Origin of the sequence: Salipiger marinus (assembly GCF_900100085.1) — a bacterium.
GTDB classification, from domain to species: Bacteria; Pseudomonadota; Alphaproteobacteria; order Rhodobacterales; family Rhodobacteraceae; genus Salipiger; species Salipiger marinus.
Window position 1 is genome coordinate 1 of sequence record NZ_FNEJ01000025.1, and the last position, 57671, is coordinate 57671.

A 57671-nucleotide genomic window follows, 5' to 3' on the forward strand; every position below is an offset into this window, starting at 1 on the left:
TGAAGCCCTTAGCTGAAAAATGGTGTGCGATATCGTGGTATCTTCCAGAAATCACGTAATAATCATGTGCTGAAATGGTGAAGAAAATGCGACAGGACCGGCTGCGCCACGCGCTCGCCGCCGAACGCCGCTTTGTCGCGGATGCCAGCCACGAACTGCGCACGCCGCTGACCGCGATCCGCGCCCAGCTTGACACCATCGACCGCGACGGCCTGCCCCCCGACACCCGCCGCGCGCTGGATCAGATCCGCCGCGCCGTCGACCGCTCCAGCCGCCTTGCGCAGCAGCTGCTGCGGCTGGCGCGCGCCGATGCCGCCCCCGCCGCCCCCGCGCCGCCGCTGCATCTGGACCAGCAGCTTGCGGCGATCCTGTCCGATCTGTTCCCGCTGGCGCTGCGCCATGACAACGCGCTGGAACTGGACTGCACGCCCGTGCTGCTGGCCATCGCCGCCGAGGATCTGGAAATGCTGGTGGCCAATCTGGTGGAAAACGCCATCCATCACGGCGGTCCCGGCGGCAGCGTGCGGGTCGGCTGCGGAGAGGACAGCGCCGGCCTCTGGCTGCGGGTCGAGGATGCGGGCCCCGGCATCGACCCTGCGGATCTGCCCCGGCTCTTCGACCGGTTCCACCGCGGCAGCAGCGCGGGGGCGGGCGGCGCGGGTCTGGGGCTTGCCATCGTGGCCGCCATCGCGCAGCGCACCGGCGCGCGGCTGGTGCTGGACCGCGCCCCCGATCTGGGCGGGCTGCGGGTGGAACTGCGATTCCCAAGACACCTGTGATGACCTTTGACCCTACGCCACGAACCTGAGGTTTTCCTGAAGCGCTAAGCTTCTGCCGCGACACGAAAATGTCGATTGCCGCAGGGCGCGCGGGGTGGCAGGCTGATCCTGCTCCTCCTCCCCTGCGCGGGCTCTTTTGCCGCGCGCGCCGCACTGTAAGGACATCGTCATGCGCCTCGCCCGGATTCTGCTGGGGATAGTCCTGATCGCCGGGGCCGGATTTTTCGGCTTCCAGATGACCGGATCCTTTCTGGCCGCCGCCCCGGAGCCCGGACCGGGCGCGGGGCCGGGATCCGGCGCGCCACAGGCGCTGCGGGTGATGACCGAACCGGTGGAGGAACTGGATTTTGCCGAAACCGTCGAAGCGGTGGGAACCACCCGCGCCCGCCGCTCTGTCGAACTGCGGCCCACCACCTCGGGGCGGGTCGAAACCCTGTCCTTCGCCCCCGGCGACGAGGTGACGGCGGGCACCGTGCTGCTGCGGCTGGAGGATGCGTCGGAACAGGCGGCGCTGAAAGCGGCAGAGGCGACGCTGGCCGAGGCGCAGGCCGCCTTTGACCGGCAGGAGCGGCTGCAGGCCTCTGGCAGCGCGTCAGAGGCGGCCTTCGATTCCGCCCGCGCCACCCTGCTGCGCGCCGAGGCCGAACGCGACATGGCCGCCGCCGAACTTGACGACATGGTGCTGCGCGCGCCCTTCGACGGGGTGGTGGGCTTCACCGATCTGGCCGAGGGGCAGCTGGTGGACAGCGCCGATCCCGTCACCTCGCTGGACGATCTGGCGCTGGTGGAGGTGGCCTTCAGCGTGCCGGAACGGGTGATGGGCCGCGTCCGGCTGGGCCAGACCGTCAGCCTGATCTCCGCCGCATGGCCGGACCGGGTGTTCGCCGGCAGCATCAGCGCGATGGACACGCGGGTGGATCCGGCCACCCGCTCTGTCGCGCTGCGGGCCGAGGTCGACAATTCCGACCGGGCGCTGAAACCGGGCATGTTCATCGAGGTGACGCTGGTGCTGAGCGAACGCAGGGCCGCCGCCGTGCCCGAACGCGCGCTGACCGTGTCGGGCGAACAGAGCTACATCCATGTGGTGCGCGACGGGCGCGCCGCGCGCGTCGATGTGGTGGCGGGCCAGAGCATGGGCAGCCGCATCGAGGTGTCCGGCGATCTGGAGCCGGGAACGCTGGTCATCACCAGCAATCTGCACCGGATCAGCGACGGCGCCTCGGTCGATCCGATCGCGCCGCAGCAGGCGCAGGTGGCCACGCCATGACCCTTCCCGAACTGTCCCTGCGCCGTCCGGTTCTGGCCACGGTGCTGAACCTGCTGATCGTGCTGATCGGCGCCGTGGCGCTCAGCCGCCTGCCCGTGCGCGAACTGCCGCAGGTGGATGCCGCCGAAGTCACCGTGCGCGTCAACTATACCGGCGCCGCCCCCGATGTGGTCGACAGTCAGGTGGCCAGCGTCATCGAAGGCGCGCTGGCGGGCATTGCCGGGCTCAGCAGCATGTCCACCGAAAGCGAACGCGGGCGCATGCGCAGCGTGCTGACCTTCGATCCCTCGCGCGACATCGACAGCGCCGCCAATGACGTGCGCGCCGCCGTCGACCGGGTGGTGAACCAGCTTCCCGATGCCGCCAACACGCCGCGCGTGGAAAAGAACGACGACGAAGGCGATCCGGTGGTGCGGCTGTCGCTGTCCTCGCCGAACATGACGCCGCTGGAACTGTCCGATTACGCCGACCGCAACATCGTCGACCGGCTGTCGCGCCTGCCCGGCGTCGCCAATGCCCAGATCTATGGCGAACGCGCCCGGGCCATGCGCATCTGGCTCGACACCGGGCGCATGTCCGCCCATGGCGTGACCCCCGCCGACGTGACCTCCGCGCTCAATGCCAACAACATCGAACTGCCCGCCGGAGAGCTGGAAACCAGCTCGCGCCAGCTGCAGCTTCTGGCGCGCACCCGCCTGACCTCGGTCGCGGAATTCCAGCGGCTGGTGGTGCTGGAGGATGACACCCGCCCGCTGCGGCTTGGCGATGTGGCGCGCATCACCGAAGGCGCCGAGGGCCGCGATTCCATCTTCCGCTCCGATGGCGAGGTGGCGCTGGGTCTGGGCATCCAGCCGCAGGCGCAGGCCAATACCGTGGCGATTTCCGACGCCGTCCATGCGGAACTGGAACGGATCCGCCCCACCCTGCCCGAAGGCATGGTGCTGAAGGTCACCGCGGACGAGGCCGTTTACATCGAAACGACGCTAGAACAGGTGATGCACGTCTTTTTCGAGGCGGTGGGGCTGGTCACGGCGGTGATCTTCCTGTTCCTCGGATCCGCCCGGCTGTCGGCCATTCCGGTCACCACCATCCCCATCTCGGTGCTGGGCGCGGCCATGGCGATGCTGGCCTTGGGCTTTTCCATCAACACGCTGACGCTCTTTGCCATGATCCTTGCCATCGGTCTGGTGGTGGATGACGCCATCGTGGTGCTCGAAAACATCCAGCGGCTGCGCGCGCAGGGGCTCAGCCGGGCAGAGGCCGCCCGGCAGGGCGCCAATCAGGTGAACTTCGCCGTCATCGCCACCACCGCCGTGCTGATCGCCGTTTTCCTGCCGGTCAGCTTCATGGAAGGCGAGATCGGCAAGCTTTTTGCGGAATTCGGCATCGTGCTGGCCGTGGCCGTGTCGGTGTCGGGCTTTGTGGCGCTGACGCTGGCGCCGGTGCTGGCCGCCCGGCTGATGCCGCGCGAGGACAGGCCCAGCCTGCTGACGCGCGGCGTGGCCCGCGTGGTGGGTGCCACCGAACGGGTCTACCGCGCCGGGCTGCGCCGCGCCATTGCCGGGCCAGAACTGGTCCTGGCCCTCACCGCCTTTGCCGTGGCCGCCAGCTTTGCCACCTATCAGACCCTGCCGCAGGAGGTGACGCCCGAAGAAGACCGTGGCGGCATCCGGATGTTCGTCACCCTGCCGCAGGGCAGCAATCTGGCGCAGACCGATGCCGTCACCCGCAAGGTCGAGGCAGTGCTTGACCCGCTGCGCGAGGAAGGTGTGGTCACCAATGTCACCACCATCGTCGGCACATGGGGCGAACTGCGCCGGTCTTTCCTGATCGTCAGCCTTGCGCCTTGGGGCGAACGCGACCGCAGCGTGCAGGACATCATCACCGAACTGCGCGCGCCGCTGTCGCGCATCACCGAAGCGCAGACCTTCATCCGGCCTGCGGGCGGGCTTGGCATCGGTGGCGGGCGCGGCAGTCTGGACTTTCTTCTGGGCGGTCCCGATGCCGCCACGGCGGCGCAATGGGCGGAACAGCTGTCCGACAGCATGGCGGGCGATCCAGATCTGAGCCGTCTGGAGGTGGATTATGCCGCCAACCAGCCCGGTGCCACGCTGAACATCGACCGGCTGCGCGCGCAGGATCTGGGGCTGGACGCGGAAACCGTCTCGGAAACGCTGCAGGCGCTGGTCGCCTCGCGTCAGGTCGGCGAATTCAGCCGCGAGGGGCGGCAGTATCCGGTGATCCTGCAGGCCGAACCCGAAGACCGCGATTCCGCCGCCGACCTGCTGTCGGTGCTCTTGCGCAACAGCCGGGGCGACCTGATCCCGCTCTCGGCCTTTGCCGACATCGAGACCGAGGCGGGCGTGCCCGCGATCCGGCGGCAGGACCGCGTGCATTCCGTCGAGGTGGAGGGCGATCTGCGCGACGGCGCCGATCTGGCCGCCGTCATCGCGCGGGTCGAAGCGGCGGTGCTGGACCTGCCCTCCGGCGCCACGCTGGCATGGGACGGTCAGGCGGCGGATTACCTCGCCTCGTCGGGCAGCATGGCCATGGTGTTCGGCATGGCGCTGGCCATCGTGTTCCTTGTCCTTGCAGCACAGTTCGAAAGCTTCCGCACGCCGCTGGTCATCATGCTGACCGTGCCTCTGGGGCTGGGCGGCGCCGTCGCCACGCTCTGGCTGACCGGGCTCAGCGTCAACATCTACAGTCAGGTGGGGCTGGTGCTGCTGGTGGGTCTCATGGCCAAGAACGGCATCCTGATGGTCGAGTTTTCCAACCAGCTGCGCGAAGAGGGAATGTCGCTGCGCGAGGCGGCGCTGGAAGGCGCCGTGACCCGGCTGCGGCCCGTCACCATGACCTCCATCGCGACGGTGCTGGGCGCGGTGCCGCTGGCGCTGGCCACCGGGGCGGGCGCGGAAAGCCGTCAGGCCATCGGCATGGTCATCGCGGGCGGGCTGTCCGTGGCCTTCGTGCTGACGCTGTTTGTCACGCCGGTGATCTATGTTCTGATCGAAGGCCTTGGCCGCGCCCCCGACACGCCAAAAGCCCCCGCCGAAGTTCCGGCGGAATGACGACATCACCACCAAGGGAGGACACGCGATGAACGATCAGGACCGCAGGCTGACCGCCAAGGATTTCAGCCCCGAACTGCTGGAGCTTTACGATTTCTACGCCCATGGCATGATCACCAAACGCGAATTCCTCGACCGGGCGGGCAAATTCGCGCTGGGGGGCCTGACCGCCGCCGCCGTGCTGGGCATCATGAGCCCGAATTACGCCATGGCCGAACAGGTCAGCTTCAACGATCCCGACATCAAGGCGGAATGGATCACCTATCCCTCGCCCAACGGCCATGGCGAGATGCGCGCCTATCTGGTGCGCCCCACCGGCAGCAGCACCGCGCCCGGCGTGGTGGTGGTGCATGAAAACCGCGGGCTCAACCCCTATATCCGCGACGTGGCGCGCAGGCTGGCCAAGGCGGGCTTCATCGCCATGGCGCCCGACGGGCTGACCCCGGTGGGCGGCTATCCCGGCAATGACGAAGAGGGCCGCGCCCTGCAGCAGCAGGTCGATCCCGAAAAGCTGATGAACGACTTTTTCGCCGCCGTGGAATTCCTGATGGCGCATGACGAGGTGACCGGCAAGGTCGGCATCACCGGCTTCTGCTATGGCGGCGGCGTGTCGAATGCGGCGGCGGTGGCCTATCCCGAACTGGGCGCGGCGGTGCCGTTCTACGGGCGCCAGCCCGATGCCGCCGACGTGCCCAAGATCGAGGCGCCGGTCCTGCTGCATTTCGGGGAACTGGACGAGCGCGTGAACGCGGGCTGGCCTGCCTATCGCGACGCGCTGGACGCGGCGGGCAAGACCTATGAGGCGCATATCTACGCAGGCGCCAACCACGGGTTCCACAACGATTCCACCCCGCGCTACGATGCCGAGGCGGCAGAACTCGCATGGCAGCGGACCATCGACTGGTTCAACCGCTACCTGACCTGAGACAGGAAAGAACTTGCGCCGCCGCAGGAGGGAACACCGCGGCGGCGCAAGGCCGGATCAGCCCTTGCGATGGGGCTTCGGCGCAGGCTTGCCCGCGCCTTTCGGCGCGAACTTGCCTTTGGGTTTGCCGGCACCGGCGGGCTTGCCCGCAGGTTTGGTGCCGGGTTTCGCCATGCCATCCACCCGCGGGCCCTTGGGCTTGGGGCGGGAATGCACGGCGGCATCTTCAAAGCTGCGGCGCGGCTTGGCCGGTGCGTCGCCTTCGGGCGCGCGCCGGGGGCTCGCACCCTCGGCTTCAAGCGTGCGGCGCGGCTTGGCGCCGGGGCCCTTGCGCTGCGCGCCGGGGGCAGACGGCCCGCCAGCGCGGAAGCCGCCGGGACCACCGGGGCGCGGCTTGCGGGCAGCGCCGCGCAGATCGTCGGGCAGACCGTCCACCGGCTCCATCACCAGACCGGGCGCGATCTGCAGATCGGGGCCCAGCGTGTCCATGAAGCCATCGGCGGCGGAATCCGCAATCTCCACATAGGTCAGCTCGTCGGTGATGCGGATCGCGCCCACCTCGTCACGGGTGATGTCGCCCGCCTGACACATCTTCGGCAGCAGCCAGCGCGGGTTCGCATTGCCCTGATAGCCCACGGAAATCGTGAACCAGCGGCTGGCACCAAACGGCGCGGGGGCGGCACTGGCGGCCACCGGGGCCGCATTGACCGGCATCAGCTCCTCGGGGGCGGACCGCTGCCCGCGCCACAGGCGCAGCATGGCCAGCGCCAGTTCCTCGGGGCCATGCGCCTCGACCATCTGCTGCACGCTGGCAAGATCGGCCTCGGTCGCGGGTTCGGTCCAGATCGGATCGGCCAAGAGCCGCGCCTCGTCCCGCGCCAGAACGGCATCGGCAGAGGGGGCGGATTCCCATTCGCAGGTCAGCTTGGCAAAGCGCAGCATCCGCTCGGCCTTCTTGCGGGCGCGCGGCGACACGATCAGCGCCGAAATGCCCTTGCGCCCGGCGCGGCCCGTGCGGCCCGACCGGTGCAGCAGCGCCTCTTCGGACAGCGGCAGTTCGGCATGGATCACCAGATCGAGGTTCGGCAGGTCGATGCCCCGCGCCGCCACATCCGTGGCCACGCAGACCCGCGCCCGACCGTCCCGCATCGCCTGCAGCGCATGGCTCCGCTCCGCCTGGCTCAGTTCGCCCGACAGGCCCACCACGGCAAAGCCACGGTTGGACAGCCGCGTCACCAGCCGCGACACGGTGGCGCGGGTGTTGGCGAAGACGATGGCATTGGGCGCCTCGTGAAAGCGCAGCAGGTTGGTGATGGCGTTTTCTTCATCGCGCTCGGCGACCAGCACCGCGCGGTAATCAATATCGGAATGCTGGCGGCTGGAGCCCTGCACCGACACGCGCTGCGCTTCGCGCTGATAGCGTTCGGCAAGCCGCGCGATTTCCGGCGACACGGTGGCCGAGAACATCAGCGTCTGGCGGTCAGGGGCAGAGGCCTGCAGGATGGTTTCCAGATCCTCGCGGAAGCCCAGATCCAGCATCTCGTCGGCCTCGTCCAGCACGACCGCGCGCAGCGAGGACAGATCCACGTTGCCGCGGCGCAGGTGGTCGCACAGGCGGCCCGGCGTCGCCACAAGGATATGCGCGCCACGGTCCAGCGCGCGGCGTTCGTTGCGGGCATCCATGCCGCCCACGCAGGACGCCATGACGGCCCCCGCTTCGGCGTAAAGCCAGCTGAGTTCGCGCGTCACCTGCAGCGCAAGTTCACGGGTGGGGGCGATGACCAGCGCCAGCGGTGCGGCGGCGGGACCGAAGCGGTCCTCTTCGCCCAGCAGTTTCGGTGCGATGGCAAGGCCAAAGCCCACGGTCTTGCCCGATCCGGTCTGCGCGGATACCAGCAGGTCAGCACCTTCGCGGCCAGGCTCGGTCACGGCCTCCTGCACGGGGGTCAGGGTTGTGTAGCCTTTGGCGGCCAGCGCGGAGGCAAGGGTTTTTTTCAAGGGAACGTCCGACAAGAGAGAAGGGAGCGCGCAGCGGCCTTTCGGCGCACACCGCGGAAACCCGGGGCATATACACCTGCGCAGCCCACGTAAAGGGCTGGTTTGCGCTTAGCTGAAAAGACCCGAGATCGCAAGAAAACAAAGCGCCGACAGCGCCGCCGCTGCGGGCACCGTCACCAGCCACGCGGCGAGGATGGTCAGGAAATGCGACCGCCGCACCAGCTTGCGCCGCTGGCGCTCCTCCCGCGCGATGCGTTTGGCGGGGGTGCGGGTGCGGGTGGCGCGGGTGGCGCGGCGTTCCGCATGCCATTCGCGGAAGAAACCCACGCCGAACACGCCCCCCACCGCGATATGGGTGGAACTGACCGGCAGACCCAGCGCCGAGGCGGCGATGACCGTGACCGCCGCCGACAGCGCCACGCAATAGGCGCGCATCGGGTTCAGCTTGGTGATCTGGTTGCCGACCATGGCGATCAGCTTCGGCCCGAACAGGATCAGCCCGCAGGAAATGCCGACCGCCCCGATCAGCATGACCCAGACCGGCAGCACCACGGCCTCGTCGACGATGCCGCCCTGCAGCGCGCGCACGATGGCGGCAAGCGGCCCCACCGCATTGGCCACGTCATTGGCGCCATGGGCAAAAGACAGCAGCCCCGCCGAAATCACCAGCGGCAGCCGGAACAGCACCTTCAGCGCGCCATTGCGGTTGTCGAGCCCGCGCGCCTGCCTGCGCACCAGCGGCACCGACAGCGCCCCCACCGCCAGCCCGACCAGCGCACCCAGCCCCAGCGCCTGCGGCAGGGTCACGGCGGCGACCCGGCTCAGCCCCTTCAGCGCCAGATAGGCGGCAAAGGCTGCCGCCATCAGCCCGATCAGCACCGGCACCCAGACCCGCGCCGCGGCGATCCGGTCGGGCACATACATGATCCGCCACTTGATGAAGGCCAACACCGCCGCCGCAAAGACCCCGCCCATCAACGGCGAGATCACCCAGCTTGCCATGATGGCGCCGATCATCGGCCAGCTCACCGATCCGACCCCCGCCGCCACGATCCCGGCCCCCAGCACGCCGCCCACCACCGCATGGGTGGTCGACACCGGCGCGCCGATCCATGTGGCGATGTTGACCCAGACCGCCGCCGACAGGCTCGCCGCCAGCATCGCCTGAATGAAGGTTCCGCGCGAGGTCAGCGCCGCAGGCGACAGGATGCCTTCGGAAATCGTGGTGACCACCTCGCCGCCCGCCAGCAGCGCGCCTGCGGTTTCGCAGATCGCGGCCAGCGCGATGGCCCCCGCCATGGACAGCGCCCGTGCCCCCACGGCGGGGCCCATGTTGTTGGCCACGTCATTGGCGCCGATGTTCAGCGCCATGTAGGCGCCGACCGCCGCCGCAAGGATGATGACCAGCCCGCCCGGTTCGGTGCCGCTGGTCAGCCCCGCCATCAGCGCCGCCACGATCACGAAGACCAGCGCCAGCCCCACGCCCACCAGCGGACGCGCGGCATAAAGCGAGGCCGCCTCCAGCCGCGACAGGCGGCCCAGATCACGGTCCAGCGTTTTCCAGTGATGCGTTCCGCCGCGCTGCATGCCGCGCCTGTTCCTTTCGCGCAAGGCGGCGCTCAGGCCGCCGGAAGATCCCGCACAAGGACGGAGGCCCGGCGCAGCAGATCCTGCAGATCCGGCTCGTCCACCGCCGCCGCCGCCTCGTCAGGGCTCATCCAGCGTCGTTCACGCTGCCCCACCTCGGGGTAGCTGTCCTGCAGCCCCGCCACCTCGAAGGCGAAGACATGCACATCCGTGTCCAGCGGCAGCCCTCCGTCCAGCCGTTTGGCATAGCGGTAGCAGCCGATCTTGTGCCCGCGCGGGCTGACGGGCGTCACCCCCGCCTCTTCCCACGCCTCTTCCAGCGCGGCGCCAGCCGCATCCAGTCCCGCCTTCGGCCAGCCCTTCGGCAGCACCCAGCGCCGCGTCTCGCGCGAGGTGACGACAAGGATCTGCAGACCGGATCCGGCATGACGGTAACATAGCGCGGCCACCTGACATTGCGGCGGGCGCGAGAAGAGCAGTCCGATATATTTTTTCCACAGGGTGCGCAACATGGCGCGGAGGGATACACCCACAAGATTACCGACTCAATCTGTTTGCTCTCGAATAATTTGGCGCCGTGCCGCGAATGTGATGGAACCCGCCCCTGCTTGACTGTCGCGGCCCCCTGCCCCAGCTTTCCGGCATCACAGAAGGCAGGAGACCCCGCATGACCCGCAGCCCCATCGACCCCGATCTGATCGACCGCCTTGCCGAGGTGGCGGTGCGCACCGGGGTCAACCTGCAGCCCGGACAGGAACTGGTGCTGACCGCCCCCGTCTCGGCCCTGCCGCTGGTCCGCGCCGTCAGCCGCGCCGCCTATCGCGCCGGGGCCTCGCTGGTCACGCCGCTGATCGCCGATCCCGAGGTGGCGCTGGCCCGCTACCGCCACGCCCCCGACAACAGCTTCGAGGTGGCGCCGGACTGGCTCTATTCCGGCATGGCCGAGGCCTTTGGCCGCGGCGCCGCCCGCATGGCCATCGTGGGCGAGGATCCGATGCTGCTGGCCGAGGCTGATCCGTCGAAAGTGTCGCGCGCGGGCAAGGCCAATTCCCGCGCCTACAAGCCCGCCATGGAAAAGATCACCAATTTCGACATCAACTGGTCGATCTGCGCATGGCCCGGCGAGGCATGGGCCGCCCGCATGTTCCCCGACCTGCCGCTGGATCAGGCGCAGGCGAAGCTGGCCGAGGCGATCTTTGCCGCCTCCCGCGTCAGCGGCGCCGATCCGGTCGCGGCATGGGCCGATCACAACGCCACGCTGCGCACCCGCACCGACTGGCTCAACGGCCAGCGCTTCGCAGCACTGCATTTCCGCAGCCCCGGCACCGACCTGACCGTGGGGCTGGCTGACGATCACGAATGGCATGGCGGCGCCAGCACCGCGCAGAACGGCGTAACCTGCAATCCCAACATCCCCACCGAAGAGGTGTTCACCACCCCCCATGCGCAGCGCGTCGAGGGCACGGTGCGGTCGACCAAGCCGCTGTCGCATCAGGGCAGCCTGATCGACGGCATCGAGGTGCGGTTCGAGGCGGGCCGCATCGTCGAGGCCAAGGCGACCAAGGGCGAAGACGTGCTGCGCGAACTCCTTGCCACCGATGACGGCGCCGCCCGTCTGGGCGAGGTGGCGCTGGTGCCGCACAGCTCGCCGATCTCGCAGTCGGGGCTGCTGTTCTACAACACGCTTTTTGACGAAAACGCCGCCTGCCACATCGCGCTGGGGCAGTGCTATTCCAAATGCTTCCTCGATGGCGCCGACCTTACCCCCGAACAGATCGCGCAGCAGGGCGGCAACAGTTCGATGATCCATGTGGACTGGATGATCGGCGGGGCCGAGACGGATATCGACGGCCTCACCGCCGACGGAACCCGCGTGCCGGTCTTCCGTCAGGGTGAATGGGCCTGATCCAGAAAATCCGCGGCGCGGGCAAGATCGGCGGTGAACTCCGCCCTTGCCCGCGCGGCGGCAGCCTCATCGGGCAGCCGCAGCAGATAGGACGGGTGCAGGGTCAGCAGCACGGCGCCGCCATCCTCCGCCCGTTCCACCGTGCCGCGCCGCTGCAGCAGCCGCTCGCCTGAGCCGGTCAGCGCCAGCGCCGCCGTGGCGCCCATGGCCAGCGTCAGTCTGGGCTGCACCCAAGAGCGTTCCAGCCCCAGCCACCATTTGCAGGCCATCACCTCGCCCGCGCCGGGGCGCTGGTGCAGCCGCCGCTTGCCGCGTGGCGCGAACTTGAAATGCTTGACGGCATTGGTGACATAGGCGCGGCCCCGGTCCAGCCCCGCCTCTGCCGCGCAGGCGTCGAACATCTGCCCCGCCGGTCCCACAAAGGGACGGCCCGCCAGATCCTCGGCATCGCCCGGCTGTTCACCCACCACCATCAGCGCGGCAGGGCGCGGCCCTTCGCCCGCGACACCCTGCGTGGCGCAGCCGCCAAGCGGACAGCGCGTGCAGGCATCCAGATGCGCCTTGAAACTGGCGGGCGTCACATCCTGCGGCAGGCTGTGATCCGGCAGCCGCGCCTGCACCGCCTGCACGCGCGGCGGCGGCAGGGTCGGCAGCTTCGCCCGCATCTCTTCGGCCCGCGCCGGGGCGGTGCGGATCAGCTCGGGGATCAGCCGCGCCTCGGGCAGGTTCTTCCAGTATTTGCGCGGCATTTCCGAGGTCATGGCGCTGACCATCAGCCGCGCCGGGTTGAAGATATGCGCATAATAGGTGCGCCACAGCTCTTCGCCGGCATCCTCGGGCAAGGGCGCGGGATCGCGAGTCTCCTCCACCTCCAGCACGCCATTCACGAAGCGCGCGGTATGCAGCGGCGTGGCGATCACCCAGTCCATATCGCCAAAACGCTTGGCAAAAAACGGCACGGCGGCTTCGGTGATGGGATGCTCCGGCTCGAACCACGCGGCAAAGGCGCGGCGATTTGCCCCTTCGGGCGTCACCTCGCGAAAGCGGACAAAGGCGTGCATCTTGTGAATGTCGCGCCGCACCGCCTTTTCCTGCGCCAGCAGCTTGGCCATGGCGCGGTCAGACCGGTCGCCCCAGCGCAGCCGCCCCTGCGACAGCCGCAGCACCAGATCATAGGCGCGGGCAAAGCGTTCGGGGTCGGAATGATGCAGGGCGGTTTCCATGCTGGCGATGGCGGCGCGCGGCAGGCGCAGATCGGTGGCGGGCCCGCGCGGCGCCTCCTCTGCGGCAAACAGATCCGCCGCGTCCTCCCCCACCTGCCACAGCACCGCCTCGGACGGAATGCCCGCGCGGGCCAGCCTGCGCGCCTCCTGCCGCCACGCCGCGACACTGCCCAGCACCGGCAGGCAGATCCGCATCAGAACAGGCTCAGCTGTTTGGGGGGCGGCGCAAAGCGCGCGCGCAGACCGGCATCGTCAAGCATACCGCGCGGGCTCCAGCCCGGCAGGCTGATGAAGGGGCGCGCATGTTTCAGCACGCAGCCCAAGGGCAGCAGATCCTCATAGCGCAGCGTCCGGTGCCGCCGCGCCGCCAGCATCCGGTCCACCGACCGCGTGCCAAATCCCGGCACCCGCAGCAGCATCTCGCGGCTGGCGCGGTTCACCTCCACCGGGAACTGGTCGCGATGCGCCAGCGCCCAGGCCAGTTTGGGATCCACCTCCAGATCCAGCATCCCCGAAGGCGGCGCGATCTCGGCGGCCTGAAAGCCGTAAAACCGCATCAGCCAGTCCGCCTGATAAAGCCGATGTTCCCGCATCAGCGGCGGCTTGATCAGCGGCAGCGCCTTTGACGCGTCGGGAATGGGCGAAAACGCCGAATAATAGACCCGCCCCAGCTTGTAAGAAGCATAAAGCGTGCTGGCCGACTGCAGGATCTGTGCGTCCTTCGCCGCATCCGCGCCCACGATCATCTGCGTCGACTGACCGGCGGGGGCAAAGCGCGGCGGGCGCTTGCCGCGAAAGCTCGCCTCCCGCCCGGCCTCGCGCCGCTGCCGCACGTCGCCCATGGCGGCGCGGATGCGCTGCGCCGATTTTTCCGGCGCGAACTGCGACAGCGCCTGTTCGGTGGGCAGCTCCACATTGATCGACAGACGGTCGGCCCATAGCCCCGCCTCCTCGATCAGTTCGGGGGCGGCATCGGGGATGGTCTTCAGATGGATGTAGCCCCGGAAATTCTCGCGCTGGCGCAGGGTGCGGGCGATGCGCACCATCTCCGTCATCGTGTCATCGGGCGACCGGATGATGCCGGAGGACAGGAACAGCCCTTCGATATAGTTGCGGCGGTAGAATTCGATGGTCAGCTTGACCACCTCCTCCACCGAAAACCGCGCCCGCTCCACCCGGCTCGACACCCGGTTCACGCAATAGGCGCAGTCATAGATGCAGAAATTGGTCATCAGGATCTTCAGCAGGCTGATGCAGCGCCCGTCCGGCGCATAGGCATGACAGATGCCGCTGCCCCCCGAGGATCCCAGCCCCGAGCCATCGCGCGACCCGCGCTTTTCGCCGCCCGACGACGCGCAGGAGGCATCGTATTTTGCGGCATCCGCCAGAATCGCCAATTTTTCCGTCAGTGTGCGCTGTACCATAAAGTTCATCCTACGTTCACGATTTGGGCGGAACAAGCACCCTTCATTCACGGCTGCGTCAGACGGAACCCCGCGCGGGTCCACCGCGTTGGCTCTGACATCCCGGACGGAGGACAGACGTGCCCCAGACCCAGACCGCGACCCCGGCCCATCCCCGCTGGGGCGCCATCCCCACCCGCGCAGGCCTCTGGCATTTCGGGATCTGGGCTCCCACCGTCTCCGACATCGCGCTGCATCTGGACGGGCGAACCCACCCCATGACCCGGGTGGACGGCTGGGCGCTGGCCGAATGCCCCGCAGAGCCGGGCATGGACTACGGCTTCGTGCTGGACGGCACGCTGCGCCCCGATCCCGCCACCCGGCTGCAGGCGGGCGACGTGCACGGCCCCTCCCGCCTGCCCGACCTGATGACCCCGCACCCCGCATGGTCCGGCAGGCCATGGGACGAGGCGGTGATCTACGAACTGCATGTCGGCAGCTTCACCCGCGACGGCACCTATGCCGCCGCCGCCCGCGACCTGCCGCGTCTGGCGAAACTGGGGATCACCGCGATCGAGCTGATGCCGCTGTCGCAGTTCGAGGGCAATCGCGGCTGGGGCTATGACGGCGTGCTGATCCGCGCGCCGCATCCCGCCTATGGCCCACCCGAGGATCTGCGCCGCCTCATCGCCGCAGCCCATGATCACGGCATCATGGTGCTGCTTGATCTGGTGATGAACCATTTCGGGCCTTCGGGAAATTACCTGCACGGCTATTGCCCCGAGTTTTTCGACGAGGCCCGCCATACCCCTTGGGGCGCCGCCATCGATTTCCACAAGCCGCAGGTGCGGCGGTTCTTTCTGGACAGCGCGCAGGGCTGGCTTAGCGATTACGGCTTCGACGGGCTGCGGCTGGATGCGGTCCACCAGATCGCGGGCATGGGGGGGCGGCAGTTCCTGCGCGAACTGGCCGAACAGCTGCGCGGCCTTGACCGACCGGTGCATCTGGTGACCGAGGATGAACGCAACCTGCCCGACCTGCGCGAGGCGGGATATGACGCCGAATGGAACGACGACTGGCATCACGCGATCCACTGCGCGCTGACCGGGGAATCGCAGGGCTATTACGAACCCTTCGCCGCTGATCCCTTGGGCGATCTGGCCCATGCCATGCGGCACGGGCAGATCGACGAGGGCCAGCCCCGCCCCGGCTCGCGTCCGCCGCGCGGCGCCCCGGCCCGGCACCTGCCCCCCACCGCCTTCGTCAATTCCAACCAGACCCATGACCAGATCGGCAACCGCGCGCTTGGCGACCGGCTGAGCACGCTCGCCCCCGCCGAAGCGCTGCCGGTGATCCATGCGCTGCTGCTCTGCCTGCCGCAGATCCCCATGCTGTTCATGGGCGAGGAAACCGGATCCACCGCGCCCTTCCAGTTCTTCTGCGATTTCACCGGCGATCTGGCCCGCGCCACGCGCGAGGGGCGGGAACGCGAACTGTCCGAAATCGGCATCCCCAAGGATGACATCCCCGATCCCAACGATCCCGACATCCTCGCGCAGTGCTACCCCTTCGGTCAGGATCCGGCGCGCGAGGACCGCTTTGCCACACTCACCGAGCAGGCGCTGCGCCTGCGCAGGGACCGCATCGTGCCGCTGCTGAAATCCGGCCTTGTCGCCGCGCCGGAGGTGACGCGGGACGGCCACGCCCTCAGCGCCGCATGGCGGTTCGACGCGGGCACGCTGCGCATCGGCCTGCGCCTGACCCCGAAAGGCGCCACAGCCGAAGCCGCGCCCTTTCCGCAGCCCCTGCCCGAGGCCGACCTCACCCTTGGCGATCCCGAACGGGACGCCTATGCCCTTGCCGTAAGGATCGACACATGACCAGCCTTGATGCCGGCCTCTCCGCCGAGGCCCTGCGCACCGATGCCGTGGCCGCCGGAACCATGCGCCCGCTCAGCACCACCTACCGCGTGCAGCTGCGCTGCGGCACGGATTTTGACGGGCTGATCCCGCATCTGCCCTATCTGGCGGAGCTTGGCATCTCGCACCTCTATCTCTCGCCGATCTTCACCGCCACCGCCGGATCGACCCATGGCTATGACGTGACCGATCCCAGCCAGATCGACCCCGCGCTTGGCGGGATGGAAGGATTTTCGCGGCTCGCCGCCTCTGCCGCCGCCGAAGGTCTGGGCATCATTCTGGACATCGTGCCCAACCACACCGCGTTTTCGCTGGAAAACCCGTGGCTGCGCGACCTGCTGCGCCACGGTCAGGACTCGGCCTATGCCCGGCATTTTGACATCGACTGGTCCCGCCGCCTTGCCCTGCCCTTCCTGCCCGACCCGTTCGAGGACATGCTGGATCGCGGCGCCTTCTCGCTTGCCGAAGAGGACGGACAGCCGGTGTTCCGCGCCGATCTGGGCGGCGGTGCGTCGCTGTCGGTGCCGCTGGCGCCCGGCGGGCTGCCCTCGGATCCCGGGCCGGACGCGCTGCGCGCGCTGCATGACACGCAGGTCTGGCAGCTGCGCCACTGGCAGACCGAACGCGACAGCGTGACCCACCGCCGCTTCTTCAACGTCACCAGCCTGATCGGCATGCGGGTCGAGGAAGAAGACGTCTTCCACGACACGCATGAACTGATCCTGCGGCTGGTCTCCGAAGGGCTGGTGCAGGGCCTGCGCATCGACCATATCGACGGGCTCGCCGATCCGGTCGCCTATCTGCACCGGCTGCGGCAGGCGGTCGGCCCCGATGTGCCGGTCTGGGTGGAAAAGATCCTCACCGGATCCGAACCGCTGCCGGTCTGCTGGCCGGTGCAGGGCACCACCGGATACGAGGCGGCGCGCCAGATCCTGCGCCTGCTGACCCCCGCCGAAGGTCTGGCGCGGCTGGATGGCACATGGCGCGACGCCACCGGCTTTCAGGGCGATTTTGCCGCCACCGTGGCCGAGGCCAAGGACGAGGTGGTGGTCAACGAACTCGCCGCCGAACTGCACCAGATGATCGCGCTGGCGCAGGCCTATGCCGCCACCCGCCGCGCCGCCCCCGGCCCGGAATCGCTGCGCGAGGCGGTGCTGGCGCTGCTGCGCACCTTCCCCCGCTACCGCGCCTACAAGGTCGATGACAGCTCTGGCGTGGCGGGCGACCGCCGCCTGCTGGATCAGGTCATCGCCCAAGCGGCGGAAACCCCGCGCGACCCCGGCACCGTGCATCTGCTCGGAGAGGCGCTTTGTGATCCCGACACGCCGGAGGCGCAGGATTTCGCCCGTCGCTTCCATCAGGTCACCGGCGCGCTGGTGGCCAAAAGTCAGGAAGACACCGCGTTCTTCCGCTACAACCGTTGTCTGGCCACCAACGAGGTGGGGGCGGAACCCGACCATGCCACGCTGACCCCCGAGGCCATGTCGGACTGGCTGGCCGACCGGCAGGCGCGCTGGCCGCATGCGCTGACCCTGACCTCCTCGCATGACACCAAACGGTCAGAGGATGCGCGGACCCGGCTTCTGGCCGCCGCACAGGCGCCGCAGGATTTTGCCGCCCTCTGGGCCGAAACGGAGCCGCATTTCCCCGAGGAGATGCGCCGCAACGATGGCTGGTATCTGCTGCAATCGGCACTGGCGATCTGGGAAGACGGACGCGACGATCTGGCCGACCGTCTCGCCGATCACATGATCAAGGCGCTGCGCGAGGGCAAGGTCATCACCACATGGCAGCATCCCGACGAGGAGGCCGAAGCCGTGGTGCTGGAGGCCGCCCGCGCGCTGGTGGCCCGCTGGCAGGCCGATCTGCCCGACCCCGCCGCCCGGCTGATCGCCCGCGCGGGCCCGCTGTCGCTGATCCAGCTCGCGCTGAAGATGGTGATGCCCGGCGTGCCCGACATCTATCAGGGCACCGAACTGCCCAGCTACGCGCTGACCGATCCCGACAACCGGCAGCCGGTGGATTTTGCCGCCCTCGCCGATGCCCCCTCCGCCCCCGGCCTCGCAGGGCAGAAGGCCCGGCTGACCCGCAGGCTGGTGCAGCTGCGCGCCGAACACCCCGATTTCTTCGACGCGGCCGAGGTGCGGCTCAGCGCGCAGGACGGCGGGCTGCTGGAACTGTCGCGGCGGGACGGGGCGCGGCATCTGACCCTGCGCTTCCACCCCGAAGGCGGCGGCCCCGGCCCTGTGCTGCCCGGTCATGACCTGCTGCCGGGGGGCGCGGACTGGCCGCTGCGTATGTCCTGTGACATCTGATTTCCGCAGAGTCACAATTGCGCCGCCCTCCCGGGAACCAATGGCAGGCTGTCCTGTTTAGGTTTCGTGCGGTGGGCCTCCCGCCGCGACAAGTTCCTAACAAACTGACAGCGCCGCGCCTTGCGCGGTGGCCATGGGATCCGTCGGTCCCGTGCCTGCGGGGAAATGCACTGATGACACTAGAAACCGTCGACACCAAAGCCTGCCTGCCCTTCCTTCTCGCCGGAGGCCGTGGCTCGCGGCTGTATGAACTGACCGACAGCGAGTGCAAACCCGCGATCCCCTTCGCCGGACAATGCCGGATCGTCGACTTTATTCTGGCCGCCACGCGGGATGCGGGCTTCACCGGCCTGATTGCCGCCACGCAATACGAACCCGATACGCTGCACGCCCATCTGGGCAGCACATGGGCGCCGCAGTTCCGCCGGGGCATCGCCGTGCGGGACGGGCGCAACCTGCCCGCCCCCGGCTTTGTCGGCACCGCCGCCGCCGTCACCGCCTGCATCGACATCATCGACCTGCAGGCCCCGCGCGAACTGATGGTGCTGGCGGGCGACCATGTCACCGACATCGACCTTGGCGCATTGCTGGTCACCCACCGCCAGACCGGCGCCGCCGCCACCGTGGCCGTCACCCCCGTGCCCCGGGCCGAGGCGCGCGCCTTCGGCGTGCTGGCCGCCGAAGCCTCGGGCCGCGTCACCGCCTTTGTCGAAAAGCCGCAGAACCCGCCCGCCATGCCCGGCGATCCGCAGCGCGCGCTTGCCTCCATGGGCATCTATGTCTTTGACTGGAAATGGCTGCGCGCAGCCCTGATCGCGGATGCCATGCGCGCCGGATCCAGCCATGATTTCGGCCATGACCTGCTGCCCAAGGCGATGGCCGAAGGCCTGCTGCAGGTCCACACCCTGCCCGCCCATGCCGATGGCACCCCCGGCTACTGGCGCGATGTCGGCACGCTTGACGCCTACCGCCAATGCCAGCTGGATTTCTTCCAGCGCCCGCCGATGCGCCTGCCGAATCTGACCGCGCCCACCATGCGCCGCCCCGCGCTGGCCAGTTCCTGGGCGCATGACGATACCGGGTCCGTCGCGCTGCCCGGCGCGCAGGCAGGGCGCGGCTGCCGCCTGCACCGCGTGATCCTTGGCCGTGGCGCCTGTCTTCCCGACGGCACCGTTATCGGCGAAGATGCCGAAGAGGATCAGCGCTGGTTCCGCCGCACCCCCGGGGGCACCACGCTTGTCACCCGCGCCATGCTGGCCCGCCGGGCCGAAGCGCGCGCCCGTCTTTATCCCGTGTCGCGACCGGACAGCGTCCGCGCCGTCTCGCACTGACCCTTTCAAGGAGCAACGCCTTTGCCCAAGGATGTTTCGGCCCCCCCGGCCTTTGATCTGTCCGCCTCGCGCCCCGATGCCTTCGGGGCGCGCCATGATGGCGAGGGCACCAATTTTGCGCTCTTCTCCGCCCATGCCGAACGGGTGGAACTCTGCCTGTTTGACGACAGCGGCGACACCGAACTGCACCGGCTCGACCTGCCGCTGATGGAGGGCGGCGTCTGGTTCGGCTACCTGCCCGGCATCCGCCCCGGTCAGGCCTATGGCTATCGCGTGCATGGCCCCTACGCCCCCGAGGAAGGCCACCGCTTCAACCCCAACAAGCTGCTGCTTGACCCCTATGCCATGGAAATGCGCGGCTATCTGAAATGGAATGACGCGCTTTACGGCTATCCGGTGGGCGGGTCGGATCTGGACATGGATCCCCGCGATTCCGCCCCCTTCATTCCCAAGGCGGTGGTGGCCGATCCGCATTTCGACTGGGATGCCGACAAATCCCTGCGCCACAGCTGGTCCGATACCGTGATCTACGAAGCGCATGTCAAAGGCCTGACCATGCGCCATCGCGACGTGGATCCGGATCTGCGCGGCACCTTCCGCGCGCTCGGATCCGATGCGGTGATCGACCACCTGCACCGGATGGGCGTCACCTCGCTGGAACTGCTGCCCATCCATGCCATGGCGCAGGACCGGCATCTGGTCGACCGAGGCCTGTCGAATTACTGGGGCTACAACACGCTTGGCTTTTTCGCCCCCAACCGCACCTACCTGAACTCCGAAAAGGTGCAGGAGGTGAAAAGCACCATCAAGAAGCTGCACGAAGCCGGGATCGAGGTGCTGCTGGATGTGGTCTTCAACCACACCGCCGAAGGCAACCACCTTGGCCCCACCCTGTCCTTCAAGGGTATCGACAACGCCTCTTACTACCTGCTGTCGGCGGAAAACCCGCGCTATGGCTATGACACCACCGGCACCGGCAATACCGTGAACGTGGCGCATCCCATGGTGCTGCGCATGGTCATGGATTCCCTGCGCTACTGGGTCGAGGCGATGCATGTCGACGGCTTCCGCTTCGATCTGGCCTCCACCCTTGGCCGCGAACCGCAGGGCTTTGAACGCGAAGGCGCGTTTTTCAACGCCATCCGGCAGGATCCGGTGCTGGCGGGGGTCAAGCTGATCGCCGAACCCTGGGATGTGGGGGATGGCGGCTATCAGGTCGGCGGCTTCCCGTGGCCCTTCCGCGAATGGAACGACAAGTTCCGCGATGACGTGCGCGGCTTCTGGCGCAACGACCCCGGGCTCTGCGGCGCCATGGCCGAACGCATCACCGGCTCCCCGGTGCAGTTCCACCATTCCGGGCGGCCCGCCACCACCTCGGTCAATTTTGTCGCAGCACATGACGGCTTCACCCTGTGGGACACCGTGTCCTACAACGAAAAGCACAACGAGGCGAATGGCGAGAACAACCGCGACGGGCATGACCACAACCTGTCGCACAATCTGGGCGTCGAAGGCCCGACCGACGATCCCGCCATCCTCGAGGCGCGGATGCGCCGGGTGAAGGCGATGCTGGGCACCGTGCTTCTGGGCCATGGCGTGCCGATGCTGCTGGCCGGCGACGAACTGGGCCAGACGCAGGACGGCAACAACAACGCCTATTGTCAGGACAATGAACTGACATGGATCGACTGGGAAGGCGCGCGCAAAGGCCTGACCGAGGCGGTGGCCCAGCTTCTGGCGCTGCGCCGCGAATGGCGCGACTGGCTGGCGCCGCGCGATTTCGCCTGCGCCCCGGGCGACGACTCGCGCCCCTGCGCCACGCAGGTGGACTGGTGGCATCCCGAAGGCCGCGCGATGGAAGATACGGACTGGCACGATCACGGGCTGCGCGGCTTTGGCCTGCGCCTGCGCCTGCTGGAACGCACCGATCCCGACGCGCCGGAACTGCTGCTGCTGTTCAACGCGGGCGAGGACTGCAATTTCCACATGCCAGAGGCAGAGACCGGCCCTTGGCAGCCGCTGGCCGACACCTCCGCCGATCCGGTGCGCCCCGAAGACCCGTCAGATGTCACGGAATATCTGGCCGCAGCGCAAAGCCTCGTGGTGCTGCGCCGGGGCTAGACAGCAAAAGGGGCCGGGATTTCCCGGCCCCTTTTGTTTTGCGCTCGTGCCGTCAGAGCGACGCGAAATAGGCCGCCAGATCGGCGATATCCTCATCGTCCAGCCACCTCGCCGCCGCCTCCATCAGATGGCCGCGCTCGGTTTCGGGCACCGGACCGTCGCGATACATCAGCAGCCAGTTGTAAATCCAGTATCCGTCCTGCCCGGCAATGCGCGGCGTGTCGGCGCGGCGCGGGCTCAGCCCGTCCGCCCCCTCGCCCAGATGGCAGGAGGCACAGCTGGCAATGTCGTCATGTTCGCTGCCCTGCTGCGCAAGCTCCTCGCCGCGTGCGGCATCGCCCATGGCCAGCGCCCGACCCTGCCAGTCACCGGGCATCGCGGCATAACGCGCGGCCAGCGTGGCGCGGCTGTCCTCGCTCAGCGGTGCGGCGATCGGCTCCATGAATCCGCTCTGGCGGTGATCGCTGGCATAGGCGTCCAGCACCTGCACCAGCCACGTCTCCGACTGGCCCGCAAGTTTGGGCGCGGTGCCGTCGCGGCCCATGCCATCCTCGCCATGGCAGCGCGCGCAGGTTACCTCGGGCGGGATGGCGCCGGGCAGCCCGCCCAGCCGGATCGCATCACCGTCATAGGCCCCTGCCCTGCCAAACGCCGCCTCTTCATAGCTTTGCCGGTCGAAACTGTCATAGCGCATGAGGAAAGCCGCCAGAGCCCAAGGCTCCACCTCGCGCGCCTCGCCGGGCCATGCGGGCATACCGGTATATTTGAACCCGTGCCGCGCGATCCACCAGAAGCCTTCGGGCGTAAAATCCTCCGAGGTCAGCATGGGCGGCTCCGGCTGCATGCCCTGCACAACCGGGTTGCGCGGGATCCCCGGCGCACCATGGCAGGTGGCGCAGCCGGTGGCGAAATGCCCCGCCCCCAGCCGCACCAGCCCCGCATCCGCCAGATCAACCTGCGGCGGAATCTCCACCGCCTCGGCGCGCTGGTTGACGGAATTGCGCAGATACTGGTGCAGCGCCTCGCCCACGCCCGGCAGATGCTCCTGCGAGGCGGCGATGTTATAGGGCGCGAACCAGAAAAACGCGGCCCCCGCCAGCCCAACTCCGCCCGCGGCGGCCAGAATATGCCTGCCCTTCATGCCCGTTCCTCCGTCAGGTGCAGCGCCCGCGCCAGCCGGTGCAGCGCCGCCGCAAGATACAGCGCCCCCCCTGCCCCGGCCATCAGCGCCCCCGCAACCTGCTGTTCCTCCAGCGCGGTCAGCCCCAGATGCCCGGCGCAGATCCCGCCATAAAGATCGCGCGGGCTCAGCCCGATCAGCGCCCCCAGCAGCGTCATGTGCATGGTGGTGGCCAGCAGCACCACCGCACCGCCAAAGGCCCCCGCCCCGCGCACCACCGCCCAAAGCAGGCAGCCCGCGGCAAGGAAACTGCCCTGCTCCAGCACGAAACCCGTCTCGGACAGCCGCGCCCACAGATGCGTCCCCGGCAGATGCCAGCCCCAGACCACCGCCATCTCCGCCGCCGCCGCCAGCACCAGCGTCAGCGGCCCCACCGGACCGGGCAGGCGTGGCGCCAGCAGCGCGGGCACCACCGCCGTCACGCCCAGATGCAGCACCATATGCAGCACCATGGACCCGCCCGCATAGCCCGGCAGCGGCGACAGCCACAGCACCGCCAGCAGCCCAAGCCCGGCAAGGCGCGGCAGGCTCAGCATTGCCCGATCACCAGCCCGGGGATCACCGTGAACAGCACCGCCATCACCGACAGCCCGCAAAGCAGCAGCGTCACATGGCCGATGAACCGGTCCCGCCCGCGTTCAGAGCTTTCGGTGATCTCCTCGAACACCAGAAACTCGCCGCCATAGCGCCGCACCGCGATCACCCCCAGCCCGGCGATGGCGGCGATGGACAGCGCGCCCAGCCCGGCGATCACCCAGCGGATCTCGGCCAGACTCGCGCCTGCGGGCAGCTTGGCGCACCAGATCGCGGCGATCCAGTAGCTCAGCAGGAAATGCCCTGCCCAGATCGACGGCACCGCCACAAGGATCCACACCGATCCCTGATCGATCACGCGGGGGGCGTGCTTGGGTCTCATCCGAACACCCCCATCAGCATCGGGAACAGCGCCAGCAGGCCAAAGGTGGTCAGCCCGGTGATCACCACAAAATGCCCGTACAGCGTCAGGTTGTAATGGTCGGCGCAATACCGCGGCGTGCAGTGCCCTGCGTAAATCCGTGCCGTCACATAAAGCTGCATCACCCAGTTCAGCCCCAGATGCAGGCCCAGCCACAGCACCAGCATCCACACCATCGCGTCGAACGAGGTCCGCGTCGGATCCAGCCCCGCCGCCTGCGCCGCCCAGACAAACCCGCCAAGCCCCAGCGCCGAAGGCACCACCGACCCCGCCAGCGTGACCATGGCAAGCCCGCGCCGCCCCTGCCGCAGCACCTGCCGCGACAGCAGGGTCAGCCCCCAGCCCGCCAGAACGCCCGCCAGCCCCGCCACCAGCCAGCCAAAGACCGGCAGCCGCGCCGCTTCGGGCAGGAAGGCGGGGACCGCCGTCCAGTAATAGAAATAGGAAAACACCAGCCCCATGAACGCGGTCATGTCGCCGGTCATGGTGATGAACACCGCCCACCACCCCGAGGACCGGTTGCCCTGCGCATAGGTGGGCAGCACCAGCCCGCGCCCCACCGGCTTTTCCAGGGTCGCGGGGATCCGCGCCGTGCCGGTCCACAGCCAGTACAGCGTGAACCCCACGAAGCCCGCAAAAAAGATCAGCGTCAGCGCCCATAGATGGAACGTGGCCAGAATGAACACCGTGCCCAGACAGCCCGCCGACCCCAGCGTCAGATAGCTCGGGCCGCCGACGCGCTGCACGAACAGCGGCCGCGCGTCAAGGATGTCGGTCACGATCAGCTCGCGCTCGCCCTCCTCGGCATCGGGCAGGAACCATTCGCCGCGGTCGACCTGCCCGATCAGATCGGGCTGCTCCCACAGCGGATAGCGGGTGTGGATATAGGGAATGGACCGCACGCCCCATGGCTTGCCCGGGATCTCTTCGGACCATTCCATCGTGCCCGCGTTCCAGACATTGCGCGCCACCGGCGCCTGCCGCCCGCGCGGCCACAGCACATTTGCCGCCAGCACCGCAAACCCCGCCGCAAAGACAAAGGCGCCGATGGTGGAGATCATGTTCAGCAGGCCCCAGCCATCCGCCAGGTCATAGGTCCAGACCCGGCGCGGCATGCCCATCACCCCCGTCCAGTGCATCGGCAGGAAGGCGATGTTGAACCCGACAAACAGCAGCCAGAAGCTCCATTTTGCGGTGCGGATGCTGAACATGCGTTCCGTGACAAAGGGATACCAGTAATGGATCCCGGCAAAGAGCGGGAACAGCATGCCGCCGATCAGCGTGTAATGCAGATGCGCCACCACAAAATGCGTGTCATGCGCCTGCCAGTCGAACGGCACCAGCGCCACCATCACCCCGGTCAGCCCGCCAAAGACAAAGATCGCCAGCGCCCCGCCCGCAAACAGCATCGGCACCGAAGGCCGCACCTTGGCCACCAGCATCGTGGCGATGAAACAGAAAATCTGGATGCCGGTCGGCACCGCCACCGCTTCCGAGGCCGCCGAAAAGAACCCCAGCGAGATCTCGGGCAGCCCGGTGGTGAACATGTGATGCACCCACAGCCCGAAGCTGAGAAAGGCGACCCCGATCGCCGACAGCACGATCCAGCTATGCCCCACCATGGGACGGCCCGCAAAGGTGGGCAGGATCGTCGCCACCAGCGCGATGGAGGGCAGAAAGACGATATACACTTCCGGATGGCCAAAAATCCAGAACAGGTGCTGCCACAGGATCGGATCGCCGCCCCGGTCCACATCGAAGAACGCCCAGCCAAAGGCGCGCTCCATCTCCAGCAGCAGATCGCCCGCGATCAGCGGCGGAAAGGCGAACAGGATCATTCCCGCCACCACCAGCACATACCAGCAGTAAAGCGGCATCAGGTTCAGCCGCATCCCCGGCGGGCGCGATTTCAGCACCCCCACGATCAGCTCCACCGCCGCCGCGATCGAGGAAACCTCGATAAAACTCAGCCCCAGCAGCCAGATGTCGGTGCCCAGCCCGCTGTAGTCGGGGTTGGAGGACAGCGGCGCATACATGAACCAGCCGCCATCCGGCGCCACGCCAAAAAAGATCGACCCGCAGACAAACACGCCGCCGATGACAAAACACCAGAAACCGAAGGCCGACAGCCGTGGAAACGGCAGATCCCGCGCGCCAAGGATCTCGGGCAGGATCAGGATCGCCACCGCCTCAAAGATCGGCACGGCAAAGAGGAACATCATCGCCGTGCCGTGCAAGGTAAACAGCTGGTTATAAAGCTCCTGCGAGAACAGGTCGTTGTTCGGCACCGCCAGCTGCGCGCGCATCATCAGCGCAAGGATGCCCGCAAAGGTGAAAAAGCCGAACGACACCAGCAGATACCATTTGCCCACCAGCGAGTTGTTCACGGCGGAAATCTTGCGCCAGCCCTTTGGCGCCTCCCAGACCTTCATCAGCCGGGCGCGCTGCGCCTCGTCGCGGGCCTTGTCATAGGGCTCGGGCGGCGGCAGGTCGCTGAGCTTGATTTCGTCGGTCATTCGAGGCTCATCAGGAAAGTGACAAGCGCCTCCAGCTCGGCGCCCGACAGATGGGGATAGGCGGGCATGTCAACCTCCGGCTTCATGCGGTCCGTGTCGGTGATCCAGCGGCTCAGGTTTTCCGGGGTCATGGCATAGATGCCCGCGCCCAGCCTTTCGCGGCTGGCCATATGGGTCAGGTCCGGGCCGACCGGACCCTGCGCCTCGGTGCCGCGCAGGGTGTGGCAGGCACCGCAGCCCTCGTCCAGAAACACCTGCCAGCCCGGATCATCGGCGGCGATCTCGGCGGGTGCGGCCTCGGCGGCAAGCCATGTCCGGAAATCGTCAGGTGGCATCACGATGGTGTCGAACCGCATCAGCGCATGGGCGCCGCCGCAATATTCGGCACAGATGCCGCCCCAGTTGCCCTGCTCCAGTGGGGTCAGGGTCAGCGACGTCTCGCGTCCGGGGATCATGTCCATCTTGCCGCCAAGCGCCGGCACCCAGAAGGAATGGATCACGTCATCGGCGGTCAGGCGGAACAGCGTGGTCTGGCCCTGCGGCAGACGGATTTCATTCGCGGTGGTGAACGGACCGTCCGGTCCGTCATAGATCACCCGCCACCACCAGCGTTCGCCATCCACCCGCACCGTCAGGTCGCCCTCCTTGGCGGTGATGTCGCGCAGGATGACCATGCCCCAGATCAGCAGGCCACCCACCACCAGCGTGGGCAGGGCCGCCCCGCCCCAGACGATGAAACGCCGCGCCTGCGGCTCCTTGCGCGGCGCAGAGGTCTGATGCGCATAGATGGCAAGCCCTATCACCAAAGACCAGATCACCGCCGCCCCAAGGATCAGAACCCAGAACAGATCCTCCACGGCCTGTGCCTCGGCCCCGGCGGAAGCCAGCCAGTTGTGGCGCCCCGCACAGCCGGTAAGGACCAGCGGGAGCATGGATAGGTGCCAAGGTCTCACTCCGGATCTGTCCCCCGTGCCGCGTCCCTTGGGCCAACCCGGAAAAGGTTCAGAAGTTCCCGAAAAAGTGATCGGCTCAGTCGATGCCGTCGAAGGCCCCGGGCGACAGCTCCTCCCAGAAGGTGGCGATGGCCTCGGCATTCAGGGCCGACATCCAGCCGTGCCGTTCGAAATCGTCCCTCCGTGCCCCGTCGAGCCGGGCCATGAACAGCCGCTTGTCGGCATCCCGCTGGGTCGGCTTGCGGGCGGCGGCCAGATCGCGGATCCGCTCCAGCTTTCGCGCTCTGGTTGTGCTGGGAGCGGCGTTTCGTGGCGAAACCTCCGAGCCATAATCCTCGCGCAGAGCTTTGGTCAGATAGCCCACGGCGTTCTTCACCCCGTCCTGACCCGCGACATAATCGAGCTTCTGCCGGACGTGATCCGCCCCATGCTCCCCCAGCCATTGCCGCGCCAGCCGGTCCGACACCCCAAGCCCGCGCAGCCGCGCATAAAGATCGGTGCTCCGCAGCCCCTCGCCGTCATCAAGATCGAGGATCGACAGCTGCGGATTCTCGGCGATCAGGAAGCGGATGTCGGTGACCGTGCGGCCCATCTTGCGGGTCTCGGGGGTCAGCAGGATGTTCGAGGTCTTGTTCACCTCCGCCACGGCAGGCTTGATGATCTTGGCATTCAGCTGCTTGTAGACATCATAGTAAGGGCTGTCGGCCACCCCCATCAGACGGCGGAACAGATCAAGCGACCACCAGCCGGTGGAGCCGGTCCGCACGAAGCGATAGCAGTTCTCGTAAAGCGCCAGCGCATGGCCAGAGGTGAAGCGCCGCTGGATGTTGAGGTTGATCAGGGCAAACACCTTGGGGTCGTGCAGCTTCTCCGCCAGCGCCGGGGAGTAGGCATATTCGCAGACCCCGCCTTTCAGCTTGGCATAGGACAGCAGCGCCGAAACCCCCCATTCCTGCTGACCCTTCTCGTCCAGCATGTCCCATTCCGCCACCGTTTCGGCCAGCCCGCGCAGGCTGGCCTTCAGCGTCTCCATGTCGTTCGAATTATACCCGATCATCAGGCAGAGCGTGCGCGCATCAATCTGGTGCCGCGGCTGCGAGGTCAGCGTGTCATAGGCATTGAGCAGCAGCACGTTGCTGAGCTTGCGCTGCAGCAGCGTCAGCTTGCCGGACACATGGATCGCCGCCACATGTTTCTTCACGGCACCACGGCGCAGCGGACCGCTGAGCCTGTCGCGGGGAATGTCGTCCATGAACGGCCTTCTGTCTGCTCTGGCCCGGAGGCGGAATGGGGCCGGGAAAGGCTGCGCGAGTCGCCCCTGCTCCCGGTCGCGCCAGTGTCGGGGAAAAGGTATCCGCTGACAAGACCGGCTCTGGCACCTTGAACCGCCCCCGAAAACGGGCACCTTGCGGGAAAGCCGAGCCTCCAAAGGTATCCATTTGCAGGAACCAGCCCCGGAGAGACCGCCGCGATTCGCGGGCCAGAGAGCCTGTTGCGGCGAAAAACCACCCCAAACCACCCCTCAGAGTCAAAAAACCCTCGCCAGACCGGGAATCAGCACCCGTGATCCCGAAAACGGGTGCCCTTGCCCCTGTATCCGGGCGCCCGGAATCCTGTCCACGGGCACCCGTCCGGGTGTAACGCGTTAACTTCTCAGTATTTATCTTGGGCTAAAGATCTTAAAAGACTCAAATATCCTCAAACATACCGATGCTGTTTCGTCTCAATGATCCCGGAAAAGAGCTGCGCCTTGCCAGGCCGATTCACTTCCCGCCCGGCATGTGCCATAGATGGCCGCATATCGCGTCGAACAGCGCACATGGCGAGGCTTCATGGCACATAAACCGGGCACGCCGCCCAAGGCAGACCTGCCACCCTATTTCAACATAGACCCGGCGGAGGCGGCGGAAAAGCTGTCCGCGCCCATCGACACCGCGCGTTTTGCCAAGGCTGCGGCCTTTGCCATGCGCGGGCGCGACGATCTCGCCCGCCGTGGCTACGCGCCTGACGGCACCAAGCGGCTGCGCAAATTCTCCACATGGGAAGTCTGCCGCTACCTGATCCCGGTCAATGCCGCGCATCTACGCCGCGTATTGCGACAGAACCCGGATCTGCCGCAGGGCGAAGGTGAAAGCGGCTCCAAATGGTATACGTTGGGAGAGGTGCTGCGCCTGCGCGACCATTTCGCCGAGGAAGGCGCCAAGGACCGGGAATATCGCGCATGGCGGCCCGAGGGCCTGCCCGCCAAGGTCGTCGCGGTGGCGAATTTCAAGGGTGGCGTCGGCAAGACCTCGACCTGCGCGCATCTGGCCATGTCGGCCGCACTTGACGGCTACAAGGTGCTGGTCATTGACCTGGACAGCCAGGGCTCAATGACCTCGATCATGGGCGGCAAGGTCGAGGATGAATGGCAGACGGTGTTCCCGATGCTGGCCCGGGACTATGCCCTGCATCTTCAGGCGGAAAACGACGTGCGCGCGGCGAGCGGGCAGAGTCCTTACCAATTTGATGAGACGCTGACCGCTGCCTTAGAGGTTTCGCCACGAAACCTTGTCCAGAAGACTCACTGGCCGAACATCGACCTGATCGGTGCGCAGCTGAATCTCTACTGGGCGGAGTTTCAGGTGCCGGTCTGGCGGATGCAGTCGCTGAGTTGGCCGCTCTGGGATGCGCTGACCCATGCGCTGGAGGATGGCGGCATGCTGGCCGAGTATGACATCATCCTGCTCGATACGCCGCCCGCGCTTGGCTATCTGACCATCAACGCGCTGTCGGCGGCGGATATCCTGCTGGTGCCGCTGGGCGCCTCGTTTCTGGAGTTTGACAGCACGGGCCGGTTCTTCGACATGATCTATTCGACCTTCGCCTCGATCGAGGATGGCGAAAATCGCGTGCGCCGCGCCGATGGCCTGCCGGAGATGCGGTTCGAATGGGACGCGGTGCGGGCGCTGGTGACGCGGTTCGACGCGGCGCAGCAGACCGATCTGGCCAATGTCATCCAGGCCTATTTCGGGGATTTCATGACCACCTACCGGCAGGAGATGACCGCGATGGTGGGGCAGGCGGGCGAGCAGGTCTCGGGCATCTACGAGACCGATTACCGCGATTTCAACCGCGACACCTATGTGCGCGGACGCGAAACCTTTGACCGCACATGGGCCGAGGTCAAGGAAGTGATCCTTGGCACATGGTGGCGGGACCAGCAGATGATGGCGGCAGAGCGGGAGGCGGTCTGATGGCAAAACGGCGGAAACTCGAGGCACCCTCGCCGGAGGATCTGACCCGGCTGGAAGAGGAATTCCGGCGCGACAGCGCCCGGGGTCCGATGAGCGCCCCGATTGCGCAGGTGGCCGCCGAGGCCGCGACCCATCACGATCCGCGCCCTGCCCCGCAGCGGGCCGAGGCCGCCAAGGACCGCGCCGATGCGGAACGGCTGCGCACCGCCGAAGGCCGCGGTCTGGTGATGCTGGAACTGCCACTGGACCAGATCGATGCCGATGCGCTGGTGCGCGACCGGGTGGTGCTGGATGCCGAAGAGATGGACGAGCTGAAAGCCTCCATCGCCAAGGGCGGGCTGCGCCTGCCGATCGAGGTCTTTGCCACCCCCGACGATCCGCGCGGCTTCCGCTATGGCCTGCTGTCGGGCTACCGGCGGCTGAAGGCGGTGCGCGACCTGCACGCGCTGACCAAGGATCCGCGCCATGCCACGATCAAGGCGGTGCTGCGCGATCCCGCCGCCATGGGCGGCACCTTTGCCGCGATGATCGAAGAGAACGAGATCCGCGCCTCGCTGTCGCAGTTCGAACGCGGGCGGATCGCGGTGATCGCGGCGCAGCAGGGCGCGTTCGTGAATACCGAAGAGGCGGTGAACGCGCTCTTCCCCATGGCCTCCAAGGCGAAGCGGTCGAAGATCCGCAGCTTTGCGCTGATCTTCGAGGAACTGGGCGACATGCTGACCTTTCCCGATCTCATCAAGGAGAAGGAGGGGCTGCGGATCGCCACGGCGCTGCGCGAGGGGGCCGAGGCGCGGCTGCGCGAGGCGCTGGCGGTGCGCGTGCCCGAGACCCCGGCGGAAGAGGCCGAGATGATTGCGGCAGCCCTGGACGGGGTGGCCCCCGTGGCGGACAAAAGCCGGGGCGGGCGCCCGAAAAAGGCCGCCCCGCCGCCGCGCCCGCGGCCGCTGCGGTCTGGCCTGACGCTGGAGGCGGAGCAGGATCGCGGCGGCTGGCTGATCCGGCTGCGCGGCGGGCGGGTCGACCGGGCGCTGGTCGAGGTCGCGATGTTCGAGCTGGAGCGGCTGCTGGGTCCGGCGGAGGACTGAGCCCGCGGCTGGACATCGCGGGGGCGGGCGGTCATGGTCGGGCGCGTTGATCTGATCCGGAGCCTGCCCATGTCTGTCCTGCCCGACATCGCCGCCTTTGCCGATGACCTGACCGCCCTGCGCCACGATTTCCACCGCCACCCCGAAATCGGGTTTCAGGAACACCGCACCGCCGCCCGCATCGCGGATCTGCTGCGCGGCTGGGGGGTGGAGGTGACCACCGGCATCGGCGGCACCGGCGTGGTGGGGGTGCTGGAGGGCAGCCGTCCCGGGCGCACCATCGGGCTGCGGTCGGACATGGACGCGCTGCCGATGGAGGAGCGGACCAACCTGCCCTATGCCTCGGTCAATCCCGGGGTGTTCCATGGCTGCGGCCATGACGGCCATATGACCATGCTGCTGGGGGCGGCGCGGTATCTGGCGCAGCGCCGCGATTTTGCCGGGCGCGCGGTGTTCATCTTCCAGCCTGCCGAGGAAGGTCTGGGTGGCGCGCGGGCGATGCTGGCGGACGGGCTGTTCGACCGCTTTCCCTGTGACGAGCTGTATGGCCTGCACAATTCGCCCTATAGCGCGTTTGGCCGGGTGTCGGTGCGGCCGGGACCGGCGCAGGCCGGTGCGGGCTTTTTCGACATCACGATCACGGGGCAGGGGGCGCATGGCGCCATGCCGCAGATGAGCCGTGATCCGGTGCCCGCCGCGGGCCTGCTGATCGGGGCGCTGCAGCAGATCGTGGCGCGGCGCATCGATCCCAACCATCAGGCGGTGGTGTCGGTCACCCAGATGCAGGCGGGATCGGCCTATAACGTCATTCCCGACCGGGCGGTGCTGTCGGGCACCACGCGGTTTTTCCACGAGCCGGACGAGCCGCTGATCGTGGCCGAGATGGAGGCCGCCTGTGAGGGGGTGGCGCGGATCTGCGGGCTGGAGGTGGCGCTGGATCACCGCCACATCTTTTCCGTGCTGCGCAACGACCCCGAGCGCACCGCCGACCTGATCGCCGTCGCGCAGGAACTGGTGGGTGATCAGGCGCAGGCCGATGCCGAGCCCACCATGGGATCAGAGGATATGGCCGATCTGCTGGCGGTGGTGCCGGGCGCCTTTTTCAATCTGGGCCATGGCAGCGGGGTGCCGCTGCACAATCCGGGCTTTGTGCTGGATGACGCGATCCTGCCGGTGGGGGCCAGCCTGCATGCGCGGATCGTCGAGCGGCGCGGCGCCGCCTGACCGCTTGACTGCCAAAAACTTGGGCAAAGACGCCCGCCGGTTTGCGCCGGCGGGTTTTTTTCTGCCGGGGCGCGACTTCGGGCTTGCCCTAGCGGCAGCAAATATGCTCCGTTATGCGAAACCATGGTTCCATAAATCCGAACAAACGGGAGGCCCATGTCCACGCTCACCAATGCCGCCGAGGTTCTGCGCCTGTTTGGCTCCGGCTGTCACGCGATCACCGTGACCGAGGTGGGCGCGCGGCTGGGGCTGCCCAAGGCCTCGGCCTCGCGGCTGATGAAGGCGATGCGGGAATGCGGGATGCTGGAGACCATCGGCGACAGCCGACAGCACCGGCCCGGCGCCATGATGCTGGATCTGGCAGCAGCGTTCCGGCAGTCGTCGAGCCTGATGCGCGACGCGGCGGAGGCGGTGGCGGCGGTGACGCGGCAGTATGGCCATACCGGATACATCTCCATCCGCATCGGGCAGGAGGTGACGGCGGTGGTCGATTTCGAGGGCACCGCCGCGCTGCGCGTGGTGTCCAATATCGGCCAGCATCTGCCCGCGCATCTGGCCGCCACGGGCCGGGCGCTGCTGGCGCGGCTGCCCGAGACGGATCTGGCCGCGCTTTATGCCGGGCATTCCGATCTGGACACCATCCTGCCGCGCATCGCCGCCTGCCGCGCGCAGGGCTATTCGCTGTCGATTCAGGAGACCACTCCGGGGGTCGAGGGCATTTCGGTCGCCGTGGGCGACCCCGGGACGGGCGAGGCGGTGGCGCTGTGCCTTGTCTATCCACATGCGGTGGTGACACCGCAGGACCGTGACGCGATGATCGCGGCCCTTGGCGCGCGCGCCGCAGATCTGGCGCAGCGCTTTGGCGATCCGATCTTCCGCGCCCCCGATTTCAGCAACAGGACGACCCCATGACCTCTGCATCTTCCCGCTGGCGCGTCGGTTTCGACATTGGCGGCACCTTCACCGATTTTGTGCTGTATGATGGCCAGAACGCGCAGGTGGCGCTGCACAAGCGTCTGACCACGCCGCATGATCCGTCCGAGGCGGCGCTGCTGGGGCTGCGGGAACTGCTGGAGATGAACGGCATCACCCATGCCGACGTGTCCGAGATCGTGCATGGCACCACGCTGGTCACCAATGCGGTGATCGAACGCAAGGGCGCGCCGGTGGGGCTGATTACCACCGAAGGGTTCCGCGACATCCTCGAGATGGGCACGGAACAGCGTTATGACATTTACGACCTGTTCGTGACCTTCCCCGAGCCGCTGGTGCGCCGCGACATGCGGCTGGACGTGCCGGAGCGGGTGGATGCCGAAGGCCGGGTGCTGACGCCGCTGGACGAGGCGGCGGTGCTGCGCGCGGCGGGCGAGCTGGTGGCGCAGGGGGTGGAGGCGATCGCCATCGCCTTCCTGCATAGCTACATCAACCCCGCGCATGAACAGCGCGCCGCCGAGCTGATCCGGGCGGAATATCCGCAGGTGGCGGTATCGCTGTCCTCGGCGGTGGTGGCGGAGATGGGCGAATACGAACGGGTGGTGACGACCGCCGCCAACGCCTTTGTCCAGCCGCTGATGGTGCGGTATCTGACCAAGCTGGAAGGCGCGCTGACCGAGGCGGGCTTTGCGGGCGCGCTGCGGCTGATGCATTCGGCGGGCGGGCTGGTGTCGCTGGAAACGGCGCGGGATTTCCCGATCCGGCTGCTGGAATCCGGGCCTGCGGGCGGCGGGCTGGCGACGGCGCTGTTCGGCAAGGCGGCGGGGCTGGAGGATGTGATTTCCTTCGACATGGGTGGGACCACCGCCAAGGCCTGCATGATCGAGAATGGCCGCGCCGAGGTGGCGCCGATGATGGAGGCCGCGCGCGTCCATCGCTTTACCAAGGGGTCGGGGCTGCCGATCAAGGCGCCGGTGATCGAGATGATCGAGATCGGCGCGGGTGGCGGGTCCATCGCCGCGATTGACGAGGTGGGGCTGCTGAAGGTCGGCCCGCAATCCGCCGGATCCGATCCGGGCCCCGCCTGTTACGGCATGGGCGGGCTGCAGCCTACGGTGACCGACGCCAATCTGGTGCTGGGCTATTACGATCCGGGCTTCTTCCTTGGCGGGCGCATGGCGCTGGATCTGGACGCGGCGCGGGCTGCGGTGGGCCGCGTGGCCGAACCGCTGGGGCTGGGCATCGAGGAGGCCGCGCTTGGCATCCACAAGGTCGTGGTGGAAAGCATGGCCTCTGCCGCGCGGGTGCATCTGGTGGAGCGCGGCAAGGATCCGAGGCAATATGCGATGGTGGGCTTTGGCGGCGCGGGTCCGGCCCATGCGGTCGATGTGGCGCGGGCCATGGGCATCGGATCGGTGCTGATCCCGCCCGCGTCCGGGGCGGCTTCGGCCTTGGGGTTCCTTGCGGCGCCGCTGTCGCACGAGGATGTGCGGTCGCGGCGGATGGAACTGGCGCCGGGTTTTGACGCCGATGCGCTGAACGGGATTCTGGAAGGGCTGGAGGCGGAGGGCCGTCACCATCTGACCCGGGCCGGGGTCGATCCGCAGGCGCTGGTGGTGGAACGCACCGCCGACATGCGGCTGGTCGGGCAGATGCACGAAATCACCGTGGCGCTGCCCGAGGGCGCGCTGTCGGAGGCCAATCTGGACGAGATCCGCGCGCGCTTTGTCGCGGCCTATTCCGCGCGGTTTGCCGCCCCCTTCGAGGGTGCGCGCATCGAGGCGGTGAATTTCCGCACCCGCGTGTCGGGCCCGGTGCCGGATCTGGCGCTGACCGGCGCTGCGGGCGGCGGCGATGCGGCGGCGCAGATCAAGTCGACGCGGCTTTGTCATTTTGCCGAAGGGGCTTATGAGACGCCGGTCTATGACCGTTATGCGCTGCGCCCCGGCGACACGATCACCGGTCCCGCCATCATCGAGGAGCGGGAGTCCACCACCGTGGTCGGCCCCGCCGATACGGTGGAGATCGACGCGAGCCTGACGCTGTGCGTGCGGGTGGGCGCGCTGCCCGAGGCGGCGGCGCTGGTCACTGCCGACATGAGCCGCGCGCAGGCGGTGGCGCGGATCGAGGCCGATCCCATCGGGCTGGAAATCATGTGGTCGCGGCTGGTCAACGTGGTGGAAGAGATGTGGCTGACCGTCTGCCGCACCGCGTTTTCGCTGGTGATCGCGGAGAGTCAGGATTTTGCCTGCGAGCTGCTGGATGCCGAGGGCGAGACGCTGGCGCATAGCCCGCGCGCCATGCCGGTGTTCAACCTGACGCTGCCGCGCGCGGTCAAGGCGCTGCTGGCGCGCTATCCGGCGGAGACGCTGAAGCCGGGCGACGTGCTGATCACCAACGATCCGTGGCTCTGTGCCGGGCATCTCTTCGACATCGCCATCGTCACGCCCGCCTTCCGCGATGGCAAGCTGGTGGGGCTGATGGGCACGGTGGGCCATGTCTCTGACATCGGCGGCACCAAGGACAGCCTGCGCGCCCGCGAGATCTATGAGGAAGGTCTGCAGATCCCGCCGATGAAGCTCTGCGATGCCGGGGTGTGGAATGACAGCCTGATCGAGCTGATCCGCGAGAACGTGCGCAATGGCGATCAGGTGCTGGGCGACATCTTCAGCTTTGTCGCGGCGAATGATCTGGGGGCGGGGCGGCTTTTGTCCTTCATGTCCGATTACGGGATGGAGGATCTGGGCGCGCTGGCCGAGGTGGTGCAGGGCCGGTCCGAACGCGCGATGCGCGCGGCCATCGCCGCCATTCCCGATGGCGAATACCGGTCGGTCATCACCAACAACCCGCTGGGCGAGGTGCTGAGCTATCCGGTGCTGGTGACGGTCGCGGGCGACAGCCTGAGTGTGGATTTTGACGGGGCGCCGCCGCAGCTGCCGCAGGGCGGGCTGAATTCCACGCTGAATTACACCGCCGCCCATGCCACCTATCCGCTGAAATGTATGCTGACACCGGCGGTGCGGGGCAATGCGGGCTGTTACCGGCCCTTTACGGTGACGGCGCCGGAGGGGTCGATCCTGAACCCGAAACGTCCGGCGGCGGTGAACCTGCGCACGCGCACCGGCTGGTATATCGCGCCCAACATCTTCAAGGCGCTGGCGGGGGCGTCCCCCGGCGCGGTGCAGTCGCATACCGGCCTGCCGACCGTGGCCAATGTCTATGGCACCGACGGGCAGGGGCGGCTTTATTCCGACATGCTGTTTTCGGGCGGCGGGCAGGGGGCTTCGGCGCGGGGCGACGGGGTGTCGGCGCTGCTATGGCCGACCTCTGCTGCCAATACCTCCATCGAGCTGATGGAAAGCCGCGCGCCGGTGCTGGTGCTGGAAAAGGTCTATGCCCCCGACAGCGGCGGGCCGGGTCAGTTCCGGGGCGGTCTGGGCCAGCGCGTGCGCTTCCGCAAGATCGCGGAGGACGGGCTGGAAATGCTGGTTTCCTGTTACCCCGAGGGCGTCAACAACCCCATAGAGGGGCTGTTCGGCGGCAAGCCGGGCGGGGCCGCCTCTGGCCGCATCCTTGACCCTGAGGGGCAGGTGACGCGCGACGTGGGCACCGGCGATCTGCTGAGCATCACCGGCACCGACCAGATCGTCGAGATCGTGCTGGCGGGTGGTGCGGGCTATGGCCCGGCCTCCGACCGGGATCCGGCGGCGGTGTCGCGGGATCTGGCGCTTGGCTACATCACGCCCGACCACGCCCGCAGCGAATACGGGACCGCCGCCAAGCTGGCGGAAGAGGCCCCGGTGAAATGACCCAAAGAAGGGGGCGCAAAGCCCCCCGATCCTTCCCCCGACATGGAGTGAGACACGTGACCCACGCCTTCAACATCTCTCGCCGCGGCCTGCTGGCCATGGCCGGTGCCGGCCTTGCCAGCGCCACGCTGCCTGCCGCGCTGTTCGCGCAGCAGGGGCGCAACATCCTGATCATCGCCTCCGGTCAGGACATCCCCAATTTCGACCCGCATGTGGCCTCGGGCTATTCGGCGTCCTTCCTGATGCGCAACGTCTATGACCCGCTGGTGCGGGTCGCGGGCGAAAGCGCGGAGCCGGTGCCGGGTCTGGCGCAGAGCTGGGAAAATTCCGAAGATGGTCTGGTCTGGACCTTCCAGCTGAACCCCGACGCGGTGTTCCATTCCGGCGCCCCGGTGACCGCCGCCGATGTGGTCTATTCCTTTGAACGGGCGCTGCGGCTGGCCAAGGGCAACAGCTGGATGATCCGGGGCATCGTGCAGCCGGGCCAGATCGAGGCGGTGGACGATCACACCGTGCGCTTCACGCTGGATGCGCCTTTTGCCGCCTTCCTTGCGGTGATGCCGTGGATCTTTGTCGCCGAGCAGGCGCAGGTGGAGGCCAATCTGGGCGAGGATGACGGCCAGACTTGGCTGATGTCCAATGAGGCCGGGTCCGGGCCGTTCACCGTTGAACGGTTTCAGGTCGGCACGATGTATTACCTTGCCCGTGCCGAAAACGCATGGCAGCCCGAGGGCGGCAATCTGGACGGGGTGATCTGGCAGATCGTGCGCGAAACCGCCACGCAGCGGCTGATGCTGCAGCGCGGCGAGGCGCATGTGGCGGTGGATCTGACCTCGGAGGACATGGACGCGCTGGAAGGCGCGCCGGGGGTGGTCCGGGTGATCGAGCCGGAATACCGCACCTTCTCCATCAAGATGAACACCGCGCAGGGGCCGATGGCCGATGTGAACCTGCGCCGCGCGATCAGCCACGCGGTGGATTACGAGGCCATTCTGGCCTCGGCGGGCTATGCCGAACTGATGACCGGGCCGCTGCCCAATGGTATTTTCGGCTTTGACCCCGATCTGGACGTGCCGCGTCAGGATCTGGACAAGGCGCGCGAATATCTGGCGCAGACCGAATGGGCCGAGGGCGGCCTGACGCTGCGCATGGTGCATGTGTCCGGGCTGGAACAGCAGCGGCGCTGGTCGCTGATCCTGCTGGACAACCTGCGGGCGCTGAACATCGGGCTGGAGATCCAGCCGCTGAACTGGCCGGACATGGTGGCGGCCTGCGCTTCGCCCGAAACCTTCCCGGATCTGTTCCCGGTCTATCAGACCGCGAATTACGGCGACCCGGACAACATCGCCTATGCCGCCTATCACAGCTCGCGCAATGGCGGCTGGTCGAATGCGGTCTATGCCAATCCCGAGGTCGACGCGCTGATCGAGGCGGGCCGGGTGGAAACCGATCCCGAGAAGCGCGCCGCGATCTATCTGGAGTTCCAGAAGGCCGTGGTCGCCGATGCGCCCGACATCTTCGGCGTGCTGGAAAACCGCAAGCTGGGCCTGCGCGAGGCGGTGCAGGGTTATCGGTTCACGCCGGTTGCCTCCAACGCCATCGAGGCTTGGCCGCTGTCATTGTGACACCCGACAGGCAGGGGGGCGAGGTTGCTCCCTGACGGACCACCCCTGCCGCGTCTCCGCCCGCTCTGTCCAGGGCGGGCGGAGATTGTATTCCTTGCGCCGCAAGCGACGGAGGCCCCATGATCACGTTCATCCTCAGACGGCTCTTGATGCTGGTGCCGGTCCTTGTCGGGCTGACGGTCATCATGTTTGCCATCGCCCGCCTGCTGCCCGGCGATCCGGTGGGGCTGGCCGCCGGTCCCAATGCCACCGCCGCCGAACGCGCGGCGCTGGCGGCGGAGTTCGGGCTGGACCGCCCGGTCTGGGAGCAATACGGCACCTATGTCGCGGGGCTGGTGCAGGGGGATTTCGCCACGTCGCTGCTGACCCGGCGCCCGGTGGCCGCCGATCTGGCCGCCTATCTGCCCGCCACGCTGGAACTGGTGCTGGCCGCCATGCTGCTGGCGGTGGGGCTGGGCATTCCGCTGGGGCTGCTGACCGCGCTCTGGCGCAACCGATGGCCGGATTACCTGTCGCAGGTGCTGGCGATCGGGGCGATTTCCATGCCGCGCTTTTTCCTTGGGCTGCTGCTGCAGCTCTGTTTCGCCATGTGGCTGAACTGGCTGCCGCTGGCGGGACGGCTGCCGATCATCGTGTTTCCGCCTGATCCCATCACCGGCTTCATCACGATTGACGCCGCGCTGACCGGGCAATGGGACGTGCTGCGCACCGCGCTGCTGCATCTGCTGATGCCTGCGCTGGCGCTGTCGCTGAGCCCGCTTGCCACCATCATGCGGATGATGCGGTCGTCCACCATCGAGGTGATGGGGCAGGATTACGTGATGACCGCCCGCGCGCTTGGCCTGCCGCGCCATCTGATCCTGACCCGCACCATCGCGCGCAACGCGGTGTCGGCCACGCTGACCGTGATCGGGCTTTATTTCGGCTGGCTGCTGGGGGGCACGGTGCTGGTGGAAACGGTGTTCGACTGGCCGGGTCTGGGGCTTTACGCCACCAAGGCGATCCTGTCGCAGGACATGATGCCGGTGATCGGGGTCGCGCTGGTCATCGGGCTGCTGTTCGTCTTCGCCAATCTGCTGATCGACCTTGCCTATGGGCTGATCAATCCGAAGGTCCGTTATTCATGACCGACGCCGTGTCCGTTCCCCCGCGCCCCGACCGTCTGGCCCGTGCGCTGTTCCGGTTCCGCCAGAGCCGCCTGTCGGTGATCGGCGCCGTGATGGTGGCGGTGGTGCTGCTGCTGGCAGTGTTCGGCCCGATGATCGCGCCCTATCCGCAGGACATCGCGGGCGCCGTGTCCACCGCCGAGCGGTTCCAGCCGCCGTCGCTGGCGCATCCCTTGGGCACCAACGAGCTGGGGCAGGACGTGCTGAGCCTGACCTTGGGCGGCACCCGCGTGTCGGTGCTGGCGGGGTTCGGCGTGGTGCTGATCGGCGCCGCCATCGGCACGCTGGTCGGCGCCGTTGCGGGCTATGTCGGCGGCTGGACCGACGAGGCGCTGATGCGGCTCACTGACCTGACGCTGACCATTCCGGGGCTGATCCTTGCCATGGCGATTGCCGCAGCCCTTGGGCCGGGGTTCCAGAACATGGTTCTGGCCATCTCGCTCAGCTGGTGGCCCGGCTATGCGCGGCTGGTGCGCGGCGAGGTGCTGGCCGCCCGCGAGGAGGTCTATGTCACCGCCGCGCGCGCGCTTGGCGCGGGGCCGGGACGCATCCTGTTCCGGCATGTGCTGCCCAACTGCGTGTCGCCGATCATCGTGAAGATGTCGCTGGACATGGGCTTTGCCATCCTGACCGTCGCGGGGCTGGGCTTTATCGGCATCGGGGTGCGCCCGCCCACGCCGGAATGGGGCACGCTGCTGTCGACCTCGCGCGCCTATATGCCGGATTACTGGTGGACCGCGATGGGGCCCGGGCTGGCCATGTTCATCGCCGTCTTTGGCTTCAACCTGCTGGGCGACGGGCTGCGCGACAGTCTTGATCCGAAAGGACGCCGCTGATGACCGTTCCTCTGCTGGACATCCGCAACCTGCATCTGGCCATGCGCAGCTTCGAGGGCGAGGCGCATGTGCTGAACGGGGTGGAGCTCTGCGTGAACCGGGGCGAGATCTGGGGGCTGGTGGGCGAGTCGGGCTGCGGCAAGTCGCTGACCGGGCTCAGCATCTCGCGGCTGCTGCCGGAGCCGCCCGCGCGCTATATCTCGGCCGAGATCACGCTGGAGGGGCGCGACCTGCGCGCGCTGAGCCCGCGCGAGATGCAGGCGCTGCGCGGCAAGCGCATCGGCATGATCTTTCAGGATCCAACCACCAACCTTAACCCCACCGCGCGGATCGGCACGCAGCTGGTGGATGTGGCGCTGGCCGCCGCGCGGCATGATCCCACGATCCTGCCGCCCGCGCGCAGCCGCAGGGCCGGGGCGCGCGCGCTGGCGCTGGACATGATGCGGCAGGTGGGCATTCCGGACCCCGAGGCGCGGATGATGAGCTATCCGCATGAATTTTCCGGCGGGATGCGGCAGCGGGTGCTGATCGCCATGGCGCTGATCGGGCGGCCTGACCTGCTGATCGCGGACGAGCCGACCACCGCGCTCGACGTCAGCGTGCAGGCGCAGATCCTGACCCTGCTCAAGGCCATGGTGGCGGAGCATGATCTGGGCGTCATCCTCATCACCCATAATCTGGGGGTGGTGGCGCAGACCTGCAGCCATGTGGCGGTGATGTATGCGGGCAATGTGGTGGAACGCGGGCCGGTGCGGCAGGTGATCGAACGCCCGGCGCATCCCTATACCCGCGCGCTGATGGCGGCGATCCCCACCCGCGACACGCCGCGCGGCGGCCTGCAGGGGCTGGAGGGCACGGTGCCCGACCTGATCCAGCCGCCCCCCGGCTGCCGCTTCGCGCCGCGCTGCACCCGCGCGACCGAGGCCTGCCGCGCGGCGGTGCCGCCGCTGACCTCGCAGGGACCGGGGCACGAGGTTGCCTGCCTGCACCCGGTGACGGAGGATGCCCCCCATGTCTGAAAGCACATCTGATCCGATCCTGCGCATCGAGAACGTGACCAAGACCTATGCCGGGCGCAGCGGCCTGTTTGGCCGCGCGGCCCCGGTGCAGGCGCTGAAAGGCGTGTCGCTGGACGTCACGCGCGGGCAGAGCTTTGGGCTTGTGGGGGAATCGGGGTCGGGCAAGACCACGCTGACCCGGTCGATCCTGCGGCTGGAAGAGCCTACCTCGGGGCGGATCCTGTTCGAAGGGCAGGACATGGCGAAGCTGTCGGCCAAGGCGCTGCGTGCGCTCCGGGCGCGGGTGCAGATCGTGTTTCAGGATCCCTATGCCTCGCTCAATCCCCGGATGAGCGTGGGGCAGATCGTCACCGAACCGATGGCGATTCACCACGATCTGCTGCGGCTGAGCGCGGCGCAGCAGCGCGAGCGCGCGGCGGAACTGCTGACGCTGGTGGGGCTGGGGCCGCAGCATCTGGGCCGCCATCCGCATGAATTTTCCGGTGGCCAGCGCCAGCGCATCGGCATCGCCCGCGCGCTGGCCTCGGGCCCGGATCTGCTGCTGCTGGACGAGCCGACCTCGGCGCTGGACGTGTCGGTGCAGGCGCAGGTGTTGAACCTGCTGATCGAATTGCAGGACCGGCTGGGGCTGACCTATTTCTTCATCAGCCATGATCTGGCGGTGGTGCGTTACCTCTGCGACCGGGTGGCGCTGATCCATCATGGATCGCTGGTGGAGGAAGGCCCGACCGACCGTATCTTCGACGCGCCGCAGACCGACTATGCCCGGATGCTGATCGGGGCCGCGCCGGAACTGCGGGTGCCCTAGACCCGGCGTCCTACGCCGGGTCGACCACCTGCGGAATGCCGAAGCCGCGTTCCAGCACCTCTCCCGCGTCGAGCGCGTGATCCTCGCGCCAGGGCGGGGCGACCAGCTGCACGCCCGAGGGGATGCCGTTTTCCACGCCCGAGCTGACCGCCAGCGCGGGCAGGCCCAGAAGCGGGATCGCCACCTGCGGCAGCTGCGCCTGCCAGAGCCGCGCGATGGCCTCGGGGCCGTCCAGATCCTCGTCCTGACGGAAGGGCAGTTCGGCGCAGACCGGCATCAGCACCAGCGGCGTGTCGGCCAGAAAGGCGCGCCATGCCCGGATCAGCCCCGACCGGCGCAGCAGCGCATGGCTGAGCGCCGCGCTGTCCCAGCGGGCGGCACGGTCGGCGTAGAAATTCAGCAGCGCGAGCGCGCCCGCGTCGCCTTCCAGCTGCGCCGCCGCCAGTTTTTCGGCATGGCCATCGGCCAGCCAGAGGTCGATCTGCAGATCGAACGCTTCGCGCAGGTCGGGCAGGCTGTCAGGTTCTTCGACCTGCCAGCCGTCGCGGCGCAGCAGGTCGGCGGCGCGGTCGAGATCGGCAAGGATGCGGGGATCAGGCTCTATCCCGCCGGGGCGGCGGACCAGCGCCACGCGGCGGGGCAGGGCGGGGCCGGAAAGCGGGGCAGGGGTGCTGAGCGGATCCTCTGGCGCGTAACCGGACATGGCGGCCAGCCCCAGCCGCAGGTCATCGACCCGGCGCGCCAGCGGGCCCGCCACCGCCATCAGCTGCGGGCCGATGGGGCGGTCGCCGCCCGACTGGTTGAAGGCGGGCACCCGTCCGGGCGTGGGCCGCAGCCCCTGCACCCCGCAGGCATAGGCGGGATAACGGATGGATCCGGCGATGTCGGTGCCATGGGCGATATGGCCCAGCCCCGCCGCCGTGGCCGAGCCCGCGCCGCCGGACGATCCGCCCGGGGTCAGCGCGGCGTTGTGCGGATTGACCGTGGTGCCGTGCTGCGCATTGGAACTGAACCAGCGGTAGGAAAAGGCGGGGCAGTTGGTGCGCCCCACGACGATGGCACCTTCGGCGCGCATGTGGCGCAGGAAGGGGCTGTCGCTGGTGGCGATCAGGTCGCGGGCCAGCGTGGTGCCGTTGGTGGTGGCATAGCCTGTCTGGTCGGCGATCACCTTGATGGTGACGGGCACGCCCGCCAGCGCGCCCGGCTGGTCCCCGGCCCGGATGCGGGCATCCAGCGCCTCGGCTTCGGCCAGCGCGTCGGAGCTGCAATCCTGCACGATGGCGTTGAGCGCGGGGTTGACGCGGGCGATGCGGTCCAGTGTGGCGGCGGTGACCTCGGGCGCGCGCAGGGTGCCGCTGCGGATGGCCTCTGCCAGATCGCGGACGGAGAGGCTGTTGGGATCGGTCATGAGGCGTCTTTCAGGGGCAGGCTGCGGAGCCGGTCGCGGATGGAGCGCACGAGCCGCACCCGTTCGGGGATGCTGGCCACATGCGGGGTGATGAGGATGCGCGGATGCGTCCAGAGCGGATGATCGGGCGGCAGCGGTTCGGTTTCGAACACGTCGAGCGAGGCGCCCGAGATATGGCCCGCATCGATGGCGGCGAGCAGGTCCGCCTCCACCACCTGTCCGCCCCGGCCCATATGGATCAGGGCGGCGCCCTGCGGCAGGCGGTTCAGGAAGCTGCGGTCGATCAGGCCGCGCGTGTCTTCTGTCAGGGGCAGCACGTTGATCAGGATGTCGATCTGCGGCAGCGCCGCGTCAAGCTCCGCCGTGGTGATGTGGCTGACGCCGGGTTCGGGCAGATCGGGCAGGCGGCGCGCGATGCCCACCACCGGATAGCCCAAGGCCACCAGCCCGCGCGCGATGGCGCGGCCCATATGGCCAAAGCCCAGCACCGCCACCCGGCGATGCGTGGGCGAGAGGCCGGTGAGGGTGCGCCGCCATTCGCCGCGCGGCTGCTGCGCAAGATAGGTCGGCATGTCGCGATGGTGCCAGTGGACGTGAAAGGCGGCGTAACCGGCCATCTGCAGCGCCTGATCGGCGTCTTCGACCCGGAACACCGGCACATGGGCGGGCCGCGACGGGCAGGCCATGATCGCATCCACCCCGGCCCCCGCCGAAAAGATCGCGCGCAGGTTGGTCATGCCGGTGAAGCCATCGTCGGGCGGGCGGAAGGTGAAGACAAACTCCACCTCGGCGGGATCGGTGCCGTGCTGCGGGCCGCGCAGGTCCAGATCCGGCGCCTCCTCGGCGAAGATGCCGTGGTAAAGCTGGTGCAGATCCAGCGGCGGCAGCGACAGGGCAAGGCCGATCATGCGGGCAGGCCCGCGTCATGGGCCCAGCCCCCGCCGGGCACGGCGGCCAGCAGCTGCCGGGTATAGTCCTGCCGGGGCGACAGAAAGATGTCATGCACGGTGCCGATCTCCACCAGTTTGCCTTTCTGCATGACCGCGATGCGGTCGCAGAGCTGTGCCGCGACCCGCAGGTCATGGGTGATGAACAGGATCGACAGGTTCAGCCGGTCGCGCAGGTCGCGCAGCAGATCCAGCACCTGCGCCTGAATGGACACGTCGAGCGCGGAGACCGCCTCGTCCGCGATGATGAGGTCGGGATCCATGGCCAGCGCGCGGGCGATGCCGATGCGCTGGCGCTGGCCGCCGGAAAATTCATGCGGAAAGCGGCGGGCGGCATCGGCGCCAAGCCCCACGATCTCCAGCAGGTCCCGCGCGCGGGCCTGTGCCTGCGCGCGCGGCACGCCTTTCTGGATCGGGCCGTCGGTCAGCGCGCCCATGATGCGCTGCCGCGGGTTGAGCGAGGCATAGGGATCCTGAAACACCATCTGCACCTTGTGGCGCTGCGCGCGCAGATCCTGTTCCGACAGCGCCGCCAGATCGACCCCGCCCACCAGCACCTGCCCGCCATCGGGGGTGACCAGCCGCACGGCGGTGCGGCCCAGCGTGGATTTGCCGGACCCGCTTTCGCCGACCAGCCCCAGCACCTCGCCCCGGCCCACGGTGAGCGAGACGTCATCCACCGCGCGCACCTCGCGCACGGGGCGGAAAAGCCCGCCGCCGGTGCGGTAGATTTTGCGCAGCCCCTTGATTTCCAGCGCGGGCGTGTCGGCTTTGGGACGGGCGGGGGGCAGCCTGCCGGTGGGGATCGCGTCAAGCAGGCGGCGGGTGTACTCGTGCTGCGGATCGCCGAGCACCTGTGCTGCAGCGCCGCGTTCCACCACCCGGCCCTCGCGCATGACGATGACGGTATCGGCGATTTCCGCCACCACGCCGAAGTCATGGGTGATGAACATCACCGCCATGCCGCGCCTGTCGCGCAGATCCAGCACCAGCCGCAGGATCTGCGCCTGCGTGGTGACATCAAGCGCCGTGGTCGGTTCGTCCGCGATCAGCAGGTCAGGCTCCAGCGCCAAGGCCATGGCGATCATGGCGCGCTGGCGCTGCCCGCCCGACAGCTGGAACGGATAGGCGCGGATGATCTTTTCCGGATCGGGCAGCCCCACCTCGCGCACCAGCGTAAGCGCCCGCATCCGCCGTTCGGCAGGGGAATAAAGATTGTGGGCGGCGAAGACCTCGGTGATCTGGTCGCCGATGCGCATCAGCGGGTTGAGCGCGGTCATCGGTTCCTGAAAGATCATCGCGATGCGGGCGCCGCGCAGCGCCTGTTTCTGCGGTTCGGGCAGGCGCAGCACGTCCTGATCCTGAAACAGCGCGCGCCCGGCCTTGACCGTGACGCCGGGGGGCAGCAGCCCCATCAGCGCATTGGCGGTCATGGATTTGCCGGAGCCGCTTTCGCCCACCACGCACAGGATCTGGCCCTTGTCGATGGTGAAGGACACGTCCTCGGTGGCGAAGGGCCGGTCGGCGCCGGGAGGCAGGCCGATGGTCAGATGTTCGATGGCCAGCGTGGTCATGGCTTTTGCCCCCTCTGGCGCAGATGCGGGTTCAGCGCGTCGTTCAGCCCCTCGCCGATCAGGTTCAGCGCCAGCACGGTGATGATGATGGCAAGGCCGGGGAAGAAGGACAGCCACCATGCCGAGCGGATGACGGTGCGCGCCGCCCCGATCATGTAGCCCCAGCTGAGCGCGTTGGGATCGCCCAGCCCCAGAAAGGACAGCGAGCTTTCCAGCAGGATCGCGGTGGCCACCATGAGCGAGGCCATGACGATGATCGGCGACACGGTGTTGGGCAGCACCTGAGTCAGCAGGATGCGCGGTTTCGACAGGCCCGCCAGCCGCGCCGCATCGACAAATTCGCGGCGGCGCACCGACATGACCTCGGCCCGGACCAGACGGGCCACGGGGGGCCAGCTGACGATGGCGATGGCAAGCGTGATGCTGGCGAGCGTGGGTTCAAAGATCGCCACCAGCACGATGGCCAGCGCGAAGTTGGGGATGGTCTGGAAGAATTCGGTGAAGCGCATGGCGCCTTCATCGACATAGCCGCCGTAGAACCCGGCCAGCGCCCCCAGCGGCACGCCGATCAGCAGCGCCACCAGCGTCGAGACCAGCCCGACCAGCAGCGACACCTGCGCGCCATAGGCGAGCTGGGCGGCCACGTCCCGGCCCAGCGTGTCGGTGCCAAGCGGCAGGCCATCCACGGCCATCGGCATCAGGAAGGGGCGCTGCACCATCTTCCACGGGCCGTTCGGGAACAGCACCGGGGCCAGCAGCGCCACGGCGATGACGGCGATCAGCAGCACCACGCCGACCAGCGCCGGTCTGTTGGAGGAAAAGCGTTTCCACATGTCAGGCACGCGCTCCGATCCGGGGATCGACGATCCGGTAAACGATGTCGGTCACGATGTTGAACAGGATGACCATGGCGGCGGAGACGAGGAAGACCCCGAGGATGGTGTTGTAATCCCGCGCGGCGAGGCTTTCGAACATCAGCCGCCCGATGCCGGGCCATGCAAAGACGGTTTCGGTCAGCACCGCGCCGCCCACCAGCTGCCCCGCCTGCAGGCCCGCCAGCGTCACCACCGGCAGGATGGCGTTGCGCAGGATGTGGCGGCGGCGGATGGCGGGGCCGGACAGGCCCTTGGCCTTGGCGGTTTTCACGAAGTCCGCCGTCGACACCTCCAGCATGGAGGCGCGGGTCATGCGCATGTAGACCGCCATGAAGAACAGCCCCAGCGTCAGCGCGGGCAGCACCAGATGTTTGGCGATGTCCAGCACGCGGGCGAACCCGCTGTAACTGGCGCCCACGGTTTCATAGCCGAAGCCCGGCAGCCAGCCCAGCCAGACCGAAAACACCAGCACCGCCATCAGCGCCGCCCAGTAAAGCGGGGTGGCATAGAACAGCAGCGCCAGCGTGGTCAGTGCTGAATCCGAGGCGCGGCCCACCCGGGCGGCGGCGGCCACGCCAAGGGCGATGCCGAAGACCAGCGAGATGACAAAGGCGGTCAGCGTCAGCAGCAGCGTGGCGGGCAGGCGGTCGGCGATCAGGTCGATCACCGGCGCGCCCTGCCGGAAGCTGTAGCCCAGATCCAGCTGCAGGATGCCCCAGACATATTTTCCAAGCTGGACGTGAAAGGGCTGATCCAGCCCGAAGCGTTCGCGCAGCTGTTCGATCATCTGCGGATCGGCGGCGCCCGCCTCGCCCGCCAGCACCACGGCGGGATCGCCGGGGGCGGCATGGATCAGAAAGAAGTTCAGCACCGCGATGGCGAGCAGCGTCAGCAACGCCTTGGCCGTCCGCGACAGGATGGCAATAAAAACGGTCATGCGCCCCCGGAAATCTGACGTGTAGGCGCCCCATGGCCGGGGCGGAAAAGGCGGGCCGGTCAGGGCCCGCCGAGGGGGTTACTGTTCGATCCAGGCGTCGCGCAGACCGTCATTCACACCGATGGCGGTGGTCACCAGATCCTGAATTTCGCACCGGTAGATGGTGGGGAATTCCAGTTCCTGCAGCCATGCCACCGGGGCGTCATCGACGATTTCCTTCTGGATCTCGGCATAGGCGGCAGCGCGCTCTTCGGGCGTGACCATGCTGGCGGCGGCTTTCCACTTCTTGTCCAGCTCGGGGTTTTCATAACCCTCGACGTTGTTCCACGGGCTGCCCTTCTGGATCTGGTCCATGGTGTAGTTGCGCGACACGCCAAGCGCCGGATCGCCGTATTGATAGAGATAGGTGAAGGCGAGGTCGTAATCCCATTGCGAGGTCTTTTCGTTCCAGCCCGCCACGTCGGAGCTGTCGATCTCGGCGTTGATGCCCGCCTCGTTGAGGTTCTGGCGCACCGCTTCGGCCCAGCGTTGCCATGTCTCGCCATAGGGAAGGGGCAGAATGCGGACGGTTTCGCCGTCATAGCCCATCTCGGCCAGCAGTTCCTTGGCCTTGTCGGGGTTGTAGTCGTATTGCGTGACCTCGTTGGTGTAGAAATTGGTGGCGGAGGCGACCGGGCCGGTCGCGACCGTGCCGAAGCCGTTCCACACCACGTCCTTCACGAAGTTGCGGTCCATGGCATACATCACCGCCTGCCGGAAGCGCACGTCCGAGGTGGGCCCTTCGCGGTTGTTCATCCACATCCATGCCAGCGGCGCGAAAAACTCCCAGCCCTTGCCGGTGGAGCAGACGCCCTCCAGTTCGGTGAGGCGCGGCACATCCCAGTTTTCCACCGACCCGCCGGGCAGCACGTCCACCTCGCCGGTTTCGAAGGCGACGGCGCGCGAGGCGGCATCGGGGATCACGCGGTAGAACACCTCGTCCAGATAGGGCAGGCCGTCGATGTAGTAATCCTCGTTCTTCACAAGGTGGATGTGGCTGCCCTTGACCCATTCCTGAAACTTGAAGGGGCCGGTGCCGATCGGCGTCGCGTTCATCTCGTTGTTGGCGTAATCGGTGCCGTCGTAGATGTGCTTGGGCACGATGGGCATGGTGCCCGCCTCGAAGGCGTTGATGAAGGGGCCGAAGGGTTCGCGCAGCTGGAACACCACGGTCAGGTCATCGGGGGCGGTGATGCTGTCCACATAGGCCAGCGAGGCGCGCAGCCGGGCATGGGTTTCGCGCAGGAAGACATCGGCGGAAAACACCACATCCTCGGCGGTGAAGGGCGTGCCGTCATGCCAGAGCACGCCTTCGTTCAGGTGGAAGGTATAGGTCAGCCCGTCTTCGGAGATCTCCCACTCCTTGGCCAGCGAGGGCATGGGCGACAGGTCGGAATCGTAGCGCAGCAGGCTTTCATAGATGTCGCCCGCCACCAGCTGGGTGGGGCCGTTCTGCAGCAGGCCCATCATCAGCCCCGGCGGTTCGGGCTGCACGACGATGTCGAGCCGCCCGCCGGATTGCTGCGCGGCCAGCGGCGCCGCAAGCGCTGCGGCGATGAGGAATGTGGTTGTCTTGAGATATGTCATGGAACGTCCCTGTTGTTTTTGTCTGCTTTGCTTTGAAAGTCAGGTGCGCGCCGCCCCCATGGGGGCGGGCACGGCGTCAGGCCCGGAAGTCGGGGGCGTGGCGTTCAAGGCGGCGCAGATGCGCGGCCCATTCCGGATCCGGCTTGCCGCGCAGTTCGATGCCGTCATAAGCGGACTGATACTGGCGCGCGGTGTGTTCGGCGACATCGGCGGGAATTTCCAGCGGCGTCAGCCCCATGCCAAGCGCTGCCACCTGCGCCTTGCACGACCGTTCAAGGTTCAGCGCCAGCTTCACCGCCTCGGCCACCGACCGGCCCAGCAGCAGCGTGCCATGGTTGCGCAGCAGCATGACCTGCCGGTCACCCAGATCGGCGACGATGCGTTCCCGTTCCGCCAGATCCAGCGCGATGCCTTCGTAATCGTGAAAGGCGATGCGGTCATGGAACTGCGCCGACCACTGGTTGAGGCTGAGCAGGCCCTCGCGCACCGAGGACACCGCCACCCCGGCCACGGTATGGGTGTGCAGCACGCAGGCGGCATCATGCCGGGCCATGTGCACGGCGGAATGGATGGTGAAGCCCGCCGCATTCACCCCCGCGCCATAGGGATCGTCGATCACCGCGCCGGAGTCGTCGATGGTCACGAGGTTGGAGGCGGTGACCTCGTCGAAGCGCAGGCCATAGGGGTTCAGCAGGAACCGCTTTTCGCCGCCCGGACCGTCGGGCAGGCGGGCGGAGACATGGGTGTAGATGCCGTCATCCATCCCTTCGAGCGCAATCAGGCGATAGGCGGCAGCCAGATCGCGGCGGATGTCGTGAACAGCGGAGGAAGAGGCTCCGTCGGCCATGGGGGCTCCTTGATCGGTGTCCGCGGCGGCCCGGAACGGCCGCCGGCGGGATCCTGTAAACCGAAGTAAGGCCGCGTGCGCCGCATCGGTCAAGCAAATTGTCGACAAAACTGCAATCCGCCGATAGGCTGGGGAAAATCGAGGCAGCCGTTTCCCCCATGATCCCCATTCCATCTTCTTCCGGTTTTCAGCCGCTTGACCGCGAAGGGCTGGTGCAGCGCGTCGCGCGTCTGCTGGGCAAGGCCATCATCACCGGCCAGCTGGCGCCGGGGGCGCGGCTGTCCGAATCGGTGGTGGCGCGCGATCTTGGCGTCAGCCGCGCGCCGGTGCGCGAGGCGGCGCGGCTCTTGGAAAATTCGGGGCTGGTGACCTATCACGCCAATCGCGGATTTTTTGTGCGCAAGATCTCGGCGGAGGAGCTGGATCACCTGTATGAACTGCGCATCGTCATCGAACTGGCCGCCGCGCGGCGGATGATCGACCAAGGCCAGCCGGAGCCGGTGGCGGCGCTGGCCGCACAGCTGCAGGCGCTGCACCGGGTCGCGGCGCCGGGGGTCGACATGCTGACGCAGGTGGAGGCGGACATGCAGTTTCACCGCCTGCTCTGTTCAGGCAGCGGCAATCCGAAATTTCTGGCGGTGTTCGACCAGATCGCGGCAGAAACCGAGTTTTCCATCATGGTGATCGGGCAGCTTTACGACGATCCGCTGAAGATGGCCGAGACCCACGAGCCGATCCTGGACGCGCTTCAGGCCGGGGATGCCCCCCGCGCCGAGGCGGCGATCCGCTATCACATCGGTGTGGCGCGGGAGATGGTGACCCGGCAGTTCCGCGATCTGGAGACGGGCGCGGGCTAGACCGGGGCAGGGGGGCCTTGCCAGACTCTCAATTGAGATACATATTCCTCCGGTCAGGAAAGGAGTCCTCCGATGCCCGCGCAGACCTCGATGATCCATGTCCGTGTTGATGACCGGCTCAAGGCGCAGGCGACGGATGCGCTGGCCGGGGTCGGGCTGACCCTGTCTGACGCGGTGCGCATCCTGCTGACCCGTGTGGCCGCCGAAGGCGGGATGCCCGCCGGGCTGACCGCGGATCCGGATGTGTATGATGCGTGGTTCCGGGCCAAGGTGCAGCAGGCGCTGGCTGATCCCGCCCCGGCCACGCCCCATGCGCAGGTGATGGACGCGGCGCGCGCCCTGATCGACGCCAAGCGCCGTGCCTGAACTTGTATGGAAGGCGCCGGCGGTGGCCGACCTTCTGGCCATCGTCGATTATATCTCTGACGACAATCCCGATGCGGCGCTGGCGCTGATGGCAGAAATCCATGCCAAGGTCGCGCGGCTGCCCGACCATCCCAAGCGCTGCCGCCCCGGTCGGGTCGAGGGCACGCGCGAACTGGTCATCCGCCCGAATTACCTTGTGGTCTATGCCGAAACACCGGAGGCGGTGACCATCCTGCGCGTGCTTCATGCCGCGCAGATGTGGCCCTGATCCGCCGCTCAGCCGCGGCAGGCTGACCAGATGAGGTCGCGCAGCCAGCGGTGCATGGCGGAGGCATTGGTATGCGCGGCCCAGACCAGCGAGACGTCGAACCGGCCCCGGAACGGGCTGGGGGCCAGCGTCAGGGTTTCGGCGTCGCGCGCGCCAAGGCGGCGCGGGATGGTGGCGACAAGGTCCGATCCGGCAATCAGCGTGCCAAGCCCCGCCGGGCTGGGCACGACGATGGTGGGGGTCAGACGGTGGCCCGCCGCCTCCAGCTCGCGCAGGAAGGCGGACTGCCAGCCCGCGCCGTAGTCGATCAGCACGTGGTTCAGCGAAAGGTAGCGGTCGGCATCCAGCGGCGTGCGGGCCAGCGGATGGCCCGGATCCATCAGGCAGGCATATTCCTCGCCATAAAGCCGCCGGGAATGAAAGCCGGATTCCGCCCGTTCGAACGGGCCGATCAGCACGTCGGCCTCGCGCCGCAGCAGCCGCAGATGGCCGTCGCTGAGCGAGCTGATGACCTTGACCGTCATCTTGGGCGCCACCTGCCGGATCGCCGCGACGATGCCGGGGATCAGCAGGACACGTTCGTAATAATTGCAGGCAATCGTGACGTTCTGCGTGGCCTGTCCCGGCGCAAAGGCGTCGGGCTGCAGCATCTCGTCCAGCATGCCGAGCATCTGCAGGGATTTGGCGAGGATCTCCTCGCAGCGGTCGGTGGCCACCTGCCGCCCGCCTTCGCGCACGAAGAGCGGATCCTGAAAGCAGGCGCGCAGCTTGCCGATGGTGTAGCTGACGGCGGACTGGTTGACGTTCAGCTTTTCGGCGGCGGCGGTGAAGGATCCCAGTTCATGCACCACGCGCAGCATGTCGAGCGCGGCAAAATCGATGCTGGCCGGGTTGGGCGGGCTGGCGGGCATCCTGTCTGGTCTCCGGGCGCCATCTGATTTTCTGATGGGATATAACCATTCCATCGTATTGATGCGCAAGCCCTGCATCTTTTAAGCCGGATCCGGAGGAGACTTTGGGAGGAGTTCATGGCGCTTGCACCGCTGGACACGGAGATTACGCTCGATCAGCTCAGTTCGGATCCCTATCCGATCTACCGGCGGCTGCGCGCCGAAAGCCCGGTGCTGCGGGTGGCGGCGACAGGGCGCACCCTGCTGACCAAGGCGGCGCTGACCAAGGCGGTGAAGGACAACCCGGATCTGTTCAGCAGCGACGATCCGCAGACGCCGATGCGGCCCGCCTTCCGCGCCCATACGCTGATGCGCAAGGACGGTGCCGCGCATTTTGTGGAGCGCAAGGCGATCTCCAAGGCGCTGACGCCGAAGATGATCAAGTCGGACTGGGCGCCGCTATATGAAAAGCTGGCCGAAGAGTATGTCGGGCGGCTGCCGCGCGGCGAGACGGTGGATCTGTTCTCTGCCCTGTGCGGGCCGCTGGCGGCGCGGATCCTCGCGCATATCCTTGGCATCCCCGAGGCGAGCGATGCGCAGATGCAGCGCTGGTCGCAGGTGCTGATCGACGGCGCCGGGAATTTCGGCTGGAAGCCCGAGCTTTTTGCGATCTCGGATGCCGCGAACGATGAGATGGACGCGCTGTTTTCGGAACTGGAGGAGCGGCGCCGGACCGAGCCGGACGGGTCGGCCTATTCGGCGATGCTGACTGCCCCTGATCCGATCCCGATGAGCCAGATCCATGCCAATATCAAGATCGCCATCGGCGGCGGCATCAACGAGCCGCGCGACGCGCTGGCCACCATCGTCTATGGCCTGCTCACCAATCCCGACCAGCTGGCCGAGGTGCGGGCGCAGGAGGCATGGGACCGCGCCTTCGAGGAGGGCATCCGCTGGGTCGCGCCGATTCAGGTCAGCTCGCGGCGGGTGACCGAGGACACCGAACTGGGCGGTTTCGAGATCCCCAAGGGCGACACGGTGATGACGGTGCAGGCCTCTGCCAACCGTGACGAGGATCTTTACGAGGATGGCGAGTCGTTTTTCGTCTTCCGCGACAAGAACCCGCATCAGGCCTTTGGCAACGGGCCGCATCACTGCGCGGGCGCCCATGTGGCGCGGCGCACCGTGGGCAAGATCATCCTGCCGCTGCTGTTCGACCGCTTCCCCGACATGCGTCTGCCCGATCCGCAGGCGGTGATCTGGAAAGGCTTCGGCTTTCGCGGCCCGATCACGCTGCCGGTGGTGCTGGCCTGACCCGGCCCATGACTTGAGGAGGAAAGACAGATGATCAAGGTGACCTATGTCGCCCCGGACGGAACCGCGACCACCCTTGAGGCGGAGCCGGGCAGCAGCGTGATGCAGACCGCCGTGGCGAATGATCTCGACGGGATCGTGGGCGAATGCGGCGGCGCGATGATGTGCGCGACCTGCCATTGTTACGTGGATCCGGCGTGGCAGGACCGCACCGGCGCCCGTTCCTCCGACGAGGAGGAGATGCTGGAGGGCGCCGCCACCGAGGTGACCGAGGCCTCGCGCCTGTCCTGCCAGATCCGGCTGGATCCCGCGCTGGACGGGCTGGTGGTGCATCTGCCCGAGGAACAGCATTGAACGGGCAGTCGGTTGTCATCATCGGCGCGGGGCAGGGCGGGCTGCAGGCGGCGGTGAGCCTGCGCCAGAACGGCTATCAGGGCGCGGTGACGCTGGTGGGGGGCGAACCGGGCCTGCCCTATCAGCGCCCGCCGCTGTCCAAGGCCTATCTGCTGGACGGCAGGGCCGAGGCGCTGGTGCTGCGGCCCGAAAGTTTCTTTGCGTCCAAGCAGGTGACCTATCTGCCCGGCACATGGGCGGAGCGGATCGACCGTGCGGCCCGGCGCGTCCGGGTCAGGGGGCCGGAGGGGGAGCAGGATCTGCCCTATGACGACCTGATCCTTGCCACCGGCACGCGCAACCTGCGCCCGCCGATCGACGGGCTGGAACGGGCGCATGACCTGCGGACGCTGGCCGATGCGGCGGCCCTGTCCGCAGCACTGGCCCGACCACGGCAGATCGCGGTGATCGGCGGCGGCTTCATCGGGCTGGAATTTGCCGCCGTGGCCCGCAAGCTGGGTCATGCGGTCAGCGTGATCGAGGCGGCACCCCGGCTGATGTCCCGCGCTGTGTCCGCCGCCATGTCGCGGCATTTCGAGGAGTATCACCGGGCTCTTGGCGTGGTGCTGCATCTGGGCGTGCCTGCCGTCCATGTCGGGGCGCAGGCGGTGGGGCTGGCCGATGGCCGCGAGGTTGCGGCGGAGTTCGTGCTGCTGGCGGCGGGCGTGCGCCCGAATGTGGAACTGGCCGAGGCGGCGGGGCTTGCCACCGGCAATGGCGTGATCGTGGATGCGGCGCTGCGCTGTTCTGATCCGGCCATTTCCGCGCTTGGCGACTGCGCCTCATTCCCCGATCCGCGCAGCGGGCGCCTGCTGCGGCTGGAAAGCGTGCAGGCCGCCACCGACCATGCCCGGCTGATCGCCGCGCGGATCGCGCTGGGGGCTGGGGCGGACTATGCCGCGCTGCCATGGTTCTGGTCCGATCAGGGCGACCAGAAGCTGCAAATCGCGGGCTATGCCGGACCGGAGGCGGAGGAGGAGACCGTCGCCGAAGGGATCGTGGCACGCTTTGACAGCCACGGGCTCGCGGCGGTGGAAACCGTCAACAACGCGCGGATCCACATGAAGGCGCGGCGGCTGCTGGCCTCGGGCGCACCCGTGGATCTGGCGGATCTGGGAGAGGTCATCGCCGCCTGAGCGCGGCAGGACCACGTGCGTCCGCAGGGCGGCGCGGTCCGAAGACAGAGGTTCAAACGGGAGGAGAACCATGAACATCACATCCGTCACCCTTGGTGCGGCCTTTGCCGTCACCCTGGCAGCCAGCGCGCAGGCGCAGGAGCTGAAATACGCCAACTGGGCACCGCCCTTTCACACCATCACCGCCGCGCAGATCGAACCGCTGGCCGAGGCGCTTGACAGCGGCACCTCGGGCGCGGTGACGCTGCGCGCCTTTCACGGCGGCGAGCTTGGGGCGGGGCCTGCCGACCAGTTCGTGCGCATCGTGCAGGGCACGGCGGATCTGGGCTGGGGCCTGCCCGGCTATACCTCGTCGCAGTTTCCCAAGAGCCTGATCCTTGAACTGCCCGGCGCGCTGCCGCTGGACCAGCCCGGCTATGCGGCGCTGTGGCGCGCCTTTGACGGCGAGCTGAAGGCGGAGTTTCCGATGACCGAGGTCATCGCGCTGTGGGGGGCCGAGCCCAACATCCTGATGATGAAGGATCGCGAGGTGCGCAGCCCCGAGGATCTGCGCGGGCTGAAGATCCGCGTGGCCGGATCCATCGCCGCCGAAGCCATGGAGGCGCTTGGCGCCACCCCGGTGCAGATCCCGATGACGCAGGTCTATAACGGCCTGCAGACCGGGCTGATCGACGGTCTGGTCAGCGGCGCCTCCGTGCTGTCGGATTTCAAGCTGAACGAGGTGGTGGGCAGCGTGACCACCGGGCCGAACCTTGGGCGGCTGACCTTCTTCACCGTGATGAACAAGGGGGTGTTCGACGGGCTGTCGGACGAGGCCAAGGCCGCGCTTGACACCATCCGCGGCGAGCCGGTGTCGCAGATGACCGAAGAGGCATGGGTCGCCACCGCCGCCGAGGCGCTGGATGCCGCGCGCGCCTCTGACAGCATCACGGTCAACGATCTGGACGCCGCAGAGAGCAAGGTGTTTGACGACGCGCTGACCGAAGTGACCGATGCCTATGTGGCGCAGGTCGGCGGTGAGGCGGCGCTGGCCGCGATCCGGG

45 protein-coding genes (1 of these 45 running past the window's edge) are annotated in these 57671 nt (G+C 67.8%); 26 read left to right on the forward strand and 19 right to left on the reverse strand.

The genetic code is table 11. The features are described 5' to 3' along the window. Positions 1–86: 86 nt before the first annotated feature. The 4 genes from BLR51_RS21605 (at position 87) to yghX (ending at position 6042) form a co-directional block, all read left to right on the forward strand. On the forward strand, positions 87–779 hold the full coding sequence (locus BLR51_RS21605) for a sensor histidine kinase (protein WP_165616897.1): 693 nt from the start codon (positions 87–89) through the stop codon (positions 777–779). A gap of 169 nt (positions 780–948) precedes the next feature. Continuing rightward, positions 949–2046, forward strand: coding sequence for an efflux RND transporter periplasmic adaptor subunit (locus tag BLR51_RS21610; protein ID WP_089850905.1), 1098 nt, complete (start codon positions 949–951; stop codon positions 2044–2046). Further along, on the forward strand, positions 2043–5117 hold the full coding sequence (locus BLR51_RS21615; RefSeq protein WP_089850907.1) for an efflux RND transporter permease subunit: 3075 nt from the start codon (positions 2043–2045) through the stop codon (positions 5115–5117). Before BLR51_RS21610 ends, BLR51_RS21615 begins: the two co-directional genes overlap by 4 nt. Positions 5118–5145: 28 nt before the next feature. Beyond that, complete coding sequence (gene yghX / locus BLR51_RS21620) at positions 5146–6042, forward strand: YghX family hydrolase (RefSeq protein WP_089850909.1); 897 nt, start codon at positions 5146–5148, stop codon at positions 6040–6042. Between the two features lie 57 nt (positions 6043–6099). Here the strand turns inward: yghX and BLR51_RS21625 are convergent, their stop codons facing one another. The 3 genes from BLR51_RS21625 to BLR51_RS21635 all read right to left on the reverse strand — a co-directional run bounded on the left by BLR51_RS21625 (position 6100) and on the right by BLR51_RS21635 (position 10139). Beyond that, positions 6100–8040, reverse strand: a complete 1941-nt coding sequence (locus BLR51_RS21625) for a DEAD/DEAH box helicase (protein WP_089850911.1) — start codon at positions 8038–8040, stop codon at positions 6100–6102. 108 nt (positions 8041–8148) lie between these two features. Further along, a complete protein-coding gene (locus BLR51_RS21630) occupies positions 8149–9627 on the reverse strand; it encodes an inorganic phosphate transporter (RefSeq protein ID WP_089850913.1) in 1479 nt (492 codons plus the stop codon). Between the two features lie 32 nt (positions 9628–9659). After that, complete coding sequence (locus BLR51_RS21635) at positions 9660–10139, reverse strand: NUDIX hydrolase (RefSeq protein ID WP_089850915.1); 480 nt, start codon at positions 10137–10139, stop codon at positions 9660–9662. 155 nt (positions 10140–10294) lie between these two features. On the opposite strand from BLR51_RS21635, the gene BLR51_RS21640 reads away from it, so the two are divergent. Then, positions 10295–11533 carry an aminopeptidase gene (locus BLR51_RS21640; protein WP_089850917.1) on the forward strand — a complete coding sequence of 413 codons (1239 nt, stop codon included), beginning with the start codon at positions 10295–10297 and terminating at the stop codon, positions 11531–11533. Here the strand turns inward: BLR51_RS21640 and BLR51_RS21645 are convergent. Together BLR51_RS21645 and BLR51_RS21650 are read right to left on the reverse strand one after the other, a co-directional pair. Continuing rightward, the gene (locus BLR51_RS21645; RefSeq protein ID WP_089850919.1) at positions 11515–12954 is read right to left on the reverse strand and encodes a UdgX family uracil-DNA binding protein; all 1440 of its coding nucleotides are present in this window, start codon (positions 12952–12954) and stop codon (positions 11515–11517) included. The genes BLR51_RS21640 and BLR51_RS21645 overlap by 19 nt on opposite strands. Continuing rightward, entirely contained in the window at positions 12951–14180 is a 1230-nt protein-coding gene (locus tag BLR51_RS21650) for a putative DNA modification/repair radical SAM protein (protein WP_089851041.1), read from the reverse strand. Before BLR51_RS21650 ends, BLR51_RS21645 begins: the two co-directional genes overlap by 4 nt. Positions 14181–14299: 119 nt before the next feature. On the opposite strand from BLR51_RS21650, the gene treZ reads away from it, so the two are divergent. The 4 genes from treZ (at position 14300) to glgX (ending at position 21845) form a co-directional block, all read left to right on the forward strand. After that, positions 14300–16039, forward strand: a complete 1740-nt coding sequence (gene treZ, locus BLR51_RS21655) for a malto-oligosyltrehalose trehalohydrolase (protein ID WP_089850921.1) — start codon at positions 14300–14302, stop codon at positions 16037–16039. After that, entirely contained in the window at positions 16036–18393 is a 2358-nt protein-coding gene (gene treY, locus BLR51_RS21660; RefSeq protein WP_089850923.1) for a malto-oligosyltrehalose synthase, read from the forward strand. Before treZ ends, treY begins: the two co-directional genes overlap by 4 nt. A 173-nt stretch (positions 18394–18566) precedes the next feature. Then, positions 18567–19724 carry a sugar phosphate nucleotidyltransferase gene (locus BLR51_RS21665; protein WP_089850925.1) on the forward strand — a complete coding sequence of 386 codons (1158 nt, stop codon included), beginning with the start codon at positions 18567–18569 and terminating at the stop codon, positions 19722–19724. A gap of 21 nt (positions 19725–19745) precedes the next feature. Continuing rightward, positions 19746–21845: a glycogen debranching protein GlgX gene (glgX, locus tag BLR51_RS21670; protein WP_089850927.1), complete on the forward strand. Its 2100-nt coding sequence runs from the start codon at positions 19746–19748 to the stop codon at positions 21843–21845. 52 nt (positions 21846–21897) lie between these two features. On the opposite strand, the gene BLR51_RS21675 is transcribed toward glgX, so the two are convergent. The 6 genes from BLR51_RS21675 to BLR51_RS21700 form a co-directional block, all read right to left on the reverse strand. Further along, entirely contained in the window at positions 21898–22986 is a 1089-nt protein-coding gene (locus BLR51_RS21675; RefSeq protein WP_089850929.1) for a c-type cytochrome, read from the reverse strand. Continuing rightward, complete coding sequence (locus tag BLR51_RS21680) at positions 22983–23561, reverse strand: cytochrome c oxidase assembly protein (RefSeq protein ID WP_089850931.1); 579 nt, start codon at positions 23559–23561, stop codon at positions 22983–22985. The genes BLR51_RS21675 and BLR51_RS21680 overlap by 4 nt, the downstream gene beginning before the upstream one ends. After that, complete coding sequence (locus BLR51_RS21685) at positions 23555–23941, reverse strand: hypothetical protein (protein WP_089850933.1); 387 nt, start codon at positions 23939–23941, stop codon at positions 23555–23557. Before BLR51_RS21685 ends, BLR51_RS21680 begins: the two co-directional genes overlap by 7 nt. Next, a complete protein-coding gene (locus tag BLR51_RS21690; protein WP_089850935.1) occupies positions 23938–26496 on the reverse strand; it encodes a cbb3-type cytochrome c oxidase subunit I in 2559 nt (852 codons plus the stop codon). Before BLR51_RS21690 ends, BLR51_RS21685 begins: the two co-directional genes overlap by 4 nt. Then, entirely contained in the window at positions 26493–27428 is a 936-nt protein-coding gene (coxB, locus tag BLR51_RS21695; protein WP_089850937.1) for a cytochrome c oxidase subunit II, read from the reverse strand. Before coxB ends, BLR51_RS21690 begins: the two co-directional genes overlap by 4 nt. Positions 27429–27525: 97 nt before the next feature. Beyond that, positions 27526–28701: a replication initiation protein gene (locus BLR51_RS21700; RefSeq protein WP_089850939.1), complete on the reverse strand. Its 1176-nt coding sequence runs from the start codon at positions 28699–28701 to the stop codon at positions 27526–27528. A gap of 580 nt (positions 28702–29281) precedes the next feature. Here BLR51_RS21700 and BLR51_RS21705 point away from each other — a divergent pair. The 10 genes from BLR51_RS21705 to BLR51_RS21750 all read left to right on the forward strand — a co-directional run bounded on the left by BLR51_RS21705 (position 29282) and on the right by BLR51_RS21750 (position 43190). Next, a complete protein-coding gene (locus tag BLR51_RS21705) occupies positions 29282–30685 on the forward strand; it encodes an AAA family ATPase (RefSeq protein WP_089850941.1) in 1404 nt (467 codons plus the stop codon). Next, on the forward strand, positions 30685–31770 hold the full coding sequence (locus BLR51_RS21710) for a ParB/RepB/Spo0J family partition protein (RefSeq protein ID WP_089850943.1): 1086 nt from the start codon (positions 30685–30687) through the stop codon (positions 31768–31770). Before BLR51_RS21705 ends, BLR51_RS21710 begins: the two co-directional genes overlap by 1 nt. Positions 31771–31839: 69 nt before the next feature. Next, positions 31840–32994 carry an amidohydrolase gene (locus tag BLR51_RS21715; protein ID WP_089851043.1) on the forward strand — a complete coding sequence of 385 codons (1155 nt, stop codon included), beginning with the start codon at positions 31840–31842 and terminating at the stop codon, positions 32992–32994. Between the two features lie 156 nt (positions 32995–33150). Then, on the forward strand, positions 33151–33906 hold the full coding sequence (locus BLR51_RS21720; protein WP_089850944.1) for an IclR family transcriptional regulator: 756 nt from the start codon (positions 33151–33153) through the stop codon (positions 33904–33906). Beyond that, a complete protein-coding gene (locus BLR51_RS21725; protein WP_089850946.1) occupies positions 33903–37736 on the forward strand; it encodes a hydantoinase B/oxoprolinase family protein in 3834 nt (1277 codons plus the stop codon). The genes BLR51_RS21720 and BLR51_RS21725 overlap by 4 nt, the downstream gene beginning before the upstream one ends. 56 nt (positions 37737–37792) lie before the next feature. Then, positions 37793–39361 carry an ABC transporter substrate-binding protein gene (locus tag BLR51_RS21730; protein WP_242656805.1) on the forward strand — a complete coding sequence of 523 codons (1569 nt, stop codon included), beginning with the start codon at positions 37793–37795 and terminating at the stop codon, positions 39359–39361. 119 nt (positions 39362–39480) lie between these two features. Continuing rightward, positions 39481–40488, forward strand: a complete 1008-nt coding sequence (locus tag BLR51_RS21735) for an ABC transporter permease (protein WP_089850950.1) — start codon at positions 39481–39483, stop codon at positions 40486–40488. Then, on the forward strand, positions 40485–41363 hold the full coding sequence (locus BLR51_RS21740; RefSeq protein ID WP_089850951.1) for an ABC transporter permease: 879 nt from the start codon (positions 40485–40487) through the stop codon (positions 41361–41363). Before BLR51_RS21735 ends, BLR51_RS21740 begins: the two co-directional genes overlap by 4 nt. Next, entirely contained in the window at positions 41363–42382 is a 1020-nt protein-coding gene (locus BLR51_RS21745) for an ABC transporter ATP-binding protein (RefSeq protein WP_089850953.1), read from the forward strand. Before BLR51_RS21740 ends, BLR51_RS21745 begins: the two co-directional genes overlap by 1 nt. Then, positions 42375–43190: an ATP-binding cassette domain-containing protein gene (locus BLR51_RS21750; protein WP_089850955.1), complete on the forward strand. Its 816-nt coding sequence runs from the start codon at positions 42375–42377 to the stop codon at positions 43188–43190. Before BLR51_RS21745 ends, BLR51_RS21750 begins: the two co-directional genes overlap by 8 nt. A 10-nt stretch (positions 43191–43200) precedes the next feature. Here the strand turns inward: BLR51_RS21750 and BLR51_RS21755 are convergent, their stop codons facing one another. From BLR51_RS21755 to BLR51_RS21785, 7 genes are all read right to left on the reverse strand, one after another. Further along, positions 43201–44598, reverse strand: coding sequence for an amidase (locus BLR51_RS21755; protein WP_089850957.1), 1398 nt, complete (start codon positions 44596–44598; stop codon positions 43201–43203). Beyond that, on the reverse strand, positions 44595–45506 hold the full coding sequence (locus BLR51_RS21760) for a 2-hydroxyacid dehydrogenase (RefSeq protein WP_089850959.1): 912 nt from the start codon (positions 45504–45506) through the stop codon (positions 44595–44597). Before BLR51_RS21760 ends, BLR51_RS21755 begins: the two co-directional genes overlap by 4 nt. After that, on the reverse strand, positions 45503–47119 hold the full coding sequence (locus BLR51_RS21765; RefSeq protein ID WP_089850961.1) for an ABC transporter ATP-binding protein: 1617 nt from the start codon (positions 47117–47119) through the stop codon (positions 45503–45505). The genes BLR51_RS21760 and BLR51_RS21765 overlap by 4 nt, the downstream gene beginning before the upstream one ends. Continuing rightward, positions 47116–47952, reverse strand: a complete 837-nt coding sequence (locus tag BLR51_RS21770) for an ABC transporter permease (RefSeq protein ID WP_089850963.1) — start codon at positions 47950–47952, stop codon at positions 47116–47118. The genes BLR51_RS21765 and BLR51_RS21770 overlap by 4 nt, the downstream gene beginning before the upstream one ends. Before the next feature lies 1 nt (position 47953). Beyond that, on the reverse strand, positions 47954–48931 hold the full coding sequence (locus BLR51_RS21775) for an ABC transporter permease (protein WP_089850965.1): 978 nt from the start codon (positions 48929–48931) through the stop codon (positions 47954–47956). A 78-nt stretch (positions 48932–49009) separates the two neighbouring features. After that, on the reverse strand, positions 49010–50557 hold the full coding sequence (locus BLR51_RS21780; RefSeq protein WP_089850967.1) for an ABC transporter substrate-binding protein: 1548 nt from the start codon (positions 50555–50557) through the stop codon (positions 49010–49012). Positions 50558–50633: 76 nt separating this feature from the next. Further along, the gene (locus BLR51_RS21785) at positions 50634–51404 is read right to left on the reverse strand and encodes a class II aldolase/adducin family protein (RefSeq protein ID WP_089850969.1); all 771 of its coding nucleotides are present in this window, start codon (positions 51402–51404) and stop codon (positions 50634–50636) included. Positions 51405–51562: 158 nt separating this feature from the next. Between BLR51_RS21785 and BLR51_RS21790 the strand changes: the two genes are divergently transcribed. The 3 genes from BLR51_RS21790 (at position 51563) to BLR51_RS21800 (ending at position 52895) form a co-directional block, all read left to right on the forward strand. Further along, positions 51563–52261 carry a GntR family transcriptional regulator gene (locus BLR51_RS21790; RefSeq protein ID WP_089850971.1) on the forward strand — a complete coding sequence of 233 codons (699 nt, stop codon included), beginning with the start codon at positions 51563–51565 and terminating at the stop codon, positions 52259–52261. Between the two features lie 72 nt (positions 52262–52333). Further along, complete coding sequence (locus BLR51_RS21795; RefSeq protein ID WP_089850973.1) at positions 52334–52627, forward strand: type II toxin-antitoxin system RelB/DinJ family antitoxin; 294 nt, start codon at positions 52334–52336, stop codon at positions 52625–52627. Next, a complete protein-coding gene (locus BLR51_RS21800; protein WP_089850975.1) occupies positions 52620–52895 on the forward strand; it encodes a type II toxin-antitoxin system RelE/ParE family toxin in 276 nt (91 codons plus the stop codon). The genes BLR51_RS21795 and BLR51_RS21800 overlap by 8 nt, the downstream gene beginning before the upstream one ends. Positions 52896–52903: 8 nt before the next feature. On the opposite strand, the gene BLR51_RS21805 is transcribed toward BLR51_RS21800, so the two are convergent. Further along, entirely contained in the window at positions 52904–53806 is a 903-nt protein-coding gene (locus BLR51_RS21805) for a LysR family transcriptional regulator (protein ID WP_089850978.1), read from the reverse strand. Positions 53807–53923: 117 nt separating this feature from the next. Here BLR51_RS21805 and BLR51_RS21810 point away from each other — a divergent pair, with 117 nt between their 5' ends. The 4 genes from BLR51_RS21810 to BLR51_RS21825 all read left to right on the forward strand — a co-directional run. Continuing rightward, positions 53924–55099 (forward strand): cytochrome P450, encoded by a 1176-nt coding sequence (locus BLR51_RS21810; RefSeq protein ID WP_089850980.1) that lies wholly within the window; start codon positions 53924–53926, stop codon positions 55097–55099. A gap of 30 nt (positions 55100–55129) precedes the next feature. Then, positions 55130–55453: a 2Fe-2S iron-sulfur cluster-binding protein gene (locus tag BLR51_RS21815; protein WP_089850982.1), complete on the forward strand. Its 324-nt coding sequence runs from the start codon at positions 55130–55132 to the stop codon at positions 55451–55453. After that, the gene (locus BLR51_RS21820; protein WP_089850984.1) at positions 55450–56628 is read left to right on the forward strand and encodes an NAD(P)/FAD-dependent oxidoreductase; all 1179 of its coding nucleotides are present in this window, start codon (positions 55450–55452) and stop codon (positions 56626–56628) included. The genes BLR51_RS21815 and BLR51_RS21820 overlap by 4 nt, the downstream gene beginning before the upstream one ends. 70 nt (positions 56629–56698) lie before the next feature. Then, positions 56699–57671, forward strand: partial view of a TRAP transporter substrate-binding protein gene (locus BLR51_RS21825; RefSeq protein WP_089850986.1) — the 5' portion only. It continues 8 nt past the right edge of the window; only the first 973 of its 981 coding nucleotides appear in the window; the start codon lies at positions 56699–56701; the stop codon falls past the right edge of the window.

Coding starts and splice junctions, on each gene's coding strand:
- BLR51_RS21605 (WP_165616897.1), top strand. CDS start 87: ATGCGACAGGACCGGCTGCGCCACGCGCTCGCCGCCGAACGCCGCTTT.
- BLR51_RS21610 (WP_089850905.1), top strand. CDS start 949: ATGCGCCTCGCCCGGATTCTGCTGGGGATAGTCCTGATCGCCGGGGCC.
- BLR51_RS21615 (WP_089850907.1), top strand. CDS start 2,043: ATGACCCTTCCCGAACTGTCCCTGCGCCGTCCGGTTCTGGCCACGGTG.
- yghX (WP_089850909.1), top strand. CDS start 5,146: ATGAACGATCAGGACCGCAGGCTGACCGCCAAGGATTTCAGCCCCGAA.
- BLR51_RS21630 (WP_089850913.1), bottom strand. CDS start 9,627: ATGCAGCGCGGCGGAACGCATCACTGGAAAACGCTGGACCGTGATCTG.
- BLR51_RS21635 (WP_089850915.1), bottom strand. CDS start 10,139: ATGTTGCGCACCCTGTGGAAAAAATATATCGGACTGCTCTTCTCGCGC.
- BLR51_RS21640 (WP_089850917.1), top strand. CDS start 10,295: ATGACCCGCAGCCCCATCGACCCCGATCTGATCGACCGCCTTGCCGAG.
- BLR51_RS21650 (WP_089851041.1), bottom strand. CDS start 14,180: ATGGTACAGCGCACACTGACGGAAAAATTGGCGATTCTGGCGGATGCC.
- treY (WP_089850923.1), top strand. CDS start 16,036: ATGACCAGCCTTGATGCCGGCCTCTCCGCCGAGGCCCTGCGCACCGAT.
- BLR51_RS21665 (WP_089850925.1), top strand. CDS start 18,567: ATGACACTAGAAACCGTCGACACCAAAGCCTGCCTGCCCTTCCTTCTC.
- BLR51_RS21675 (WP_089850929.1), bottom strand. CDS start 22,986: ATGAAGGGCAGGCATATTCTGGCCGCCGCGGGCGGAGTTGGGCTGGCG.
- BLR51_RS21680 (WP_089850931.1), bottom strand. CDS start 23,561: ATGCTGAGCCTGCCGCGCCTTGCCGGGCTTGGGCTGCTGGCGGTGCTG.
- BLR51_RS21685 (WP_089850933.1), bottom strand. CDS start 23,941: ATGAGACCCAAGCACGCCCCCCGCGTGATCGATCAGGGATCGGTGTGG.
- BLR51_RS21690 (WP_089850935.1), bottom strand. CDS start 26,496: ATGACCGACGAAATCAAGCTCAGCGACCTGCCGCCGCCCGAGCCCTAT.
- coxB (WP_089850937.1), bottom strand. CDS start 27,428: ATGCTCCCGCTGGTCCTTACCGGCTGTGCGGGGCGCCACAACTGGCTG.
- BLR51_RS21700 (WP_089850939.1), bottom strand. CDS start 28,701: ATGGACGACATTCCCCGCGACAGGCTCAGCGGTCCGCTGCGCCGTGGT.
- BLR51_RS21705 (WP_089850941.1), top strand. CDS start 29,282: ATGGCACATAAACCGGGCACGCCGCCCAAGGCAGACCTGCCACCCTAT.
- BLR51_RS21710 (WP_089850943.1), top strand. CDS start 30,685: ATGGCAAAACGGCGGAAACTCGAGGCACCCTCGCCGGAGGATCTGACC.
- BLR51_RS21715 (WP_089851043.1), top strand. CDS start 31,840: ATGTCTGTCCTGCCCGACATCGCCGCCTTTGCCGATGACCTGACCGCC.
- BLR51_RS21720 (WP_089850944.1), top strand. CDS start 33,151: ATGTCCACGCTCACCAATGCCGCCGAGGTTCTGCGCCTGTTTGGCTCC.
- BLR51_RS21725 (WP_089850946.1), top strand. CDS start 33,903: ATGACCTCTGCATCTTCCCGCTGGCGCGTCGGTTTCGACATTGGCGGC.
- BLR51_RS21735 (WP_089850950.1), top strand. CDS start 39,481: ATGATCACGTTCATCCTCAGACGGCTCTTGATGCTGGTGCCGGTCCTT.
- BLR51_RS21740 (WP_089850951.1), top strand. CDS start 40,485: ATGACCGACGCCGTGTCCGTTCCCCCGCGCCCCGACCGTCTGGCCCGT.
- BLR51_RS21745 (WP_089850953.1), top strand. CDS start 41,363: ATGACCGTTCCTCTGCTGGACATCCGCAACCTGCATCTGGCCATGCGC.
- BLR51_RS21750 (WP_089850955.1), top strand. CDS start 42,375: ATGTCTGAAAGCACATCTGATCCGATCCTGCGCATCGAGAACGTGACC.
- BLR51_RS21755 (WP_089850957.1), bottom strand. CDS start 44,598: ATGACCGATCCCAACAGCCTCTCCGTCCGCGATCTGGCAGAGGCCATC.
- BLR51_RS21760 (WP_089850959.1), bottom strand. CDS start 45,506: ATGATCGGCCTTGCCCTGTCGCTGCCGCCGCTGGATCTGCACCAGCTT.
- BLR51_RS21765 (WP_089850961.1), bottom strand. CDS start 47,119: ATGACCACGCTGGCCATCGAACATCTGACCATCGGCCTGCCTCCCGGC.
- BLR51_RS21770 (WP_089850963.1), bottom strand. CDS start 47,952: ATGTGGAAACGCTTTTCCTCCAACAGACCGGCGCTGGTCGGCGTGGTG.
- BLR51_RS21775 (WP_089850965.1), bottom strand. CDS start 48,931: ATGACCGTTTTTATTGCCATCCTGTCGCGGACGGCCAAGGCGTTGCTG.
- BLR51_RS21780 (WP_089850967.1), bottom strand. CDS start 50,557: ATGACATATCTCAAGACAACCACATTCCTCATCGCCGCAGCGCTTGCG.
- BLR51_RS21785 (WP_089850969.1), bottom strand. CDS start 51,404: ATGGCCGACGGAGCCTCTTCCTCCGCTGTTCACGACATCCGCCGCGAT.
- BLR51_RS21790 (WP_089850971.1), top strand. CDS start 51,563: ATGATCCCCATTCCATCTTCTTCCGGTTTTCAGCCGCTTGACCGCGAA.
- BLR51_RS21795 (WP_089850973.1), top strand. CDS start 52,334: ATGCCCGCGCAGACCTCGATGATCCATGTCCGTGTTGATGACCGGCTC.
- BLR51_RS21805 (WP_089850978.1), bottom strand. CDS start 53,806: ATGCCCGCCAGCCCGCCCAACCCGGCCAGCATCGATTTTGCCGCGCTC.
- BLR51_RS21810 (WP_089850980.1), top strand. CDS start 53,924: ATGGCGCTTGCACCGCTGGACACGGAGATTACGCTCGATCAGCTCAGT.
- BLR51_RS21815 (WP_089850982.1), top strand. CDS start 55,130: ATGATCAAGGTGACCTATGTCGCCCCGGACGGAACCGCGACCACCCTT.